Source organism: Streptomyces sp. NPDC107517 (assembly GCF_055582645.1).
The window spans coordinates 1-57,671 of sequence record NZ_JBVJPM010000001.1 but is presented as its reverse complement, the minus strand read 5'-3'; the positions used below and the strand labels follow the sequence as shown (position 1 = coordinate 57,671).

The 57,671-nt window shown below is 70.0% G+C and carries 46 protein-coding genes (1 of these 46 running past the window's edge); 10 read left to right on the top strand and 36 right to left on the bottom strand.

Annotated features, from left to right (window positions below):
• From ACZ67T_RS00230 to ACZ67T_RS00210, 5 genes are all read right to left on the bottom strand, one after another.
• Window positions 1-277, bottom strand: partial view of a DUF485 domain-containing protein gene (locus tag ACZ67T_RS00230; protein WP_469980578.1) — the 5' portion only. Its footprint begins 221 nt before the window's first position; only the first 277 of its 498 coding nucleotides appear in the window; it begins with the start codon at window positions 275-277; the stop codon falls past the left edge of the window.
• A 95-nt stretch (window positions 278-372) separates the two neighbouring features.
• The gene (locus ACZ67T_RS00225) at window positions 373-984 is read right to left on the bottom strand and encodes a response regulator (RefSeq protein WP_469981337.1); all 612 of its coding nucleotides are present in this window, start codon (window positions 982-984) and stop codon (window positions 373-375) included.
• A 194-nt stretch (window positions 985-1,178) separates the two neighbouring features.
• The gene (locus ACZ67T_RS00220) at window positions 1,179-2,333 is read right to left on the bottom strand and encodes a sensor histidine kinase (protein ID WP_469980576.1); all 1,155 of its coding nucleotides are present in this window, start codon (window positions 2,331-2,333) and stop codon (window positions 1,179-1,181) included.
• Window positions 2,330-2,854, bottom strand: coding sequence for a DUF1453 domain-containing protein (locus tag ACZ67T_RS00215; RefSeq protein WP_469980575.1), 525 nt, complete (start codon window positions 2,852-2,854; stop codon window positions 2,330-2,332). The genes ACZ67T_RS00220 and ACZ67T_RS00215 overlap by 4 nt, the downstream gene beginning before the upstream one ends.
• Before the next feature lie 182 nt (window positions 2,855-3,036).
• Window positions 3,037-5,172: a DNA gyrase/topoisomerase IV subunit B gene (locus tag ACZ67T_RS00210; RefSeq protein WP_469980574.1), complete on the bottom strand. Its 2,136-nt coding sequence runs from the start codon at window positions 5,170-5,172 to the stop codon at window positions 3,037-3,039.
• A gap of 440 nt (window positions 5,173-5,612) precedes the next feature.
• Here ACZ67T_RS00210 and ACZ67T_RS00205 point away from each other — a divergent pair, with 440 nt between their 5' ends.
• A complete protein-coding gene (locus ACZ67T_RS00205) occupies window positions 5,613-5,843 on the top strand; it encodes a DUF7455 domain-containing protein (protein WP_207826496.1) in 231 nt (76 codons plus the stop codon).
• Between the two features lie 125 nt (window positions 5,844-5,968).
• On the opposite strand, the gene ACZ67T_RS00200 is transcribed toward ACZ67T_RS00205, so the two are convergent.
• From ACZ67T_RS00200 to ACZ67T_RS00170, 7 genes are all read right to left on the bottom strand, one after another.
• Window positions 5,969-6,838 carry a S1 family peptidase gene (locus tag ACZ67T_RS00200; RefSeq protein WP_469980571.1) on the bottom strand — a complete coding sequence of 290 codons (870 nt, stop codon included), beginning with the start codon at window positions 6,836-6,838 and terminating at the stop codon, window positions 5,969-5,971.
• A 155-nt stretch (window positions 6,839-6,993) separates the two neighbouring features.
• Entirely contained in the window at window positions 6,994-8,529 is a 1,536-nt protein-coding gene (locus ACZ67T_RS00195; protein WP_469980569.1) for an RNA polymerase sigma factor, read from the bottom strand.
• Window positions 8,530-8,981: 452 nt separating this feature from the next.
• Window positions 8,982-9,869, bottom strand: a complete 888-nt coding sequence (locus ACZ67T_RS00190; protein ID WP_469980567.1) for a FadR/GntR family transcriptional regulator — start codon at window positions 9,867-9,869, stop codon at window positions 8,982-8,984.
• Between the two features lie 162 nt (window positions 9,870-10,031).
• Complete coding sequence (locus ACZ67T_RS00185) at window positions 10,032-11,951, bottom strand: ABC transporter ATP-binding protein (protein ID WP_469980565.1); 1,920 nt, start codon at window positions 11,949-11,951, stop codon at window positions 10,032-10,034.
• A 190-nt stretch (window positions 11,952-12,141) separates the two neighbouring features.
• Window positions 12,142-12,903, bottom strand: a complete 762-nt coding sequence (locus tag ACZ67T_RS00180; RefSeq protein WP_469980563.1) for an NUDIX hydrolase — start codon at window positions 12,901-12,903, stop codon at window positions 12,142-12,144.
• A 119-nt stretch (window positions 12,904-13,022) separates the two neighbouring features.
• A complete protein-coding gene (locus ACZ67T_RS00175; RefSeq protein ID WP_469980562.1) occupies window positions 13,023-14,933 on the bottom strand; it encodes a glycogen debranching N-terminal domain-containing protein in 1,911 nt (636 codons plus the stop codon).
• An 848-nt stretch (window positions 14,934-15,781) separates the two neighbouring features.
• Window positions 15,782-17,230 (bottom strand): DUF4192 domain-containing protein, encoded by a 1,449-nt coding sequence (locus tag ACZ67T_RS00170; protein WP_469980561.1) that lies wholly within the window; start codon window positions 17,228-17,230, stop codon window positions 15,782-15,784.
• Between the two features lie 457 nt (window positions 17,231-17,687).
• Here ACZ67T_RS00170 and ACZ67T_RS00165 point away from each other — a divergent pair, with 457 nt between their 5' ends.
• Window positions 17,688-17,843, top strand: a complete 156-nt coding sequence (locus ACZ67T_RS00165; protein WP_469980559.1) for a hypothetical protein — start codon at window positions 17,688-17,690, stop codon at window positions 17,841-17,843.
• A gap of 88 nt (window positions 17,844-17,931) precedes the next feature.
• Here the strand turns inward: ACZ67T_RS00165 and ACZ67T_RS00160 are convergent, their stop codons facing one another.
• Window positions 17,932-20,091: a RecQ family ATP-dependent DNA helicase gene (locus tag ACZ67T_RS00160; protein WP_469980558.1), complete on the bottom strand. Its 2,160-nt coding sequence runs from the start codon at window positions 20,089-20,091 to the stop codon at window positions 17,932-17,934.
• A gap of 490 nt (window positions 20,092-20,581) precedes the next feature.
• Here ACZ67T_RS00160 and ACZ67T_RS00155 point away from each other — a divergent pair, with 490 nt between their 5' ends.
• On the top strand, window positions 20,582-21,223 hold the full coding sequence (locus tag ACZ67T_RS00155; protein ID WP_469980557.1) for a hypothetical protein: 642 nt from the start codon (window positions 20,582-20,584) through the stop codon (window positions 21,221-21,223).
• A 105-nt stretch (window positions 21,224-21,328) separates the two neighbouring features.
• On the opposite strand, the gene ACZ67T_RS00150 is transcribed toward ACZ67T_RS00155, so the two are convergent.
• From ACZ67T_RS00150 to ACZ67T_RS00140, 3 genes are all read right to left on the bottom strand, one after another.
• Window positions 21,329-21,985, bottom strand: coding sequence for a hypothetical protein (locus ACZ67T_RS00150; RefSeq protein WP_469980555.1), 657 nt, complete (start codon window positions 21,983-21,985; stop codon window positions 21,329-21,331).
• Between the two features lie 67 nt (window positions 21,986-22,052).
• The gene (locus tag ACZ67T_RS00145) at window positions 22,053-22,754 is read right to left on the bottom strand and encodes a ribonuclease HII (protein WP_469980554.1); all 702 of its coding nucleotides are present in this window, start codon (window positions 22,752-22,754) and stop codon (window positions 22,053-22,055) included.
• 133 nt (window positions 22,755-22,887) lie between these two features.
• Entirely contained in the window at window positions 22,888-23,511 is a 624-nt protein-coding gene (locus ACZ67T_RS00140; protein ID WP_469980552.1) for a TetR/AcrR family transcriptional regulator, read from the bottom strand.
• A gap of 137 nt (window positions 23,512-23,648) precedes the next feature.
• Here ACZ67T_RS00140 and ACZ67T_RS00135 point away from each other — a divergent pair, with 137 nt between their 5' ends.
• On the top strand, window positions 23,649-25,214 hold the full coding sequence (locus ACZ67T_RS00135; protein ID WP_469980550.1) for an MFS transporter: 1,566 nt from the start codon (window positions 23,649-23,651) through the stop codon (window positions 25,212-25,214).
• 163 nt (window positions 25,215-25,377) lie between these two features.
• On the opposite strand, the gene ACZ67T_RS00130 is transcribed toward ACZ67T_RS00135, so the two are convergent.
• The 4 genes from ACZ67T_RS00130 to ACZ67T_RS00115 all read right to left on the bottom strand — a co-directional run bounded on the left by ACZ67T_RS00130 (window position 25,378) and on the right by ACZ67T_RS00115 (window position 28,517).
• On the bottom strand, window positions 25,378-26,286 hold the full coding sequence (locus tag ACZ67T_RS00130) for an ADP-ribosylglycohydrolase family protein (RefSeq protein ID WP_469980548.1): 909 nt from the start codon (window positions 26,284-26,286) through the stop codon (window positions 25,378-25,380).
• A gap of 12 nt (window positions 26,287-26,298) precedes the next feature.
• Entirely contained in the window at window positions 26,299-26,958 is a 660-nt protein-coding gene (locus ACZ67T_RS00125; RefSeq protein WP_469980547.1) for a histidine phosphatase family protein, read from the bottom strand.
• Between the two features lie 95 nt (window positions 26,959-27,053).
• On the bottom strand, window positions 27,054-27,659 hold the full coding sequence (locus tag ACZ67T_RS00120) for a YdbC family protein (RefSeq protein WP_100591116.1): 606 nt from the start codon (window positions 27,657-27,659) through the stop codon (window positions 27,054-27,056).
• Window positions 27,660-27,692: 33 nt separating this feature from the next.
• Window positions 27,693-28,517 carry an arylamine N-acetyltransferase family protein gene (locus ACZ67T_RS00115; protein ID WP_469980546.1) on the bottom strand — a complete coding sequence of 275 codons (825 nt, stop codon included), beginning with the start codon at window positions 28,515-28,517 and terminating at the stop codon, window positions 27,693-27,695.
• Window positions 28,518-28,617: 100 nt separating this feature from the next.
• Between ACZ67T_RS00115 and ACZ67T_RS00110 the strand changes: the two genes are divergently transcribed.
• On the top strand, window positions 28,618-29,145 hold the full coding sequence (locus ACZ67T_RS00110) for a TerD family protein (protein ID WP_469980544.1): 528 nt from the start codon (window positions 28,618-28,620) through the stop codon (window positions 29,143-29,145).
• Between the two features lie 77 nt (window positions 29,146-29,222).
• Here the strand turns inward: ACZ67T_RS00110 and ACZ67T_RS00105 are convergent, their stop codons facing one another.
• Window positions 29,223-32,123: a vitamin B12-dependent ribonucleotide reductase gene (locus ACZ67T_RS00105; protein ID WP_469980543.1), complete on the bottom strand. Its 2,901-nt coding sequence runs from the start codon at window positions 32,121-32,123 to the stop codon at window positions 29,223-29,225.
• 136 nt (window positions 32,124-32,259) lie between these two features.
• A complete protein-coding gene (gene nrdR / locus ACZ67T_RS00100) occupies window positions 32,260-32,805 on the bottom strand; it encodes a transcriptional regulator NrdR (protein ID WP_326773781.1) in 546 nt (181 codons plus the stop codon).
• A 516-nt stretch (window positions 32,806-33,321) separates the two neighbouring features.
• Between nrdR and lexA the strand changes: the two genes are divergently transcribed.
• Complete coding sequence (gene lexA, locus ACZ67T_RS00095) at window positions 33,322-34,107, top strand: transcriptional repressor LexA (protein ID WP_100591111.1); 786 nt, start codon at window positions 33,322-33,324, stop codon at window positions 34,105-34,107.
• A 181-nt stretch (window positions 34,108-34,288) separates the two neighbouring features.
• Here lexA and ACZ67T_RS00090 read toward each other — a convergent pair whose 3' ends face one another.
• The 5 genes from ACZ67T_RS00090 to ACZ67T_RS00070 form a co-directional block, all read right to left on the bottom strand.
• Window positions 34,289-36,271: an ATP-dependent DNA helicase gene (locus tag ACZ67T_RS00090; protein ID WP_469980541.1), complete on the bottom strand. Its 1,983-nt coding sequence runs from the start codon at window positions 36,269-36,271 to the stop codon at window positions 34,289-34,291.
• A 40-nt stretch (window positions 36,272-36,311) separates the two neighbouring features.
• Window positions 36,312-38,264 (bottom strand): IucA/IucC family protein, encoded by a 1,953-nt coding sequence (locus ACZ67T_RS00085; RefSeq protein ID WP_469981336.1) that lies wholly within the window; start codon window positions 38,262-38,264, stop codon window positions 36,312-36,314.
• An 81-nt stretch (window positions 38,265-38,345) separates the two neighbouring features.
• Window positions 38,346-39,245: a GNAT family N-acetyltransferase gene (locus ACZ67T_RS00080; protein ID WP_469980539.1), complete on the bottom strand. Its 900-nt coding sequence runs from the start codon at window positions 39,243-39,245 to the stop codon at window positions 38,346-38,348.
• A gap of 39 nt (window positions 39,246-39,284) precedes the next feature.
• The gene (locus ACZ67T_RS00075; RefSeq protein WP_469980537.1) at window positions 39,285-41,525 is read right to left on the bottom strand and encodes an IucA/IucC family protein; all 2,241 of its coding nucleotides are present in this window, start codon (window positions 41,523-41,525) and stop codon (window positions 39,285-39,287) included.
• Between the two features lie 172 nt (window positions 41,526-41,697).
• On the bottom strand, window positions 41,698-43,104 hold the full coding sequence (locus ACZ67T_RS00070) for a diaminobutyrate--2-oxoglutarate transaminase family protein (RefSeq protein ID WP_469980536.1): 1,407 nt from the start codon (window positions 43,102-43,104) through the stop codon (window positions 41,698-41,700).
• A gap of 382 nt (window positions 43,105-43,486) precedes the next feature.
• Here ACZ67T_RS00070 and ACZ67T_RS00065 point away from each other — a divergent pair, with 382 nt between their 5' ends.
• Together ACZ67T_RS00065 and ACZ67T_RS00060 are read left to right on the top strand one after the other, a co-directional pair.
• Window positions 43,487-44,713 carry a trypsin-like serine peptidase gene (locus ACZ67T_RS00065; RefSeq protein WP_469980535.1) on the top strand — a complete coding sequence of 409 codons (1,227 nt, stop codon included), beginning with the start codon at window positions 43,487-43,489 and terminating at the stop codon, window positions 44,711-44,713.
• Window positions 44,714-44,943: 230 nt separating this feature from the next.
• Window positions 44,944-46,146: a trypsin-like serine peptidase gene (locus ACZ67T_RS00060; RefSeq protein WP_469980533.1), complete on the top strand. Its 1,203-nt coding sequence runs from the start codon at window positions 44,944-44,946 to the stop codon at window positions 46,144-46,146.
• Between the two features lie 99 nt (window positions 46,147-46,245).
• Here ACZ67T_RS00060 and hflX read toward each other — a convergent pair whose 3' ends face one another.
• From hflX to miaA, 6 genes are all read right to left on the bottom strand, one after another.
• On the bottom strand, window positions 46,246-47,754 hold the full coding sequence (gene hflX / locus ACZ67T_RS00055) for a GTPase HflX (protein WP_469980532.1): 1,509 nt from the start codon (window positions 47,752-47,754) through the stop codon (window positions 46,246-46,248).
• A 225-nt stretch (window positions 47,755-47,979) separates the two neighbouring features.
• The gene (locus ACZ67T_RS00050; protein ID WP_469980531.1) at window positions 47,980-49,458 is read right to left on the bottom strand and encodes a M1 family metallopeptidase; all 1,479 of its coding nucleotides are present in this window, start codon (window positions 49,456-49,458) and stop codon (window positions 47,980-47,982) included.
• 67 nt (window positions 49,459-49,525) lie between these two features.
• The gene (locus ACZ67T_RS00045; protein WP_469980530.1) at window positions 49,526-51,655 is read right to left on the bottom strand and encodes a RelA/SpoT family protein; all 2,130 of its coding nucleotides are present in this window, start codon (window positions 51,653-51,655) and stop codon (window positions 49,526-49,528) included.
• A gap of 137 nt (window positions 51,656-51,792) precedes the next feature.
• Window positions 51,793-52,671 (bottom strand): diaminopimelate epimerase, encoded by an 879-nt coding sequence (gene dapF / locus ACZ67T_RS00040; protein WP_469980528.1) that lies wholly within the window; start codon window positions 52,669-52,671, stop codon window positions 51,793-51,795.
• Window positions 52,672-52,755: 84 nt separating this feature from the next.
• A complete protein-coding gene (locus ACZ67T_RS00035; protein ID WP_469981335.1) occupies window positions 52,756-53,223 on the bottom strand; it encodes a hypothetical protein in 468 nt (155 codons plus the stop codon).
• 107 nt (window positions 53,224-53,330) lie between these two features.
• Window positions 53,331-54,269, bottom strand: a complete 939-nt coding sequence (gene miaA, locus ACZ67T_RS00030; protein WP_469980526.1) for a tRNA (adenosine(37)-N6)-dimethylallyltransferase MiaA — start codon at window positions 54,267-54,269, stop codon at window positions 53,331-53,333.
• A gap of 260 nt (window positions 54,270-54,529) precedes the next feature.
• Between miaA and ACZ67T_RS00025 the strand changes: the two genes are divergently transcribed.
• Together ACZ67T_RS00025 and ACZ67T_RS00020 are read left to right on the top strand one after the other, a co-directional pair.
• Complete coding sequence (locus ACZ67T_RS00025; protein WP_469980525.1) at window positions 54,530-54,748, top strand: gliding motility protein; 219 nt, start codon at window positions 54,530-54,532, stop codon at window positions 54,746-54,748.
• A 22-nt stretch (window positions 54,749-54,770) separates the two neighbouring features.
• A complete protein-coding gene (locus tag ACZ67T_RS00020) occupies window positions 54,771-55,022 on the top strand; it encodes an antitoxin (protein WP_469980524.1) in 252 nt (83 codons plus the stop codon).
• A 120-nt stretch (window positions 55,023-55,142) separates the two neighbouring features.
• Here the strand turns inward: ACZ67T_RS00020 and ACZ67T_RS00015 are convergent, their stop codons facing one another.
• The 3 genes from ACZ67T_RS00015 to ACZ67T_RS00005 form a co-directional block, all read right to left on the bottom strand.
• Complete coding sequence (locus ACZ67T_RS00015; RefSeq protein ID WP_469980522.1) at window positions 55,143-55,850, bottom strand: class III extradiol dioxygenase subunit B-like domain-containing protein; 708 nt, start codon at window positions 55,848-55,850, stop codon at window positions 55,143-55,145.
• Between the two features lie 47 nt (window positions 55,851-55,897).
• Window positions 55,898-57,418 carry a tRNA (N6-isopentenyl adenosine(37)-C2)-methylthiotransferase MiaB gene (gene miaB / locus ACZ67T_RS00010; protein ID WP_469980520.1) on the bottom strand — a complete coding sequence of 507 codons (1,521 nt, stop codon included), beginning with the start codon at window positions 57,416-57,418 and terminating at the stop codon, window positions 55,898-55,900.
• Window positions 57,419-57,476: 58 nt separating this feature from the next.
• Window positions 57,477-57,671: hypothetical protein (locus tag ACZ67T_RS00005; protein ID WP_469980518.1), on the bottom strand; the 195-nt coding region annotated here is incomplete at its 5' end.

Below are 57,671 nucleotides of genomic sequence, written 5' to 3'. Positions count from 1 at the left end.
CGACGTACCAGGCGAAGAAGGCCGCGGTGGCCGGAATGACGAACCTCCGGTAGCGGCTGCGCACTTCCTGGAAGGCCGCGCTGCGCTGCACCTCCAGATAGATCGCCGCCGCGCTCCGCTCCGGGGGGCCGGCCTGGGGAGGTACGGCCGGGGCCGGTGCCCCCGTGCCGTCCAACTCGCCCCACCCGGAGGCCAGCGCGTCGTACCAGGGATCGCCGAGAACACCGCGATCACCGGGCCGGGTCTGCGCCGCCTCGCGCCCGTCGTGCTTCTCCACCGAACTCTCCTTGTCCGCAGACCACTTAGGCCGCGAGCCCAAGGATGGGCAGAACGGGAAGATCCCGGACTCTTCTCACATCTCCCTTCACCCCATTAGGTGATGGCCGACCCCGGTGGCTGAACCAGGCCGTGCCGATAGGCGTACCGCACTGCCTGAGCCCGGTCCTTGAGACCGGTCTTGGCAAAGAGATTGTTGATGTGTGTCTTCACCGTCGCGGTGGAGACATGCAGGGCACGGGCGATCTCCTGATTGGTGAGACCCTCGGCGATGAGCCCCAGAACTTCGGCCTCTCGCGCGGTGATTCCGTCGGGCGGCTCCACGGGCGCGGGGGCCGGCGCCGGCTCCGTGAGACGCTCCAGAAGCCGGCGCTGGATCTTCGGGGAAAGGCCCGCGTCGCCGGAGAGCACATCCTCGACGGCGCGCACGATCTCGTCGCCGCCCGCATCCTTGGTCAGATAGCCGCGTGCTCCGGCCTTGAGCGCGGGGAACAGCGACTCGTCGTCCGCGTAGGTGGTCAGGATGACGACCTGGGTTCCGGGGTACTTCGATCGGATGCGCCGCGTCGCCTCCACCCCGTCGCAGCGCGGCATACGCAGGTCCATGAGGACGACGTCCGGGGCGAGTTGGGCAACCAGCGCGACGGCCTCGTCGCCGTCGCCGGCCGCTCCGACGACCTCGATGCCGGGCAGGAGCCCGAGCAGCATCACGATGCCTTCGCGCACGACCGTCTGGTCATCGGCGACCACCACTCTGGCGTCCCTACGCGCCGCACCGCCCCCCTGCGAACCCGCCGTGTCCGCCGCGCCAGACTGGGAACTTTCCGCGTCCGCACCGCCCACTTGCGAACCCCCCGAGTCCGCCGGACGATCCGTCCCGTTCGCCCCCGGGTCCGTCCCGCTCATGCGGGTACCTTCAACTTCACTGCGAAACCCTCCTCGCACGGCCCTGCGACGAGCGTGCCGCCGAGCAGCTCCGCACGCTCCCTCATCCCCAACAGACCGTAGCCGGAGCCACTGACAGTGAGCTCCCCCGCCGGCGCGGCCGAGCCCGGATCCCTCACCTCAAGGGTCACCTCGGCGGTGCCGTACTCCAGTCTCACCTGGGCCTTCGCGCCGGGCGCATGCTTGCGTACGTTCGTCAGGGCCTCCTGGGCGACCCTGCGTACTGTCTGTGACGCCTCGACGGACAACGGCCGCCGCACCCCCTCCACCGAGACCGTCGCGCCGTCCGTGGCGACGAGTTCGCGCAGGAAGTCCTCCAGCGGGGTCATCTCTCCGCGCAGCGCCGAGAGTGCCTGGCGCGTCTCGGTGAGCCCGTCGCGTGCCATGCCCCGGGCGGCGACGACGCGCTCGTGGATCTGGTCGAGATCCGCGCCCCGCTCGATGAGCAGGCGTGCCGCTTCGAGGTGGACGAGCTGGGCGGAGAGGCTGTGCGCCAGCACGTCGTGGATCTCCCGCGCGATCCGGGCCCGCTCGGCCAGGGCGGCGGATTCCGCCTCCGCGGCGCGCGCGGCCCGTTCCTGGCGGAGCAGCCGCTGGGCACTCCCTCTGGCCTCCGCGTCGAGGCGCAGGACGTATCCCGCAAGGCAGAGCCCGATGGTGGTGACCGCTGTGGTGAACCATGCGTCGTTGTTCAGGACCGCGAACCCTGTGAGTGCGCCGGCCGTGAGAGGAATGGCCGCGACCAGGGGCAGCCGTTCAAGAGCGGTGACGGCGCAGCCGCACCACAGGACGAGCGCCGGCCCTCTGAACCCCGTCTGCTCCGCCGCGAATGCCGCGCCCAGCAGGACGGCGAGCAGACCCACGGAGGGCCACAGCAGGTGTTCCAGCGTGGTCCGGAAGAACCCCCAGGCCGCGGCGCCACAGGCGATGAGTGCGACCGGCGTCAGGGCAACGGCCCAGCCGTGCATGTCATGCTCCGCCGCCGCGGTCCACACGAGAGCCGTGAGCGCGACCGCTCTCACGACGCGAGCAAGGACCCGTCGCGCCCGCGTGAGCCCTTCGCGGGAGAGCGCCTCCCGCGAGGGCCAGCTGGTCCAGGCTCCGGACGTCACACACGGTCCTTCCACGACTGCACGGGCACGCCGTCACCGTACGCCCCGGCCCCCTGGGGTGCAGGCCGCAGGGACTGCGCACGCCAGATGAGGACTCCGGAGCGGACGAGCAGTGTGGCGGCCAGGGCGAGCATGAGCGCCGCGCTGCCCTGCTTGATACCGAAGGCCGCGCCGGCGGCGTAGAGCCCGGCTCGTACGGCGATTCCGACGACCCAGACGGCGCCGCTGGCCTTGGTGCTCTTGCTCCACACGGTGCCGTCCTGCGCGGTCCAGATCCGGGTGGTCCAGGCCCAGCCGGCTCCGAGGGCGAGTCCGACGAGCAGCTCGAGGCCTATGAGCGAGGCCGAGAGGGCCTGGTGGTGGGAGTCGAGGAGGTCCGGCTTGCGCAGCGCCATGAAGACGAGCACGGCGGGCACGACCCACCAGCGCTTGCCCATGGTGATCTGCTGCGCCTTGAACTGACGGACGACCACCAGCACGACGACTGCGATGATCACCAGCACATTGGTGAGCCCGGACATGGCGGCCTCCGACTTTCCGTGACTTCGAGCGTTTCGAGGACTTCGCCGGACGACGCCCAGCAGGGCGTCGAGCAACGTCTTCGAAGTTACGGAAAAGGCCAGTTCAAGGGATCGGAGCTGGGGTGGATCGTGGGTGGATCAGCCGGCTCCACCCACGGGTGGAGCCGGCGTCCGGGTCACCCCTAGGCGTCGATGCGCGAGCGGTCGAGCGTCGCGGCCGAGCTGCTGATGAACTCCTTGCGCGGCGCCACGTCCGTGCCCATGAGCAGATCGAAGACCTGCTCCGCGGCGTCCAGCTCGCCGATGTTGATCCGGCGCAGCGTGCGGTGACGCGGGTCCATCGTGGTCTCGGCCAGCTGGTCGGCGTCCATCTCCCCGAGGCCCTTGTAACGCTGGATCGAGTCCTTGTAGCGCACGCCCTTGCGCTGGTACTCGAGGAGCGTCTCGCGCAGCTCGCGGTCCGAGTACGTGTAGACGTACTTTTCCTGGCCCTTCTTCGGCTGGACGAGCTCGATGCGGTGCAGCGGCGGCACCGCGGCGAACACGCGGCCCGCCTCGATCATCGGCCGCATGTAGCGCTGGAAGAGGGTCAGGAGCAGGGTGCGGATGTGCGCGCCGTCGACATCGGCATCCACGAGCAGGATGATCTTCCCGTAGCGCGCGGCGTCGATGTCGAAGGTCCGCCCGGACCCGGCTCCTATGACCTGGATGATCGCGCCGCACTCGGCGTTCTTCAGCATGTCCGACACGGACGACTTCTGAACGTTGAGGATCTTGCCGCGGATCGGCAGCAGCGCCTGGAACTCGGAGTTCCGGGCCAGCTTGGCGGTGCCGAGCGCGGAGTCACCCTCGACGATGAAGAGCTCGCTGCGCTCCACGTCGTCGCTGCGGCAGTCCGCCAGCTTGGCCGGCAACGACGACGACTCAAGGGCCGTCTTCCGGCGCTGCGCGTCCTTGTGCTGGCGGGCCGCGATCCGGGTACGGGCCGCGGCGACGGCCTTCTCCATGACGGCGCGGGCCTGGGCCTTCGCGTCACGCTTGGTGGAGGTCAGGAATGCCTTGAGCTCCTTGGCCACGACGTTCGCGACGATCCTGTTGGCCGCCGAGGTGCCGAGCACCTCCTTGGTCTGGCCCTCGAACTGCGGCTCGGCGAGACGCACCGTGACGACGGCCGTCAGACCCTCGAGGGCGTCGTCCTTGACGACGTCGTCCTCGGCGACGCGCAGCAGCTTCTGGGCACGCAGCACCTCGTTCATCGTCTTCGTGAGCGAGCGCTCGAAGCCGGTTACGTGGGTGCCGCCCTTGGGGGTGGCGATGATGTTGACGAACGACCTCAGTGTCGTGTCGTAACCGGTGCCCCAGCGCAGCGCGATGTCCACGCCGAGCTCGCGGGTTACCTCGGTCGGCGTCATCTGACCGTGGTCGTCGAGGACGGGAACGGTCTCCTTGAAGGTGCCCTGCCCGGAGAAGCGGATGACGTCGCAGACCGGCTTGTCGGCGGCGAGGTACTCGCAGAACTCGCTGATGCCGCCGTCGAAGCGGAAGGACTCCTCGCCCTTGCTGCCGCCGTCACCGAGCCCGTACTCGTCGCGCACGACGATGGTCAGCCCCGGCACGAGGAAGGCGGTCTGGCGGGCGCGCTGGTGCAGGTTCTCCAGGGAGAGCTTGGCGTCCTTGAGGAAGATCTGGCGGTCGGCCCAGTAGCGCACGCGCGTGCCGGTGCGGTTCTTCGGGATCCGCTTGACCTTGCTGAGCCGCGCGGCGGAGTCGAAGGTCGCGTCGGGTCCCGGCTTGGCGAAGGCACCGGGGACGCCGCGGCGGAAGCTGATGGCGTGCGTGTTCCCGCCTCGGTCGACCTCGACGTCGAGCCGCGCGGAGAGCGCGTTCACCACGGAGGCGCCCACGCCGTGCAGGCCGCCGGAGGCCGCGTAGGAGCCTCCGCCGAACTTGCCGCCCGCGTGCAGCTTGGTCATGACGACCTCGACCCCGGAGAGCCCGGTCTTGGGCTCGACGTCCACGGGGATGCCGCGGCCGTTGTCCCGCACCTCTACGGAGGCGTCGTCGTGGAGGATGACCTCGATGTGGTCGCAATAGCCGCCGAGGGCCTCATCGACGGAGTTGTCGATGATTTCCCAGAGGCAGTGCATCAGGCCACGACTGTCCGTCGACCCGATGTACATGCCAGGGCGTTTGCGTACGGCCTCGAGCCCCTCAAGGACGAGCAGGTGCCGCGCGGTGTAGTTGGAACTGTCCTTGTCCACGATGCCGCCTGCTCCGGTCAGCAGCGCTGTGGACGGCACGGACGTTTCGGCGGTCACGCAGTTCGCTCCTCGCTGAATTTCAGTTGGAACCCTTTTGGGTAAGGGGTCGGCTTCGGTCGCCGCTCAGAGGGTACCGAGGCCTGGTAGAGCCGTTGTAACGCAACCCTCACCTCTGCCCAGACTAGTCCAGCACCGTATGTGTGTTCGATCCCTCGATGGGGTGAAGCGCACATCACGTTCCCTTCGAGGCATGAACCATTTAGGCTCCGGGCACGTCCTCATGAACAAACCGACAAGCCAGTCGGCGAGGACCGACCTGACGGAACGCGCGAACCCGTAAGACACGTAAGAGACGCAATACGGCACATTCGCCGCCAACCGGCAGCAGACAGCCCCTCGGAAAGATTTTTCGAGGAAAAGCCACGAGCGGGAACGTTTTCGGCCTGGTTGGATGTTGACCCTGGTACGACAGCTCGTCGAGCTAGAGAAGAGGCGACGTGACTACTGTTCTGACCCCCGCGAGCCCCCTGACGGCCGCTGACCGCTGCGACCGTTGCGGCGCCCAGGCGTACCTGCGTGTGGTCCTCATCAGCGGTGGTGAACTGCTCTTCTGCGCCCACCATGGCCGCAAGTTCGAGCCGGAACTCAAGAAGATCGCCGCTGAGATACAGGACGAGACGGAGCGTCTGACCGCCGTTCCGGCAAGCGCCGAAACCGAGGAACGCTGACGCCTCGCACAACGACGAGCCAGCTCCGGCCCAGGCCGGTGACCGGGCGGCCATCCCTGCACCACAGGGGTGGCCGCCCGTCCTCGCATCAGCCCCACAGATGCCCGTGAGGCACCCTGACCGCCTCAGACAGGCTTCGGCATGACGCGCATTGCCTCCGACACCCGGGTGTAGACGCCGGGGCTTCCAGGGCGCCCACAGCCGTTCCCCCACGACACGAGCCCGATCAGGCGCCCACGCGCCACGAGAGGGCCACCACTGTCCCCCTGGCAGGCATCCTGCCCACCCTGCGGCACCCCCGCACACAGCATCGTGCGAGCGAGGAACGCCCCCTCGGCCCCGCGCGGATAGGCCGCCTTGCACACGGAGCCACCGAACACCTGCACGTCCGCGGCCCGCAGCATGGTCGCGTAGTCACCGGCCCCGGTGGTGTCACCCCAGCCGTAGACAGCGGCGCCGGTCCCGGTCGCGTACGCAGAGTCCCCCGCCCCGGCCATCGGGATCACATACCCCTCGGGTAGCTGCGCGTCCAGTGTGACGATCGCCACATCCCCGGAGTTGGTCTTGGGGTCGTAGTCGGGGTTGATCCAGGTGCGGCGTACCGGGATCTCCGCGCCCGACCGCGTCCGCAGGTCATCACGCCCCGCGATGACCTTGAGATCACCCAGGGCCCGCCGCTTGGAGCCCGGGACCCCGTGATCATCCAGGGCGCGCCGCGTGGCGCCCAGGACCTCGGGGCCGAGGCAGTGGGCGGCCGTCATGACGGTCGACCGCCCGACCACAACGCCGCCGCAGAACTGCCCGGATCGCGTACCCCCGAACCGGTCACGGCTGGAGAGCGCCACCACCCACGGACTGTCGGCCACCCGGACCGGCCGGCCCCCGATGACGACACCGTCCGCCACCGACGGGGCGGGTAAGGCCAGCGGCAGCAAGGCCGCCGCCACCAGCAGGGCAGATGCCCGGAACGACGTTCGGGCGAAGGGACGACGCATGCGGTGTCCTCACTCTGGGTTGTATCGACCCACCCAGCGTGAGCGAACTTCGTGCGTCATGCACACGAGCACATCGAAGGGCCCGGCCCCCACAGGGGAGCCGGGCCCTTCGATCACGTACCCACCGACCGGATCCGATCCGGACGGTCGCGCTTCTAGTCCAGGTAGTCGCGCAGCACCTGCGAACGCGACGGGTGGCGCAGCTTCGACATCGTCTTGGACTCGATCTGACGGATCCGCTCACGCGTGACGCCGTAGACCTTGCCGATCTCGTCGAGGGTCTTCGGCTGACCGTCGGTGAGACCGAAACGCATCGAGACGACGCCCGCCTCGCGCTCCGACAGGGTGTCGAGGACGGAGTGCAGCTGCTCCTGGAGGAGCGTGAAGCTGACTGCGTCGGCCGGCACGACCGCCTCGGAGTCCTCGATGAGGTCACCGAACTCGCTGTCGCCGTCCTCACCCAGGGGGGTGTGGAGGGAGATCGGCTCGCGGCCGTACTTCTGGACCTCGATGACCTTCTCCGGGGTCATGTCGAGTTCCTTGGCCAGCTCCTCCGGGGTGGGCTCGCGGCCCAGGTCCTGGAGCATCTGGCGCTGCACGCGCGCGAGCTTGTTGATGACCTCGACCATGTGCACCGGGATACGGATGGTGCGGGCCTGGTCGGCCATGGCGCGGGTGATGGCCTGACGGATCCACCAGGTGGCGTACGTGGAGAACTTGTAGCCCTTGGTGTAGTCGAACTTCTCGACCGCGCGGATCAGACCGAGGTTGCCCTCCTGAATGAGGTCCAGGAAAAGCATGCCGCGGCCGGTGTAGCGCTTGGCCAGGGAGACCACCAGACGGAGGTTGGCCTCCAGGAGGTGGTTCTTGGCGCGACGGCCGTCCTCGGCGATGATCTCCAGCTCGCGCTTGAGCTTCGGCGCGAGCTTGTCGGCGTTGGCGAGCTTGTCCTCGGCGAACAGGCCGGCCTCGATGCGCTTGGCGAGCTCGACCTCCTGCTCGGCGTTGAGCAGCGGGACCTTACCGATCTGCTTCAGGTAGTCCTTGACGGGGTCGGCGGTGGCGCCGGCCGCGGCGACCTGCTGCGCGGGCGCGTCGTCCTCGTCCTCGTCGGACAGGACGAAGCCCTGCGCGCCCTCCTCGCCGGGCTCGCCTTCGGCCTTGGCCGTGCCGGGGGTCTCCTCGGCCTCGTCGTCGACCTCGTCGTCCTTCTTGCCGGACGTCTTCTTCGCCGCCGCCTTCTTGGCGACGGTCTTCTTGGCGGCGGCCTTCTTGGCCGTCGTCTTCTTGGCTGCGACCTTCTTGGGTTCGGCGTCCTCAGCCTCGGCCTCTCCGGCCGGGGACTCGGGGGTGGCCGTGGCAGCGACCTTCTTCGCCGTGACCGTCTTGGCGGCGACGGTCTTGGTGGCGGTGCGCTTGACCGGGCTCTTAGCTGCGACGCTCTTGCGGGGGCGCTTCGGCTCCGCGGCACTGACCATCAGCGTCACACCCTCTTCCTCGAGGATCTGGTTGAGGCTGCGCAGAACGTTCTTCCACTGAGTGGCCGGAATCTGGTCGGCCTCGAAGGCACGGCGCACGTCGTCGCCGGCGATCTGGCCATCAGCCTTTCCCCGCTCAATGAGCGCCATGACAGAGACGGACTCGGCGATCTCCGGCGGGAGCGTACGGGATGTGCTGGCCGACACGAACAACCTCTCGGAACGTTGGAAAACGGCTTCCGGCCCCGTCCTGTGAGGACCGGAGCCGACGACCGCCGGCTTGGGGATGGGCCGACGGCGCGGGCGGGGGCCGGGGAGATGGACAGCGCCATACGCGGCTGCTGTATTCCCTCCTCGACTGTCGCCTCTTAGGTCATCGCGCTGTTCCGAGGAGCGTTACGCCCAATCTGCGTGGCCCGAGTCACACCCCGTAAGCGGTCAAAAACTAATGGATACGGTCAAACATGGCCACTCTTCGGGTACCCAGCTCGAACCGGCGGAACCACGGTCCACGCATATGTCGCCGGATCGCGCCGGGTCCGGAGGGATCAGGCGCGATCCGGCGACACATGGGGAACAGATGGTGAGCGCACCCGGACCGTGCGGTGCATCGGACACCGGGGGCCTGCACCGAGGGGCGGATCACCGAATCGCCGTGGAAGGCGTCAGTGCTCGCGGGGCGCGGGGACCACACGTTCGCCATCGGGGTGGACGGTGAGCAGCTGCCGCATGGCGGCCTCCGCACCCGTACCGTCACCCGCGGCGAGGGCGTCGGCGATCCGGCTGTGGTGGGCGACCGCCGCCTCGTTCGGACGGTCGCAGCCCGTGACGGGCCCCCCGGAAACCTGGAGGGCCGCGGAGACGATGCCGGACAGGTGCTCGAGCATGCGGTTGCCCGCGAGCTGGATGAGCAGGGAGTGGAACTCGGCGTCGGCACGGGCGAAGGTGATCGGGTCGCCCTGGCCCAGGGCGTGCCCCATGATCTCGACCATGTCGGTGAGCCGCTGCTGGACGTCCTCACGGCCGTGGCCGGCCGCGAGCCGGGCGGCGAGGGGCTCGATCGTCCAGCGCAACTCGTTCAGCTCCCGGCGCTGGTCGTCGCGCTGGGGGCCGAAGGCGCGCCATTCGATGATGTCCGGGTCGAGCAGGTTCCAGTCACTGACGGGGCGGACGCGGGTGCCGACATTGGGGCGGGCGCTGACCAGGCCCTTGGCCTCGAGGACGCGGAGCGACTCGCGGACGACGGTGCGGGACACCTCGAATCGCTGGCCGATCTCCTCGGGGACGAGCGGGCGGTCCGCGCCGAGATCCCCGGAAACGATCATCTGGCCCAGCTGCTGGACGAGCTGGCCGTGCAGGCCGCGGCCACGGCTCCCGGCGGCGCGGCGCCCCATCCGGCCGAGATCCTGATCCGCGACATCCCAAACAGGGGCGCCGACACGGTCGGCACCATTGGCCTCCCCATAGGGGTAACGGTCGAGTTCGCCCGGGCCGGACAGACCGGAGTCGGCGGAGCGGGCGGCGGTCATCATGGTGTGCGCAAGGGTACTCACGGATCTGTTGTCGGCGCCGCTCCCAAGTCCCTTGAGGTCTTTGGTGAAAAGCACACGAAAGGGTGATCGCTTACCCCATCGCAATTGACGCCTTATCGGACGGAAATGGGCGATCATCGGGGAGTTGTGCGCGCGGCCGGACCGGAAGGCATCGGACGGTCGTCATCGAGCCCTGGGACGCAGCACTGTGAGCAGATAAGCGCAGAGCAGAGCGGTCAGTGACAACGTCAGGGCGCCGCCCACAGGTTGAGCGATCATCCGCAGTCCCGCGGCCAGAAAACGCTCCGCCCCGAACGGCCAGTGCACAAGTGCCAGATCACGAAGCCTCGACGGAAGTCCCGCCGCCGTTCGCACAGACGGACCTGCCAAGGCCTCCTGTACGAGGGGCACGACGAGGATCGGAACGGCGAGTACGGCGGCCAGTCCGGCCGTCGTGGACCGGAAGACACCGGCGGCCAGCACCCCGGCCCAGGCGCAGCCCACGACGAGCGCGAGCCAACTCGCGCTCGATGAAAGCCAGTCGGCGGGAACCTTGGTGAGCTCTTCTCCGTACACAAGGTGAAGCAGCATCGCGTCGGACGCGACGACGATGAAGGCCAGCGAGACAGCGATGGCCGCTGCGACGACGAGTTTCGCGCAGAGAAGTCCCAGACGACGGGGGACGGTGCCACGGTCGGCGGCCAGCGCGGGGTGACGGAATTCGTCGCCGAACGCGAAGGCCCCGAGCAGCCCCGCACCGAGGGCGGCCGGCGGAAGCGGCAGCTCCCGCGGCCAGGCTGTCAGGAGACGGGCCTGCGGCGTGTGACCGGTCCGGGCGAGCAGTACGGCGACGATCGCGGAGGCCACGAGGACGGCGGCCACCGTGAGGTAACCGGTGGCGATGCCGGTCGCCCGGCGAACCTCGTAACGCAGCGGACGGAGCGGGCTGGGTGCGGGGTGGATCGTGATGGGGGGTGGGAGGGGGAACAGGGGGGAGGGGGGAGGGGCGGGGGGCGAGGAAGTTCCGACCGCCTGACGCCCCGGGTCGTCGCGCTGCGGTGACTCAACCGGGGAGGAGGCGCCGGCAAGGTCCGCGTCGGGTTCCGACGACTCCGTGACCGAAGGTGGCGACTCGGCGAGCGATGCCTGGGCGACGGCCGTCCGAGGCGCGGTCGGCTCCGTGTCGCGGACTGCTTCGGTGTGCGCCCGCGCCGGTACGCTCGCCGCCGGCCCCGCATCCCCGACCTCGTCCGCGAGTTGGTGGACCAGGATGCTGTGGCGGAACGCGGTTTCACCGACGTCCGCGCAGTTACTGCCGTATACGGAGAGGCGGTTGCCGTCCTCGTTCACGACCTCGACGGATCGCTGCGTCGCGCGCGCCTCCTTGGCCAGCAGGACACCGAGCCGGGCGGCATGCGGGCTGCGCACGGCGACGCGGGGGCGCAGCCGCGTACGGGAGAAGTCCGCGACTCCCTGGTCCGCGATGACACGTCCTGCCTCCATGGTGACCACGCGGTCAGCGGTCCGCGCCGCTTCCATGGCGTCGTCGGTGGAGAAGAGCACGGTGCCGCCGAGCGACGCGTGGGCCCGCAGGATGCCGTGCAGCCACTTGCCCTCACGCACCGAGAGCCCGTCGGCGGGCCCGTCCAGGACGAGGGTGTGGGGGTCCGCGAGAAGCGCGCAGGCGAGGCCGAGGCGCCTGTCCATGCCTCGCGAGAGCGTGCAGAGTCGCTGCTCACGCAGGCTGACGATGCCGACGACTTCGAGGACCTCGTCGGCACGCTGCACCGGCACGCCTGCGGCCGCGCACAACATACGCAGTTGCCCGCGCACGGTTCGCGACGGATGCCCCTGGACCTCGCCGAGCAACACGCCCACTTCGCGGGACGGATGGGGGATGCGGTGCAGGGGGCGGCCTCTGAAATGCGTGATTCCACGGCCTTGCTGGAGTTCGAGCATCAGCCGGATCGCCGTCGTCTTGCCGGACGCTCGGGCACCGAGCAGCGCCGTGACGCGACCCGTCGGCGCCTCGAAGGACACGTCGTCGACAGCGGGCGGGAGCTCCTGGCGGGGATTGCTGGTCAGTCCGAAGGCCTGGATCATCGCTTCTCTCGCAGGATGTGCGACCGCTCGGCGGCCGGGACCCGTCCGCCGAGCGGGGACGGACGAACCCCGTGGGTACCGCAGCAAGATAACGCGATATTTCCGTCTTTTCGGGCAGGGTGCGCGCTTCGGGTGTCCCTGCGCGGCGTGGGCGGGCAGAGCCCGGAGGTCAGGCCCCGTCAGCTCCGGGTCACACCTCGGGACGCAGCATCGGCGGGTTGAGCAGTGTCGCGCCCCCGGCTCGGAAGAGCTGGGCCGGCCTGCCGCCCTGGCGGGTGGTGGTCCCGCCGGTGGGCACGAGGAAGCCCGGGGTGCCCGTCACCTTGCGGTGGAAGTTGCGCGGATCGAGCGCGACGGCCCACACCGCCTCGTACACGCGCCGCAGCTCTCCGACCGTGAACTCGGGCGGGCAGAAGGCCGTGGCGAGCGACGAGTACTCGATCTTCGAGCGTGCGCGCTCCACGCCGTCCGCGAGGATCTGCGCATGATCGAAGGCCAAGGGCGCCGCCTGCTCACCCTCGCGCCCGTACCCGCTCTCGTTCAGCAGTGCCTCTACGGGTGCCCAGCGCGCGCTGTGCGCGTCGCCACCCGGACGCGGTGCGGGCAGATCCGGCGCCAGGGCCAGATGAGCGACGCTGACCACGCGCATACGAGGGTCGCGCTTGGGGTCGCCGTAGGTGGCCAGCTGCTCCAGGTGCGCGCCATTCACCTGGTCCGGGTCCGCGGGATCATGGGCGCAGAGCCCGGTCTCCTCGATCAGTTCGCGCGCCGCGGCGGACGACAGGTCCTCGTCGTCGCGCACGAAGCCGCCGGGGAGTGCCCAACGCCCCTGGAACGGCGGTTCGCCTCGCCGTACCGCGAGCGCACAGAGCGCGTGACGACGCACGGTCAGCACGACCAGGTCGACGGTGACTGCGAAGGGCGGGAAGGCCGACGGGTCGTAGGGCGACATGCCGTGATCATAGTCGTCTTCCTGACGATAAACACTCCCTTCGCGATCGTCGATCAAGGTCTTCTTCGAAGTCCCCGAGGTGGGACCCCGCCGATCCCCCGAACTCATGTCCGCCCCGGTCACACCCCCAACTGCAGCCCGTCGGCCGCCTCCTCGACCATTGCGAGACCGAGTCTGCTGACCCGCACCGAGAAGGGTGCGCCCGCGACCCGCAACCCGGCCAGCCCGATCTCCCCCAGGGGTGCGCTGCGCATCGGTCTCAGCGTCACCGTCCCGGCGGGCGCGTCCGGCCGGATGCCGACGAGGGCCGCGAGGATCTGCACCCCTGCCGCCGCGGCGGTGGCCGCGGGTCTGCAGGCGGCCGGATGCGGAAGCGGCGCGCCACCTTCGCAACGCTGCTCCCCCGCGTACATCTCGGGCAGCCGGAACCCGAATGCCTCGGCCGCCGACAGGACGCCCCGCAGCAGCGAACTCGACTCCTTCTCGTAGCCCGCAGCCGCCAGGCCGCCCACGGCCAGCGCCGTCTCCTGCACCCGCACAGCTCCGCCACGGTGCCCGAACGGGTTGTACGACGCCTCCCGTACGCCCAGACTGCGCAGCCCCCACCCCGAGTCGAGTGCCGGACCGCCCAGAAGCCGTGCGAGCTGTTCGGTCTGCACCTTGTCGAGGAGTCCCGGGGCCATCACACCGCCGCCAAGCAGCCCTGTGTCGAGGAGGTGGGCCGCGGCGCTGCCCAGGTGAGGCAGGAGGCGTCCGTCCGGCGTGCGGGCGGCGGCGGGCCTGCCGCCTCCGCGGTCCTCGGCCCAGAAGTCCTCACTGAACCGTGTCCGCAGCGCTTCGGCCCACTGGCGCAGTTCTACGGCGCCGGGTCGCCCATGGGCGTCGAGGAGATCCGCGCCGAGCAGGGCGGCCCGGTGGGCGTGGGCCTGGGTCTCGCAGCGCAACGGTCCTGCGGGGCCGGGGTCCGCCAGGTACGTCCCTTCGCCAATGGCTGCTCTCAGCCAGTGCAGGCAGCGCTCCGCGGTGGGCAGCAGCTCGGCGACCTCCTGCTCGGGAAGGCCCCAGCGTCTCGCCTCCGCGAGGAGCGCCGGAAACAGGAGCGTCGCTTCGGTTCCGGTACAGCCGGGCGGCAGATGCGGTCCTGCGTCTCTCAGCGGGCCGGGAATCATCCCCGACTCCCTACCCTTTCCCGGGAGTTGGGTCCGGGCGAGGGCCCTGAGCGTGCCCGCGGCCAACCGGGTTCCCCAAGGCAGCGCCATCCGCGCGGCCGCCAGCGCCTCGGCCGGAGCCAGACCACAGCGCCAGGGCGCGCCTGCAGCGAGGTAGAGGTCCGAGGGGTGCGCAGGGTCGCGCAGCAGCAATGCGTGCAGGTCCTCGGCGCAGGTTCTCAGCAGCAGCCCCACGCGTGCGTCGTCCCCTGCGGCCTCCGCCCCGGCGAGCGGACGTACGGTGCCATGCCCGACCGGCCGGCCCGCCCCTCCGCCGTCGGCCCGTACCCGTAGTTCGACACTCCACGTGCCACCCGGAGGCAGGTCGAACTCCCAGCGCAGCAGGCCGGCGGAGGCGAGCGCGTCCCGGGGCGGCGGGTCGGCGGTGACGACGGCGTGGCCCGATGGCGACGACCACCGCATGCCGGAGTCGTGGACGGTGGCGGACAGTGCACGCCCGGGCCGTCCGGCCGCCACCGCGCCCAGCTCGGCCAGATCCGTACCGAGCGCGACCTCGACCGGCAGTCGCAGCGGGCGTGTGGCCGAGCTGCGCAGCGTAATCCGCTCAGTGCCGTCGGCATGCCGCATCCGCTCGACCATGATGTCCGGATCGGGGCCGCCGTCCACGACAGGCCTCAGCGTCGCCACGAACCGGGCCCGGTCGGCGGCGACCATACGGGCCTGAACCGCGACCGGCTCGCGCCCCGCCACGCGGAGCAGGCAGCGCGACAACAAACGACGCCCGGCGCGGTAGAAGCCCTCCAGGCCATCGCCCGTCAGCTGCCCTTGCTGTGACGAAATCGCGAGCGAGGGCAGGGCCACGCAGATCAGCGCCCTGTGCGCAGGCGGCAACTCCGCGGAGCGCCGGGGAGCGGGTGCGTTCGCGCGACCGTCGTGCGCATGCAGGGGTGGAGCATTACGGGTGGCAGGTGGAGCCGGGTCCTTGCGGTGAGCGGACGAGGTCGCTGGGGGGATTGCAGATGTCACCGCCCGAGCGGATGGCGCCCCCGCGATGGCGGTAGACGGCCCCGCGGTGCCAGATGGCGCTCCCTGCCCCGAGGGCGCGGACGACACCCCAGCGGGTGCGATCGTCACCCCAGCGGGCTCGGGCGATACCCCAGCCGGTGGAAGGGGCGACATCCCTGCGGGGACTCCAGAGGCCCGGCCCACACCTCCGCCGAGGCGGTCGACGAACGAGTCCTCCAAGGGACTCTCGAAGGACGCCTTGAGCGAGTCTTCGGGCTCCGGGGCGCGTGTAGCTGAAGGCATCACCGCCGCCTCGTCCCCGGACAACCAGCGGTACCGGTCTCGCGGGGCGGTCCGGCGGCACCTGGTGGGGCGTCTTTCTCCAGGGCGAGCAGCACCGGCACGGCGCAAGTCGATACGGCGGACACGGTCGACGACGTGGGGGGCGGCATGGGGCGGCTCCTTCCGCGCTGGGCGCGCGCGAGGCGCCGATGGCGCTCCGAAGGGTCGGCGGGGAGACAGCGGCGCATCCCGGTCACGGGCTGCGCCACAGAGGTGAACGGGCCTGCCCCATCCCAAGTCACGCCCGCGGCAAAGGAAGCCGAGCAGCCGACGCCCCATGCCGCTCCCCAACTCCCCCACACCGGCCGGTGCCCGCGCTGCTGCAAGGTCGGGCATGCGTAACCTGCGCCACGAACCGGCGCTCATCCGTTCCGCCTCGTCCCCTGCCGCCCCGCTCGGCGACGTCCCTGCGGTCGCCGCGGCGCATGCGCCCCAGCCTGGGCGGGCCCCTTACCCGCGCCTGCACGTCGCGATCCGCGCCGGCGCAGGGCCGCTTCCAGGGCCCGCGTCACCCGATCCTCGGCCGGTTCCCGTGAGTCCTCGGCACTTGGCCGCCCAGAGGATCCTGTGCCCCTACGGCCGGCGGCACCTTCGGCTTTGACGCCGGCAACGGGCCCCGCGCCTACCGCTACTCCAGCACCGGCTCCGTCAGAGCCGTCCTCGGAACCCGCGCCGGACGGCGTCACGTTCCGCTCGTCCCGGGTCTTGCGCAGGCTTCGCCGCACCGGCTCCGGATCCAGGTCCGCGCTGCACGCCTCCATGAGGAGCCGGGCGAAGACGTATCGGGGATCCGCCGCCAGAGCCATGTCCAATGCCTCGCCTGCCTCCACTCGGTCGCCCAGAGACCACGCGACCCAGCCGGCGAGCGTCAGTGGCGCCGCCGCGTGTTCGCCGTACGGGCCCACGCAACGGCGGGCCAGGGCCCGCCACAGACGCAGCACGAGCGGTGCCTCGTCGCCCTCCATCCACTCGGCGGCGTGATCCCGGGTCAGCCGGTCCTGGAGGCCGAGGATCAGCCTCGCCGCTTCGTCATGCGCGAGCTGCTCGTCGTCTTTGAGATCGGCCTCGAGCGTGTCGCTGCCGGTCGGCAGGTGCCCGAAACGGCTCCAGACCCGCCGTGCGAGATCGAGCGTCTCGTCCGCGACCTCAACGCGCGGGACTCCGGCGAGAATCCTGGGGACCAGAGCCATGGCCGCGGCGTCCAGCGCACGCTCCTGCTCCGGCACCGCCGCCGTCTGCCACGGTGTGAGCCTCGCCCTCATCTCCCTCAGCGGGCGCCGCACTTGGATGCCCGCGTAGGTCATCGCGGCTGCCGTGACGGACGTACCGGACACGGCCAGCGGTGTGCCGTCGGGCGGGCAGCACTCCGCGACAGGGCAGCTGTACGACCAGAAGTGATCGTCGGCGATGCAGAGGGTCTCGACCACGGGCACGTCGAGGCGGCCGCACGCCAGGCGCAGCATCTGCGCCAGTGGGTGCAGCCGTTCCATGATCTGCCGACCGGTCTCAGCGATCTCCGGATCCCGGCACAGGAACGCGACGATGCCGTCCGGCGTACCGTCCTTCCTCTCGCATCCGCTGATCAGGCACTTGGCCATCTCGTCCGCGACGGACGGCCAGTCGCCGGGGCGCTCGGGAATCCCGAGTCGCACGCGCCCGCCGAAGCGTCCGCGATGCAGGGCGACAAGCACGATGCTGTCCTCAGGCTTGAACCCGAGCAAGTACGGGAGCGCTTCGGCCAGTTCGGAGGGGTTGCGCAGGGTGACCTGTTCCGTGCCGGGTGCGCCGGCTGCTTCGCTGTGATTCGTCATGTGACGACCATGCCGCGAATCTCAAGATTCCGCTTTGACCTGTGGATAACCCGGATCAGGGACACGACAGGAGTTGTCCACAGCCCGGAAGGGCCACTCGCGCGAAGCGGACCCACCAGGCCATGCTTGTCCCAGCCATGTCGTTCACTTGCTGACGTCGACTCAGCGGCCTTATGTGAAAAGGAACTTCGGGCACGAGGCGCACGAGCCGCGATCAGGCGTGGCTCTCACTCTCTCGCTTGAGGTTGTTGACCCAGGCGTGGAGCAAGGCGTCGAGGGGGCCTGCAGGTTGGCGGTGTCGGCGTCGACCGGTGTGCCGGTCCAGGGCCGCTCGGTGTGGACGAGCACGCCGTTCTTGGTGGGCGTGAACGTCCACACGTGGACGGCGGTGCTGCCCTGCACAGGACCTCCCCGGGCCAGCCGCTTGCCGGGCACGACCTGCTTGACGGTGGAGGTGATGCCCAGCCCCTGGGTCTCCCTGCGGAACACCGAGCCCGACCGCAACCGGCCCGGCGTGTCCTTCATGACCGAGGTGACGTCCTTGACCGTGGTGACGTCCTTGACCGTGGTGACGTCCTTGACCGTGCGGACGTCGGGCTGCCACGACGGCTAGTTCTCGATGCCCGTCCGCGCCTGCCAGGGCGTGCGCAGCGGCGCATCACGGACTCAATTCAGTCCCTCAGCCCTGAGCGCCCAATGACTCAGCCCGCCGCAGCCAGCACCAACGGCAGAACCTGCTCGCTCCCCGCCTGCCGGAGCAGCCGAGCGGCGACCGCGAGGGTCCAGCCGGAGTCCGTGTAGTCGTCCACGAGCAGAACCGGTCCCGGAGCGTCGGCCAGGGCCGCAGCCAGATCGTCAGGAACGGTGAAAGCGCCCGACAGAGTCCTGAGCCGCTGGGCGGAGTTGCTGCGGCGTGCCGCGTGTGCGTCCCCCGGCCCCGTGTACGCAAGCGTGCCCAGGAAGGGGAGGCGGCCGATCGTCGCGATTCCCTGGGCGAGGGAACCGACCAGTTGCGGCCGCGCCAGGGACGGCACGGCGACGACTCCCACCGGCCGGGCAGAGGCGTCCGGAACACTCGGCGCCCACCCCCCGGGCGAGCGCGCCCAGTCGGCAATGACGGCCACCACGGCCTTCAGGGCGTCGTCGGGGACGGGCCGGTCGGGCGCGTTCTCGGCCAGCAGCGGGCGCAGTCGGTTGCCCCAGCCGATGTCCGAGAGACGCCCCAGGGCGCGGCCGGTTGAGCACTGTTCCTTGGCCGGGATGCGCCCCTTGAGGTCAATACCCAGCGCGGGCATCCCCGTCGGCCACATGCGGCGCGGCTCGACCTCCACCCCCGGGCGGTCCAGTTCCCTGGCCGCCCCCGTCAGCATCTCCGCCGAAACCGAGGAATCGGCCCAGGCCCCCGCACAGTTGTCGCAGCGGCCACACGGAGCCGCACCCTCGTCGTCCAGTTGCCGGCGCAGGAACTCCATCCGGCACTGGGACGCGCCCGCGTAATCACGCATGGCCTGTTGCTCGGTCGCCCGCTGCTTGGCCACCCACGCGTAGCGCTCGGAGTCGTACACCCAGTCGGCTCCCGTGGCCGTCCAGCCGCCCTTCACTCGCTTGACCGCGCCGTCGACGTCCAGCACCTTCAGCATCGACTCGAGGCGACTGCGCCGAAGATCCACCGCCGCCTCCAGGGCGGGCACGGACAGCGGCCGTCCCGCACCCGCGAGAGCCGAGAGGGTCTGGCGGACCTGCGCCTCGGGCGGGAAGGCCGTATCGGCGAAGTAGCGCCAGATCGCCTCGTCCTCCTTGCCCGGCAGCAGCAGCACATCGGCATGGGCCACACCGCGGCCCGCGCGCCCCACCTGCTGGTAGTAGGCGATCGGTGAGGACGGCGAGCCGAGATGGATCACGAATCCCAGGTCCGGCTTGTCGAAGCCCATCCCCAGCGCGGAGGTGGCGACCAGCGCCTTCACGCGGTTCTCCTGAAGATCGAGCTCGGCCTGGAGCCGGTCGGCGTTCTCCGTCTTGCCCGTGTACGACGCCACGTTGAAGCCGCGCTGGCGCAGGAAGGCGGTCGCCTCCTCGGCCGCGGCCACCGTCAGCGTGTAGATGATGCCGGAGCCCTGGAGCTCATCCAGGTGTTCGGCAAGCCAGCCCAGGCGGTGAGCGGCATCCGGCAACTGGACCACACCCAGGCGCAGACTCTCCCGATCCAACGGGCCGCGGAGCACCAGTGCCTCGCCAGCTCCCGTACCCAGCTGATCGGCGACATCCGCCGTGACCCGCGCGTTCGCCGTAGCGGTGGTGGCCAGCACCGGAACACCGGCGGGAAGCTCGGCCAGCATCGCCCGCAGCCGGCGGTAGTCCGGCCGGAAGTCATGGCCCCAGTCGGAGATGCAGTGCGCCTCGTCGACCACGAGCAGACCCGTCGTGGCCGCGAGCTTGGGCAGGACCTGATCACGGAAATCCACCGAATTGAGGCGTTCCGGACTCACGAGGAGAACGTCGGTCTCGCCGCGCTCGACCTCCTCATAGATCGTGTCCCACTCCTCCGGGTTGGCCGAGTTGATCGTGCGCGCCTGGATACCGGCCCGCGCCGCCGACTCGACCTGGTTGCGCATCAGCGCCAGCAACGGCGAGATGATCACCGTGGGACCGGAGCCACGCCGCCGCAGCAGGGCCGTGGCCACGAAGTACACCGCCGACTTGCCCCAGCCGGTGCGCTGCACCACAAGGGCACGCCGACGCTCCTCGACCAGGGCTGCCACCGCCTGCCACTGATCCTCCCGAAGGCGCGCCGAACCCCCTGGATCGCCGACCAGCTCAGCGAGGATGGCGTCGGCTTCGGCACGCAGCTCCTGGTTACTCATGCCCCCATGCAACCCCACACCACTGACAACGGCCCAATCGCCCGCCGCGATGATCACCGCCGCCCCCTCCATCCGGCCACCTGGAGGGCGTCCCGCCAGGTGCCGAGTCCTCCCAGGTGCCGAGTCCTCATCTTGATCCGAGCCGCTCTTGATCCGAGCCGCCCTTGATCCAATTCTCGGGGCACCCGGGTCGTCGAGGTCAGAGAGTGCTAGCGCTGGTCGTGGCGGTAGCGACGCGATCCTGGCGTCTGGTCGAAGCCGTAAAGGCGTGATCCTGGCGTCACGGGCGGCGGCGGTGGGCAGGGATATAGCCGACGCTTCCCCAGATACCGGCCCCCGGCCCCGATTGCTCGTTGCCGCAAGCCAGTGCGAAGGGAAGAATTGGAATCGCTCCCGCGCGGCTCGATCGTGGTCCAGTAGGGCTGTGCCGCGGTGCGCTCCCGCAGTCCGACCCCGCCCGCAGTGTGGGCGCGTAGCCGAAGGGAGGACCGTGACCTTCGGATTCGCTCCGTCCTCGGCGACATCATTGTCGACGTCATCGACGCGTGCCGACATGTTCGCCGACTCCGCCAACCAACTCGCCAGGGTGCTCGAACCCGCGGAATGGGCCGCGGCGGGGATCCCTTTGCTGCGCAATCCGCGCGAGGTCGTCAGCGGCCTGCACGCCCGGCACCGTCCCAAGCCCGAGACGGCCGTCGTGGCCGTTCTTGACACGGAGGAACGGCTCAGCGCCAGCGCGTCGTTCACACGGCGCCCGAGCGCGGCGGACGGCTGGGTGTTCCGCAACGCGCTGCTCACACACCTGCGCCGGGTCATCCCGCACGACCTCCGTCGCCGTACACCGGTGCGTACAGCCGTACTGCTCTACTGCCGTGAGGGCGACGCGCGTTGGACGGAGGAGGACGGTGCGTGGATGTGGGGGCTGCGGGACGCCTGCACGCTTCATGGGCTGCGCTGCGGGGCGTACATCACCATGACGCGGGACGGCTGGCAGGTGCTCGGCGAGGGACGTGGCGGCCGACGGCCGAGCCTCGGGTCGACGCCCGAAGCGTTCGAGGGCAGCCTCGAGCCGCCACTGCCGCGCGCAGGAGGAGCCGCGTCGGAGGTACTGCGCCGCGCGGCCGCCCGCTGAGAGCTGCCGCTGGATCGACCCCGTCGCCACGCGGGCCGCAGTCACACGACGCCGCCGGCCGCCCGCGGAACCGTCAAGCGGTCCGGGCGGCCGGCGCGCGGCGTGTCAGACTCCGGCACCCAGCAGGGAGTTGATCCGCTGCGGGTCGCCGCACACGATCAGCAGGGCGCCCGCCCGGCGGAGGGCGAGAGGCATTGCCGCGGCGGCCGCCTGATCGGTGCCGCCGTTCAGCGCGACGACGACCACAGGCCGCTTGGTGGCACGCTCGGCGGCACCGGCGTCGGCGTAGAAGACGTCGTCACCCGCGTCGAGCTGCGCCCAGTAGGCGGTGTCGCCGAAGGACAGCTCGTGCGTGGCCCACGGGTGCGGGTCACCGGTGGTGATCACCAGCACCTCGCCGGGCGCACGGCCCGAATCGAGGAGCAGGTCGACGGCTTCCTCCGCGGCGTCCAGGGCACCCTCGACCGAAGCCGGGATCAGCTGGATCTGCGGCTGCGCGGTCGCGGCGGGCGCGGTCGGCACGGCGGCGGGGGCGGCCGGAGCCGAAGGCCCCGGCTTGGCGGCCGGCGCCGACTCGCGCGACGTGCGCTGCGCGGGCGGCATCGGCCGTGCGGGACCCGGGCGTCCGGGTCGCGGCGGCGCCGCGGGACGCGGGCCGGGTACGGGGCGGGGGGTCGGCGCGTTGCGGCCGCTGGGGGCCGAAGTAGCGCGGGGACCCTGGGCACTCTCGTGAATCTGAGACTCCTCGGGAAGGAGAGGCATGAGCTGATATCTATCAAACGCCGGTGCGAGTGGCCTCGGCGGGTGGCACATGAGTGCGAACGGAAGATCAGAAGTCGAAGCCGAGCTGGCCTTCGATCTCCGGAACGTTTCCCTCCGCCCAGCTGCGGGCCTTCTTGAGGTGCCGCCACTGGGGCAGCGCATCAAGATACGCCCACGTGAGCCGGTGGTACGGGGTGGGCCCCCACACCGCCAGCGCAGCTTTGTGGACCGGCGACGGATAACCGGCGTTGTCCGCAAAACCGAAGTCTGCATGTTCGATGCCCAGTTCGGCCATCATTTTGTCGCGCCGAACCTTGGCGATCACCGATGCCGCGGCGACGGCCACACAGGACCGGTCGCCCTTGATCACCGTGCGGACCTGCCAGGGAGCACCGAGGTAGTTGTGCTTGCCGTCGAGGATGACCGCGTCCGGACGGGCCGGAAGGGCCTCGAGGGCGCGCACCGCGGCGAGCCGCAGAGCGGCCGTCATTCCCAGCTCGTCGATCTCCTCGTGAGAGGCGTGCCCGAGAGCATGCGCCGTCACCCAGCTCTCCAGCGTCTCGGCGAGCGCTTCGCGCCGCTTCGGGCTGATCAGCTTGGAGTCGGTGAGACCTTCGGGCGGTCGGCGCAGCCCGGTGACCGCCGCACACACAGTGACCGGTCCCGCCCACGCACCGCGACCGACCTCGTCCACACCGGCGACGATCTTGGCTCCGGTGGTGGCGCGCAGTGAGCGCTCGACGCTGTGAGTGGGTGGTTCGTACGGCATGGCGCCAGATAGCGTACGCCGCCTTGACCCCTCAGCGACACCCCGGTAGGGCCGGCCCGTTCTCCGGCCACGCGGCGCGATGCCGCCACACGCCCCGGCGCCGGCCCAGATCCACGGCCGGCGCCGCCCCGCGTCACGCCCCCCGCGGGCGCAGCAGCGGAACCATCACCTGATCGACCATCTCCGTGAGATCACGCTCTTCCCATTCGCTCGCGCACACCTTGGAGCGGTACATCATCATCGCGGGGATGACATCACAGACGTACGCGTCAGCGGCGCCGGGGCGAACCTCTCCCCGCTCGATACCACGGTTCACCACCTCTTTGATCAGCTCGACACTCGGCTGGACGACGCCCTCGAAGATCACCTCATGGAAGCGCTGCGCCGTCGCCGAGTCGCATTCGTGAAGAACCGAACGCAGAGCGAATCCGGGGCGTGAGTACATCGCCTCACGCATCAGGCCGCACAGCTCGATCAGGTCCTCCCGGACGCTGCCGCGGTCCGGTGCTCCGTCGAGCGTGGGCAGCGCCGCCTGAAGGGCGTCCGCGACGAGGTCCTCCTTGGACGGCCAGCGGCGGTAGACGGCGGCCTTGCCCGTCTGCGCTCCGGCGGCGACGCCCTCCATCGTGAGGGCGTTCCAGCCGACCGTACTGAGCTGCTCCAGCGCGGCTTCCAGGATGGCCCGCTCCAGCACGGGGCCACGCCGGCGCAGGGTGGCCGTCCGAGCGGGGGCGGCCGTCCAGCGCGAAGTATCCATCGTCTTCTCTCCGTTGGGGAACCGAATGTTCCAGGCAGCTTCTTCAGTGAACGGTTGCGTTCACTGATGGGGAGTCACTACCGTTCGAGGCGACAGTGAACGGTTACGTTCACTAACGCACTTGTGGGGGATCCATAGTGACAACCTCTCAGTTAACTCAAGATCAGAAGCCGAACAAGCCGGGGCAGGCACGACGGGCGGGGCGCCCCGGCATAGCCCTCGCCGTCATCGCGGCCTGCCAACTCATGGTGGTACTGGACGCGACGATTGTGAACATCGCGCTCCCGCACATTCAGGACGCGCTCAAGTTCTCCACGACCGACCTCACTTGGGTCGTCAGCGCTTACACGCTCACCTTCGGCGGTCTGCTGCTTCTCGGCGGCCGCGCGGGTGACATCCTCGGTCGCCGCCGGGTCTTCATGTCCGGCATCCTGCTCTTCACGCTCGCCTCCCTGCTCGGCGGACTCGCCCAGGAACCCTGGCAGTTGCTGGCGGCCCGGGCCCTGCAGGGCGTCGGTGGCGCGATCGCGTCGCCCACCTCGCTCGCCCTCATCACCACGACGTTCCCCGAAGGGCCGGAGCGGAACCGCGCGTTCGGCGTCTTCGCGGCCGTCTCCGCGGGCGGCGGCGCCGTCGGCCTCCTCGCCGGCGGCATGCTCACGGAGTGGCTCGACTGGCGCTGGGTGCTGTTCGTGAACGTACCCATCGGCATCCTCATCGCCGTGCTGGCGCCGATGTACATCAACGAGTCCCAACGCCACCCGGGACGCTTCGACATCGCGGGCGCGCTCACCTCCACGGCGGGCATGGCCTCGCTCGTGTACGGCTTCATCCGGGCGTCGGAGGAGGGCTGGCGGGACAGCATCGGCGTGGGCTCGTTCGTCGCCGCCGTGGTGCTGCTGCTCGCCTTCGTGTTCATCGAGAGCCGGGCGAAGGAACCGATCACTCCGCTGAGGATGTTCGCCGACCGCAACCGCTCCGGCACATACGTGATCATGCTGAGCCTGGCCGCGGCGATGTTCGGCATGTTCTTCTTCATCGTCCTGTTCGCACAGAACGTCCTCGACTACACGCCGATCGAGGCAGGCCTCGCCTTCCTGCCCGTGACGGCCGCGATCATCGTCGGCGCGGGCCTGTCGCAGCGGCTGCTTCCGGTCCTCGGTCCCAAGCCGTTCATGATGACCGGCGCGACGTTCGTCCTGCTCGGCCTCGGCTGGCAGACGTTCATCTCCCCCGACAGCTCGTACGTGGGTGGGGTGCTCGGCCCGATGCTGCTGTTCGGCGTCGGGATGGGGCTCAATTTCGTGACGCTCACCCTGACCGCCGTCTCCGGAGTCGCCCAGCACGAGGCGGGCGCGGCGTCCGGGCTGCTCAACGCGATGCAGCAGGTGGGAGGTTCGCTCGGCCTCTCCATCCTGACGACCGTCTTCGGTACGGCCAGCAGGAACGAGGCCAAGGACCAGATCCCCTCCTTCATGGCGCAGGCCACGCCCGAGCAGAAGGCGGAGTTCGCCAAGACCCATCAGCTCCCGGCTCCCTGGGGCCACCAGGTCCTGGCCGAGGGCATCTCGACCGCGTTCGTCCCGGCCGCGGCGATGGCGCTGCTCGCCCTGATCGTCGCCACTGTGGTGATCCGGGTACGCAAGAGCGACCTGGAGGCGCTCGCGGGCACCGCGGGTGCGGCCGGGCCAGCGGGCGGCTGACCGGGGGAGCCGCCCACCGGGGGAGCCGCCCACCGGGGGAGGTGGATGCCGGGCCATCCGACGCGACGAAGGCGGCCCGGCATCCATCACACCCCAGCCGATGCGTTCACCAGAGGCCTGCGGGTGTATCCGTCACATCGCAGGAGGCGTGAGGATCCACAGGTCAGACCGGCAGTCCGGGCGCCCACTCCGGCAGCGGTTCGGTCCGCTGCAGCCACAGGTCCGCCGGAGCGCCACCCAGGCCTGAAGCGACCACTCCGCCCACGATCGCGCACGTCGTGTCCATGTCGCCGCCCACCTGGGCCGTCTCCCAGAACGCGCCCTCGAAGTCGCCGAGCCCGCGCGCCGCCGACCACAGGGCGAACGGCACGGTGTCGTGCGCCGAGGTGCGTCGGCCGCAGCCGAGGACCGCGGCCACCGTCCCCGGATCTCCGTAGTCGAGCATGTCCCTGGCCCGCCGCAGGCCCGCGCCCACCGCACTGCGCGGCACGAGCGCGATCACTCCGTCGAGGAGCGCCTGCGGTGTCGGCGGTCCTGCCGGATCGGCCACGATCGCGGCAGCTGCGGCCACGGCCATGGCCCCGACCACGGCCTCCCGGTGCTGATGCGTCGGATAGGCGGAGATCTCGGCCTGGTGCGTGGCCTGCTCCGGATCGTCCGCGTACCAGGCCCCGAGCGGCGCGATCCGCATCGCCGCGCCGTTGCCCCAGGAGCCCTGGCCCTTGAAGAGCGCGGAGGACAGGGAACGCCAGTCGCCGCCCTCGCGGATCTGCCGGAGCAACCGGTTCACCGCGGGGCCGTAGCCGCGGTCGAAGTCGTGGTGCTCCGCGAAGGACCGGGCGAGCGCGTCCTGCTCGATCCGGTTCTCGGCGGCCAGGACCGCCACCACGGAGCACGCCATTTCGGTGTCGTCGGTCCACTGCCAGATGCCGTCGGGCAGCTCGCGGCGCTTGAGCAGCGGATGGTTGGCGGGCACGAAGAACTGGGAGCCCAGCGCATCCCCCACCGCCAGGCCGCGCAGGCTGGACAGGGCGCGGTCAAGCCGCACATGAGGAGAGGAATCAGCGGTCATCGCCCTGCCACTCTAACCGGTGACCCCGTACGGCTCCGGGTCACGCCATCGTTCGAACGGCCGGTCCAAGGTGTATTTGCCGTCCTTCCCGAGAACGAGCGTCCGCGTCTCACCGTTCCTGGGATTCGACAGACATTCGAAGTCGGCGACGGTCCAGTGGAACCAGCGCATGCAGAACAGCCGCATGGTGAGCCCATGCGTGACGAGGAGGACATTCGAGGGGTGGTCGTGCGCCTCGAAGCTCCGGTACAGACTCTCCAGAAAAGCACCCACACGGTCGTACACGTCGGCCCCGGACTCGCCCTGGGCGAAGCGGTAGAAGAAGTGGCCGTACGCGTCGCGGTACGCCTTCTGGAGGCGTACGTCGTCCCGGTCCTGCCAGTTTCCCCAGTCCTGCTCCCGCAGCCGCGGCTCCTCGCGCACCCGTACGAGTTCGGGGTCGAGCCGGAAGGCGCGGAGCGTCTGGTGCGTGCGGCGGTAGGGCGACACGTACACGCTCACCTGCTCACGGCCGAACAGCTCCCGCAGGTACTTCCCTGTCTCGTCCGCCTGCCGGTGCCCGGTCTCGGTGAGGGCCAGGGCGTGGTCGGGCTCGCGTTCGTAGACGGTGTCGTCGGCGTTGCCCTCCGACTCGCCGTGCCTGACAAGGACAATGCGCCGCGGTCGTGCCATGCGGAAACCCTAGATCGGAAGCGCCCGGTTCGAGCACCCGTACGGGCTCCATCCGGCGTATGCCACCCCGCGGTCGCTGCGGTGGCCGATCCGGATCAGACCGTCCAGGAGGGTTCGAGCTGGACGATGTCGCCCGTGATCCCGGCGATGTCGGTCTCCGTCCGGGCGCGGGTCGAGAGCCGCTCCACGCGTTCGGCCTGGTACTTGCCGTGCTCGGCGACGGAGTGCCACATCGACAGGATCAGGAACTCGTTGCCCGGCGCCTCGCCGAACAGTCCGCGCACCATCCCCGGGGAGCCGGCCATCGCGGGGTTCCAGACCTTCTCCTGCATGAGCGCGAAGTGTTCCTCGCGGTCCGCGTGCACCCGGCAGTGCGCGAGGCGCACCGTGTCCGCATCCGTGAAGCGCGGCTCGAAGCCCGTCTTCACGTCGAACCGGTGGTCGAAGAGCTTCACTTGGATGTCTTTGTACGTGCCCGACTGGGCGGCCGCGAGCCGGTCGTGCGAGCGCGCCATGAAGGAGTCGTAGAAGGCACGGCTCTCCCAGAAGCCGAGGACATGAGCCACCCCCGGCCGATTCCTGCTCCAGCCCCCGCCCTGTCCCCGGAATCCCGGCTCCCCCAGAAGCCCCGCCCACTTCCGCTGCCCCCGTTCGAAACCGCGTCGATCGGTCACGGTGCAGCGAATCCACTTGACCAGCACCGCGCCATCGTACGACCCACGACGTGGGTTCGGTCACGCTCCGGCGTCACGCATCCTGGCCAGTCTTGCCGCGTCCTCGTCGCTCAGTTCGATCTCGAACTCACGGGCGAGAAGTTCCATCAACTCGCCTTCCTGTACGTCCCGTTCGTCCCGGGTGCCGTCCGGCAGCTCGACCGACATCCGCATGCCGATGAGAGAGCGCCGGCTGTCGACGGCGGCACGCTGGACGACGGGGCGATGCGTGAAGGCGGACCGCGGATGCGTCGACGTGTAGTGGTTCATCACCACGTAGTCGACGGGATGACGCTCCTCCAGGGTGAAGGCGTATATCTCCTCCCAGCCGCCGGGACGCAAGCTGCGCAGGACCAGAACGCCGGCGTCCTGCGACACGAGGCCGAAGGTCCACGGTCCCTGACGCACCTCGACCCCGCCCCTCAGGGGGATCGGTTCGCGCAGGCCCTGGGCGCCGAAGCCCACGTCGCACAGCCACTCCTGGCGGCCCTCCACGGTGACGCGGGTCAGCATGTGAGTGACCGCGCGAAGCTCCGTGGCGCCCGCCCGGACGCGGGCCCCAAGTCCCTTCACGGGGTAGCCGATTCGCTCCAGAACCGCCGCGAAGAGCAGGTTCTGCTCGTAGCAGTAGCCGCCGCGGCGCTGCCGCACAAGCTTTGCCTGCAGGGCGGCGAGGCCCAGGTCCACCGGCCGCCCGAGCATGATCTCCAGGTTCTCGAACGGGATCGCCGCGCTATGCGCCCGGTGCAGCGCGCGCAGTGTGTCCAAGTCCGGTTTGACGTCCCCCATGAAGCCGATTCGCGCCAAGTAGGCGTCGAGATCAAGGTCTTCCCCGTTCCAGCTCATGGTCACAATCGTAGGACGTAGCGTGTCCGTAGCAGTCATGAGCAGTCATGAGCGGTCAGTGATGAACAGCCGTAACCAGCAGCCGAGAAGGGGGAGTTCGGTGAGCAGCTTCAAGAAAGGGCTCAAGAAGGTCGAGGTCGCGCTGAAATGGGACCCGAGCCCGATCGGCCAGCCGCCCCATGATCTCGACATCATCGCGGCGACCTACACATCCGACGATCCGGGCGGAGCGCCGGCCTACGTCGTGCACTTCGACAGCCGCTCCCCCGACGGGACGATCACCCTCAACCGGGACAGCACGACGGGCCAGGGCCTCGGATTCGACGAGGTCATGACACTGGAGCTGGAGCGCCTGTCGCCCTCCTACGCGCGCGTGGTCGTCGGTATCGCCATACAGCAGGGAGAGCGGGCAACGGTGTTCGGAGCGGTGGCGAACACGGCGGTCCGTATCCGCGAGGGGTACACCGGCCTCGCACAGAACGACTTCTCCACGGTGGCCGACTCCACGGCGGCGGTGATCGCCGAATTTGCGAGGGACGACTCCGGAGAGTGGACCTTCCGCGAGGTGCTCCAGGGCTACGACAGCGACCTGACGTCGTTCGCCGCCGCGATGGGCGGCGCGCACTGAGCGCCCCGGGGGCGGGGAACGGGTGAGGGGCGGCGGGCCTGGTGGCCCGCCGCCCCTCACCTCACTGCGTCAGCGGATCAGCTGCAACCGCTGGTCGAGCCGCAGCCCTCGCAGATGTAGCAGGAGCCGGCGCGCTGCATCTTCGTGCCGCAGGAGAAGCACAGCGGGGCGTCCGCCTGGATGCCCAGCTGCATCTCCACGAGCTCGGCGCTGGTGTGCGCCTGCTGCGGAGCGGGCGCCGCGGCGACGGCCTCGGCCTTGGGGGCCTCGACGACGGCCTTCAGGGACTCGGTCTGCCGCGGGGCGGACTGAGCCAGACCCTCGACGTCGACGTCGTCGATGGACTGCTCGTACGAGCCCGTCTCCAGGTGACGCTGACGCTCCTCGGCCGAGTGGATGCCGAGCGCGGAGCGCGTCTCGAAGGGCAGGAAGTCGAGCGCCAGGCGGCGGAAGATGTAGTCGACGATCGACTGCGCCATCCGCACGTCCGGGTCGTCCGTCATGCCGGCCGGCTCGAAGCGCATGTTCGTGAACTTCGAGACGTACGTCTCCAGCGGGACGCCGTACTGCAGACCCACGGAGACGGCGATCGAGAAAGCGTCCATCATGCCGGCGAGGGTGGAGCCCTGCTTCGACATCTTCAGGAAGACCTCGCCGAGACCGTCGTCCGGGTAGGAGTTGGCGGTCATGTAACCCTCGGCGCCACCGACGGTGAAGGAGGTGGTGATCCCCGGGCGGCCCTTGGGCAGACGCTTGCGGACCGGACGGTACTCGACGACCTTCTCGACCGCGGTACGGATGGTCTCCTCGGCCTTGGCGGTGACCGCCTCCTTCTCCTTCTCCTTGGTCTTGGCGGAGAGGGGCTGGCCGACCTTGCAGTTGTCGCGGTAGATGGCGAGCGCCTTGACGCCCATCTTCCACGCCTCGAAGTAGACCTCTTCGACGTCCTCGACCGAGGCGGTCTCGGGCAGGTTGACCGTCTTGGACAGCGCGCCGGAGATCCAGGGCTGGATGGCGGCCATCATGCGGACGTGGCCCATCGCGGAGATGGAGCGCTCGCCCATCGCGCAGTCGAAGACCTCGTAGTGCTCGGTCTTCAGGCCGGGGGCGTCGATCACATTGCCGTTGTCGGCGATGTGGGCGACGATCGCCTCGATCTGCTCCTCCTGGTAACCCAGGCGGCGCAGGGCCTGCGGGACGGTGCCGTTGACGATCTGCATCGAGCCGCCGCCGACGAGCTTCTTGAACTTGACCAGGGCGAGGTCGGGCTCAAGGCCGGTGGTGTCGCAGGACATCGCGAGACCGATGGTGCCGGTCGGGGCGATGACAGAGGCCTGCGAGTTGCGGAAACCGTTCTTCGCGCCGAGGCGGACGACGTCCTGCCAGGCCTCCGTGGCGGCGGCCCAGATCGGCGTGTCCAGGTCGTCCATGCGGACGGCCTCGGTGTTCGCGTCGGCGTGCTGCTTCATGACGCGCTGGTGCGGAGCGGCGTTGCGGGCGTAGCCGTCGTACGGGCCGACGACCGCGGCGAGCTCGGCGGAACGCTTGTACGAGGTACCGGTCATCAGCGACGTGATGGAGCCGGCCAGGGCGCGGCCGCCCTCGGAGTCGTACGCGTGACCCGTGGCCATCAGCAGGGCGCCGAGGTTGGCGTAGCCGATGCCCAGCTGGCGGAAGGCGCGGGTGTTCTCGCCGATCTTCTGCGTCGGGAAGTCCGCGAAGCAGATCGAGATGTCCATCGCGGTGATGACCAGCTCGACGACCTTGGAGAAGCGCTCGACGTCGAAGGACTGCCGGCCCTTGCCGTCGTCCTTCAGGAACTTCATCAGGTTCAGCGACGCGAGGTTGCAGGACGTGTTGTCCAGGTGCATGTACTCGCTGCACGGGTTCGAGCCGTTGATCCGGCCGGACTCCGGGCAGGTGTGCCACTGGTTGATGGTGTCGTCGTACTGAATACCGGGGTCGGCACACGCCCACGCGGCCTCGGCCATCTTGCGGAAGAGCGACTTGGCGTCGACCTCCTCGATGACGTCACCGGTCATCCGGGCGCGCAGACCGAACTTGCCGCCGGTCTCTACGGCCTTCATGAACTCGTCGTTCACGCGGACCGAGTTGTTGGCGTTCTGGTACTGGACGGACGTGATGTCGTCGCCGCCCAGGTCCATGTCGAAGCCCGCGTCACGCAGCGCGCGGATCTTCTCCTCTTCCTTCACCTTGGTCTCGATGAAGTTCTCGATGTCGGGGTGGTCGACGTCGAGGATGACCATCTTGGCCGCGCGGCGCGTGGCGCCACCCGACTTGATCGTTCCCGCGGAGGCGTCGGCACCGCGCATGAAGGAGACGGGACCGGAGGCATTGCCGCCCGAGGACAGCAGTTCCTTGGAGGAACGGATCCGCGAGAGGTTCAGGCCGGCGCCGGAGCCGCCCTTGAAGATCATGCCCTCTTCCTTGTACCAGTCGAGGATCGACTCCATGGAGTCGTCGACGGCAAGGATGAAGCAGGCGGAGACCTGCTGGGGCTGCGGCGTACCGACGTTGAACCACACCGGAGAGTTGAAGCTGAAGATCTGGTGCAGGAGTGCGTACGCCAGCTCGTGCTCGAAGATCTCGGCGTCGGCGGGCGACGAGAAGTAGTTGTAGTCCTCTCCGGCCTTCCGGTACGTCTTCACGATCCGGTCGATGAGCTGCCTGAGGCTCACCTCGCGCTGCGGGGTGCCGACCGCGCCGCGGAAGTACTTGCTGGTGACGATGTTGACCGCGTTCACCGACCAGAAGCCGGGGAACTCGACGCCACGCTGCTCGAAGTTGATCGAGCCGTCGCGCCAATTGGTCATGACGACGTCACGGCGCTCCCACTCCACCTCGTCGTACGGATGCACGCCGGGAGTCGTGTGGATGCGCTCGATACGCAGCCCCTTGTTGGCCTTGGTTCCCTTGGCGCGGGAACCTCGTGCCGGGCCACTCGTCGTCTCTGTCATGCCGCCTCCCTATACCGGGCTAAAACGCCCCGAAGTGCCTCGATCTTCCCGTGGCACGGTGTGTGTCTTGTATTGCGGACGCCGCTCTTGCCGCCCGCAACAGGTCTGAATGGCTGCCGACCGACCCCTGGGCCGGTCAGTCGGCAGCGGTGGCGGGCACGGGGACTTCGACAGTCCCTCCGGGCCCGCAGCCACATGGTTCGCGCTCTCCGCCCGCGTCCCCCCGGCTCGCACCGGGCAGCTGTTCCCTCAGCTCTGCGATGGCCGAGTCGAAGTCCTCCAGCGAATTGAACGCCCGGTACACGGACGCGAAGCGCAGGTAGGCGACGAGGTCGAGTTCCTGAAGCGGGCCGAGTATGGCCAGGCCCACGTCATGGGTGGTCAGCTCCGCGCTGCCGGTGGCACGCACCGCTTCTTCGACCCGCTGGCCGAGCTGGGCGAGGGCGTCCTCGGTGACGGGGCGACCCTGGCACGCCTTGCGGACGCCGTTGATCACCTTCGTACGGCTGAAGGGTTCGGTCACCCCGCTCCGCTTGACCACCATGAGCGAGCACGTCTCCACGGTCGTGAAACGACGAGAGCAGTCGGGGCACTGGCGGCGCCGGCGGATCGACGTGCCGTCGTCGGTGGTGCGACTGTCGACGACACGGCTGTCGGGGTGCCTGCAGAAGGGGCAGTGCATGGAACTCCAACCCTCCTTCACAGCACGACTCAATGGCCTCGCGAGGCCCTTCAGGCCCCTCGAAGCAGCCCCAAGCATAGGCGATGAGCGAGGCCTCGATGGACCAGGGACCACAACTTCTGGGCTACTGATGCAATCGAACCACTAGATCTGGGGTTTGGTCGCTAATTCACCCCCACGCGTGTCGCTTTCACCCAGCGAACACCGGGGCGGGAGCGCGCCCATGACGGATGCGCGCAGATCACGGGCGGCGGCGCACGGAGAGGGGGCCGGTTCCGGGTTGACGGACCACCGGATGGCACACTGGGAGCCCCACGGAGCGGGTCTCGGCCTCGGCCGTGAAGCGTACCGTAATGAACCGAATTGCCACTCCGGCGAAGCGCAAGGCATACACCCAGGCACATGATCACGACAAGCAATCTGCGATTTTTCACTCGAACGTGTGTTTGGCGCAACCTTTCGAAAGCAACTACCGTTGGCTAGCTAGGGAGAACAACTCGAGAGGGGCCGACCGACGTGACCACCACCGCAGACAGCGCCACCATCACTGCCCAGGACCGTTCCCAGGGCCGACTCGAGCCGGTGCATGCCATGAATGACGCATCCATGAGCGCGGAGGGGCCGAAGCCCGCGCGCTCCTTGCCGGGCCGACCTCCCGGAATCCGCGCGGACAGCTCGGGGCTCACGGACAGGCAGCGCCGCGTCATCGAGGTGATCAGGGACTCCGTGCAGCGGCGTGGTTACCCGCCGTCGATGCGGGAGATCGGCCAGGCGGTGGGCCTGTCGAGCACGTCGTCGGTCGCGCACCAGCTGATGGCCCTCGAGCGCAAGGGCTTCCTGCGCCGGGACCCGCACCGCCCCCGTGCCTACGAGGTCCGCGGGTCCGACCAGCCGAGCGCGCAGCCCACGGACACCGCGGGCAAGCCGGCCGCGTCGTACGTCCCGCTCGTCGGCCGCATCGCCGCTGGTGGCCCGATCCTCGCCGAAGAGTCCGTCGAGGACGTGTTCCCCCTCCCCCGGCAGCTGGTCGGAGACGGTGAGCTGTTCGTCCTGAAGGTCGTCGGCGACTCGATGATCGAGGCCGCGATCTGCGACGGCGACTGGGTCACGGTCCGCCGCCAGCCGGTCGCGGAGAACGGCGACATCGTCGCCGCGATGCTCGAGGGCGAGGCCACCGTCAAGCGCTTCAAGCGCGAGGACGGCCATGTGTGGCTGCTGCCGCACAACTCCGCGTACCAGCCCATCCCCGGTGACGAGGCGACCATCCTCGGCAAGGTGGTGGCCGTTCTGCGGCGGGTGTGACCCCGCGCCCCTGACCGGGCCCCGGAACCAACTGCGCCGGTTCCGGGGCCCTGCTGTGTCCTGAGTCTGATGTGTCCCGGGCCTGCCGAGTGTCATTGGCCTGCCGGATACGGGGGCCTGCTGCGTGGGCGGAGCCCCGGGTGTCCAGGGCTCCGGTCACGCGGGGGCGCGGTCCGCGCGGCTACGCGCTCTCCTCGGCTTCGGCGGTCGCCTTCGCGTCGATCGCGGCCAGCGAGCGCCGCGCCTGGTTCCGGTCCGTCGTGTACCAGAAGTCCGGCATCGAGGCCCGCAGATAGCTGCCGTACCGTGCCGTCGCCAGCCGCGGGTCCAGGACCGCCACGACGCCGCGATCCCCCGTCGCCCGTACGAGACGGCCCGCGCCCTGGGCCATCAGCAGGGCCGCATGCGTCGCCGCGACGGCCATGAAGCCATTGCCGCCGGCATCCTCGACGGCCTTCTGCCGGGCGCTCATCAGCGGGTCGTCCGGCCGCGGGAACGGGATCTTGTCCATGACGACGAGCTGGCAGCTGGCGCCGGGCACGTCCACGCCCTGCCAGAGGGAGAGTGTGCCGAAAAGACACGTCTTCGGGTCGGCCGAGAAGCCCTTGATCAGCTCGCCGAGCGTCTCCTCGCCCTGGAGGAGGATCGGGTACTCGGGGAGCCTGGTCCGCAGCTCCTCCGCCGCGGCCTGTGCGGCGCGCATCGACGAGAAGAGCCCCAGCGTCCGGCCACCGGCGGCCTGCATCAGCTCGGCCAGCTCGTCCATCATGTCGCTGCGGGTGCCCTCACGCGCGGGGCGTGCCAGATGCTTGGCGACATAGAGAATGCCCTGCTTGCGGTACTCGAACGGGGAACCGACGTCGACGCCCCGCCACTGCGGGAGGCCCTCGCCCTCCTGGCCCTCGGGGGCCAGGCCCAGAGAGGCACCCACCCCGTTGAAATCGCCGCCGAGCTTGAGTGTCGCCGAGGTCAGGACGACGGAGCGGTCCGAGAAGAGCTTCTCCCGCAGCAGGCCGGACACCGACATGGGAGCCACTCTGAGGGACGCGCCGAAGCGGTCGTGGCGTTCGTACCAGACGACGTCGTATTCGGAGCCGTTCGTGATGCGCTCCGCCACGTCGTGGATGCTCTCCACGGAGGCCAGGGCCTGCTTGCGTACCGCGTCCTCGTCCTGGACGGACTTGTCACGCGTGGTGCCCATGGCCGAGATGACCGTCCTCGAGGCGTCCCGCAGCGCCATCAGCGCGTAGCCGAGGTCCTCCGGGATCTCCTCAAGACGGCCGGGCAGCGCCAGCTCCATGAGCCGCTCGAAGCCCTCGGCGGCGGTCTGGAGCTGATCGGCCGCCTTCTCGTTGACGAGCTTGGCCGAACGGCGCACCGCGCGGTTCACCTGCCCCGGGGTGAGCTCGCCGGTCGCCACTCCCGTGACCCGGGAGACGAGCTCGTGCGCCTCGTCCACGATCAGTACCTCGTGGGACGGCAGGACCGGCGCCCCTTCGATGGCGTCGATCGCCAGGAGCGCGTGATTCGTGACGATCACATCGGCGAGCTTGGCCCGCTCGCGGGCCGCCTCGGCGAAGCACTCCTGCCCGTACGCGCACTTGGTGGCGCCCAGGCACTCCCTGGAGGAGACCGACACCTGGGACCAGGCCCGGTCGGAGACTCCAGGGGTCAGATCGTCCCGGTCGCCGGTCTCCGTCTCGTCGGCCCAGTCCCGCATCCGCAGCAGGTCCTGGCCGAGCTTGCTGGTCGGAGCGGCCGCCTCGAACTGGTCGAAGAGCCCCTCCTCCTCGTCCTGCGGCGCTCCTTCATGGAGGCGGTGCAGGCACAGATAGTTCGACCGGCCCTTGAGCATGGCGAACTGGGGGCGCCGGCGCAGCAGGGGGTGCAGCGCGTCGACCGTGCGCGGCAGGTCCCGCTCTACGAGCTGGCGCTGGAGGGCCAGCGTGGCCGTCGCGACCACGACTCGCTCCCCGTGCGCCAGGGCAGGGACCAGGTAGCCGAGGGACTTACCGGTACCCGTGCCTGCCTGGGCGAGCAGGTGGGAACCGCCGTCGATCGCCTCGGCGACGGTCTCGGCCATGGTCACCTGGCCAGGTCGTTCCGTACCGCCGACGGCGGCGACGGCGGCGTGCAGGAGCTCGGGGAGGGAGGGCTTCGTCATAGCTCGACCACCCTACGGGGCACCACTGACAATCCCGCGATCAAGGCTGGTGCAGAGGATTGGGGACCGTGCCGTGCACGGCCGCGTGGGGGCGCTGGGACCGGTCGCGGTAACCGTCCAAATGCAGTCGGTTGCGATTGAGGCAGAGCCGCTCGATACGGGGAGTGAGGAGGTCGAACATCTCGTACCGCTCCTTGAGCTCGGGGAAGCGCGCCTGATGCCGCAGGATCTCCGCCCGCAGCAGGAACCAGAACTTCTCCTCCGTGACCCCCAGTTGTTCCTCGCACAGGGGGGCCAGATATCGGAAGACGCCGACGAAGAGCCCCGAGTGGATGAACTGGGTCAGGAAAGCGGGCGGCTCGGTGAGCAGGATCTCGCGTACGTCCGGTGGCATGCGGTCGTGTTCGGGCAGCTGCTCGGCGCTCACGTTCACGTCGTCGACGAAGTCCTTCACCGCGAGCCGTACGGGCACGTCGTGGTCGTCGAAGACGACGATGGCGTTCTCCCCGTGCGGGGAGAACACGGTGCCGTAGCGGTAGAGGAAGTGCAGAAGCGGGGGCAGCAGGGCTGCGAAGAGCCGGCGCAGCCACACCTCGGGGGTCAGCCCGGATCGCGTGACGAGCTCCGTGGTGAATGCCCTGCCGTGCGGGTCTACGTGGAGCAGCGAGGCCAGTGTGCGGGCCCGCTCGCCGGGGGCCAGATACCGGCTCACCGGTTCCCGCCAGATGGCGCCCAGCAACTCCTTGTATTGATAGGGGACCTCCTCGAGTCCGTCGTATGCGGGGTGCTCGACGGCGACCGAAGCCACCTCTCCAAGGAGAATGACCTTGCAATCGTCCTTCAAGAAGGGGTCTGTTTCGCGGAGGGAGTGCATCCACGCCGTGACCGACGGTGCCGCGAGCGTGCGCTCTGTGGGCAGGCCGCGCCACACCAGGGTGTTGAGCACGGACAGCGGGAGCTTCACCGTGTGGCGGTCGGGCCGCGAGATGTTGAGGAACGTACGAATGGACTGCTGGGGCAGGCGGACGTCGCCGTCGGTGGGGAGCGGCACGATGGCGTCCGTCGCAACGGCGCCGGCGAAGAGCGGCAGCACGATGTTGTTCCACTGCCATGGGTGTACCGGTAGGTACAGGTAGGCCTGCGGGTCCAGGCCGCGCTCCCGGAGGGCCTCGGCGAAGGAGTTCCGCGCCACCGGGGAGAACTCGCGGTCGTAGAGGCGTTCGGCTGTCGCCAGGTCCGCGACGCCCCTGTAGGCGGCGATCCTCGTGTGGACGGCGATCCACGGGAGCGTCCCGGGGATGCGGGCCTCGGGGGCCCAGCGGGCCGTGTCGGTCGCCGAGAATCCCATCCGGCCCTTGTTGAGGACGAGCCAGGGGTGGCCCGTCTGGTGGCCTTCCAGTTCGGCGTATCCGAGATCGGCGAGCTGGGCCGCGTCGAGCGCGCTGTCGGCGAGACGGGCGTCGGCGGCAAGGGTGACGGTGAGCTCGCGGATGAGATGCCCGAGCGTGGCGCCGTCGAGACCGAGGACTTGCTTGGCGCGGAGGAGGAAGGCGAGGGGGTCGGTGAAGCGTTCCGGCGGGTTCTCTGCGATGAGTGACGGCTCGGGCTCGGTGGCGTCCCCGTCCGTGTCCGTCTGCACGGGGCGGCCGGAGGTCTTCTCCGGGCGGCCGGCGATCCACTGGATGCTGCCCGGATCCACCAGCCAGCTGCCGTACGCGCCCCGGCGGGCCCTGAACCGGAACGCGCTGCCCGGCGGCACATGGGATCCGTCGACGGGAAGGGTGTACAGGTCTGTCCGCAAGGGCCCTGACCCGTGTCCCGGCACTTGTCCCGGCCCTTGTCCCCGCTCCGGCTCCGGCTCCCGTTTCGGTTCGATGATCTCCTCGTACGCGAATTCCCCGATCATCTTCGCCAGCAGCCGGGCTGCGGCGCGCTCCCAGTTCTCGGAGGTCAGCTCCGCTGGGTCGTACAGAGCGGAGGACGCTGCGGACATCTGGGGCTCGGACGGATTCGGCACGAGGACTCCTCGGAAGGGAACCGGATCGAGGTGAGCGGTGTACTAAGAGTGACGGGCTCACAGCAGAGAGCGCAGGGCCCGGTCTCGGATCAGGAGCGCGGCTCGCTTGTCGGGGAGATCCACCTCGGCGGAGAAGCGGAAGCCAGCACTCAAGAACGCTGATACGGAAGGGGTGTTGCGAAGGTCCGGCTCTGCGACGACACGTGCGCAGCGCGGGCGATGGTCGAGCACGAGGTCGGCGACGGCCTTGAGGAGGCCTGTGCCGAGTCCTCGGCCGCGGTCGGCGACACCACCGATAAGGAGGTGAACACCTGTGTCGTGCGGGCGGGCGGGGTAGTGGCGCGCCAGCGGGTCGAGGTCGGCGCGGTAGATCTCCCAGTAGCTCATCGGGGTGCCGTCCAGCACGCCGAGGCAGGGGACGCTGCGCCCGTCGCCGTCCAGCTGGGGGCGGAGATGGTTCTCCGTGACGCTCTCCGGGCCTTCAAGTTCCCAGAAGGCGGCCACGGCTGGATCGTTCATCCAGCGACTGATGAGCGGCAGGTCGCGTTCGACACGGACGGGAACCAGCTGGAAGACGCCGGAACGTGTGGTGACCGGTCGCCACGCTCCGACGTTGTCGAGCAGGTCGTCGTCCGCCAGGGCCGTCGAAATGCTGCCCGGTACGTGCGCTCGCGTTCCGTCGCCTGCGTGCCCGTATTCGCCGGAATCCGCATCGGTCCCCTGGCCCGCGCTGTCGTCGCCCTGTCCGCCGGGTCCACCCTGCCCGGCGATCAGGTCGATGAGTTCGTCGGGCAGACGCAGGTCCAGAGTGTCGGCGACATCCGTGCCGTCGCCTGGGTCGGAGCCTGTGAGTTCATCGGCGCCGGGGCCCGTGTCGGTGTTCTTGTCGGTGACGGCGTCGGTAAGGGCGGTGGCGGGCGTGACTCCGGCGTCGGTGCGCGCGTCGGTGGATGACACGGCGACGTTCCTCTCAGGGGATGGGGTGGGGCACGTTCCTCAGGAATGAAGGGGGTTGGCGATGGTGACGTAGACGGACTGGGTGTCGACGGGGCCGACGAGTTCGTCGAGCCCGTGCAGGCGGGTGAGGAGGTTGGCCTTGCAGCGCAGGGCCGGGGAGTCGAGGAGGTATCCGGGCAGGGGGGTGCGGAGCTTGTCGGGGCCTGACGCGACATCGGAGAGGAAGCCGCGGAAGGCGGCGAGCAACAGCCTTTCGTCCGCCAGCTGTTGGGAGCCGAAGGCGCCGATGAGACCGAAGATGTTGTTGATTCCGAGGTAGTAGGCGAACCTCTCGTCGGTGACGTCGTCGGAGACGAAGGTCTCGCTGTGGCTGCCGATACCGGGCAGACGGCCGTCCAGCTCGGAGCGCCGGGACTCGCGGAAGTAGTAGCCCTGGTTGTCGCGGTAGCGGCCGCCGACGGGCCAGCCTTGGGGATCGAGCAGCAGCAGCGTGTTCTGCTGATGGGCCTCCAGGGCCACGCCGGCGGTGCTGTCGAGCCAGAGCACGGGGCGCACTACGTGTTCGAGGTAGCGCAGGAACCACTCGGCGGCGACGGCACCGCGGGGGCGTCCGGTGCGGCCGGCGAGGCGGGTGATGGTCTCGGCGAGACGGGAGCGCATGAGCTGGCGGTCCCGTTGCCCATGGGGCAGAGCCGGGGGCCTGGGTGACACGAAGCCGGCAATGCAGGCTGCGTCGTCTCCGGGTGCGAACGGGTTGTTCCGGATCATCACGTCCAGGCCGGGCACCGGTTCGCCGTCCGGGCCGTTGACGGCGAGCCAGGCCGGATCGCGAACGATGTCGAATCCCGGGTGCGCGGCCTGCCACTGCTCGAAGAGGCCGGTGCGCAGAAGTCGGTGAACCTCGACGCCGCGGTGGAGCTCCTTACGGAGGTTCTCCCGACGGGAGTTGGTGATGCGCAGGCCGAGCGAGAGCTTCAGCATGGCCGACGCGTCGGGCTGGTAGAGCGTGCGGACGGAGGAGGTGGGGTACCAGGGGGCGCCATGCGGACCGAGGTCACGCAGAAGGCCGGCGTCAAGAAGGGCCGCGGTCTGGGGGCGGTGCTTGAGCTCGCGTACCTGCCAGGGATGCAGGGGCAGCACGGCGTGGCCGTCGGGCAGGGGCAGTTCCGTCCCGGCCAGTTGGAGGGCGAGCTGGTCCGCGGGGAGGGGGCGGCCTCGCTGGGTCCAGGCCGAGTCCATCGCGAGCACCGAGCGGTTCACCGCCATCCAGTGCACGGGGAAGGACCCCTGCAACTCGGGTGAATAGAGCCGGGATTCGGCTTCGGACAGGCCCTCTCGACTCTTCGGCGTCGGGTGCAGGGGGTGGCCGAGCAGGAGGGACTGTTCGGCGGCCAGAAAGAGGTCGGTCGTGTCGCGGGGGTTGCTGCGTCGGTGAGCGATGAAGTCGGCGGTGCGGCGGACCGAGTCGGCCACGCGCCCCACCAGGTCGGCTCCGTCGCCGGAGGGGGTGGGGTGGGAGTGGTGGGGGGTGGTCGGGCGAGCGGGCTCGTGGTGTGAGGGCTCGGGATGGGGTGACTGCGCCTCCGGGTGCGAGGTCACAGGGGCGGAGGACGCAGCATCGACGGCCTCGGGGGCGGTCTGCGTGCGCGCGGGATCGCTCAAGGTCGGCGACGAGGCGGTCGGCGCCGGGCCGGTTACCGAACCAGGCGCGGCGAGCATGCCCGACGTGGTGTCCGGCGTACCCGCCGGCCCCGGGACGACGCCCTCCCGTAGGGCGACATCGGCGCCGCTTCCGCCGGCGTCCCTCGCCGGGACACCGCCCCGCACCGCGGCCGCGCTTCCCTGCCCCGACGCCTCGCGGCTCAGGAGGGCGGCGACTGTGACGGCGTCGACGCGCGGGGCGTCGAGCGGGCCGTCCTGGAGACGGGGCATGCCGAACCGGTGCCAGCCGGTCACGGACCAGTAGTGGACAGGGATGAGGAGGGCGGTGCCACTTGCGGGCAGAGGGATACGCAGAGTGCCGTGCGGGGGTTCGGCCAGATCGTTCTCCCGCACCCAACAGCGGAGCAGGTTCTCGACGGCCGCGGCCTGGGCCGCGGTGCCGGGGTCGGGATGCTCCAGCAGGTCGGCCGTGGAGCCGTGCAGATGCTCGGCCTCCAGGCCGCCGTCCTTCTGCCGCGGGACCGTCGTCCCGCGCGCCGGGGCTAGTTGGGGCTGCGTGTCGCAGGCTCCGCTCGCCTGGGGGCGGTGTCGGTCGTCGGGTGCGGGAGTGGCGTTCAACGGGGCTTCCTTGTGGGGTAGTTGACTCCGTGATGCGGTTGTCCGGACTGTCCGGTGTTCCGCGGCTGTCCGTGGTGGTCCGTGTCCTGGTCGTCGGTGTCCTGGTCGTCGGTGTCGTGGCGGTCCCGGCCCGGTGGGTGTCGGGCCCCAGAAGGCGCCCGTCCTGGCGGACCTATCCCCGATGGGTGCGGGCGGCTTCGGCCAGGGCGTCGGCGAGACGCTCGACGACCGCGGCAGCCTGTTCGTCGGTGATCGTGAGGGGCGGCAGGAGGCGTACGACGCTGGAGTGGCGGCCGCCGAGCTCGACGATGAGCCCACGACGGAGGCACTCGCGCTGCACGGACGCGGCGAGTTCGGGCGCGGGAAGATGCGGGCTCGCGTCAGGTCCGGCGGGCCGGTTCTGGTCCTGGGCGGCACCTACGTCGACCAGTTCGACGCCGATCATCAGGCCACGGCCCCGTACGTCCCCGATGCAGGGGTGTTCGGCGGCGAGACCCTGGAGCTGGCCCACCATGCGCGCGCCCAGGAGGGCGGCGCGTTCGGCGAGGCGGTTCTCCCGGACATGGGCGAGGGTCGCGGCGCCGGCGGCCATGGCGAGTTGGTTCCCGCGGAACGTGCCGGCGTGAGCTCCCGGCTGCCAGACGTCGAGGTCGTCCCGGTAGACGACGACGGCCAGGGGCAGGCTGCCGCCGATCGCCTTGGACAGGACCATGACGTCGGGCACGACTCCGCTGTGCTCGACGGCCCAGAAGGTGCCGGTCCTGCCCACTCCGGTCTGGACCTCGTCGGCGATCAGCGGGATGGAGCGTGCCGCGGTGAGCTCGCGCATCCGGCGCATCCAGGAGTCGGGCGCGGGAATCACTCCGCCTTCCCCCTGGACGGGTTCGAGGATCATGCCGGCGGGGTGCGGCACCCCCGACTTGGGGTCGTCGATGAGGGATTCGGTCCAGCGGGCGGAGAGTTCGGCGCCGCGCTCGCCGCCGACACCGAAGGGACAGCGGTAGTCCTGCGGATAGGGCAGCCGCGCGACCCTGACGTCCTGAGCCCCGCCGGACGCTTCGAGCGCCCCCGCGGTCATCCCGTGGTAGGCGCCGGTGAAGGCGAGCACCCCGCTGCGGCCGGTGGCCGTGCGGACGAGTTTCAGGGCGGCCTCCACCGCGTCGGTGCCGGCCGGTCCGCAGAACTGGATCCGTGCCCGCTCGGCGAGCCCGGCGGGCAGCGTGCGGAAGAGTTCCGTCGTGAAGGCGTCCTTCACGGGGGTGGCCAGATCGAGCACGTGCAGGGGGGCGCCGGAGTCGAGTACACGTCTGATCGCTTCGAGGACGACGGGGTGATTGTGGCCGAGGGCCAGCGTGCCCGCGCCGGAGAGGCAGTCGAGGTACCGGCGTCCGTCGGCGCCCTCGATGGTCAGGCCGCGCGCCCGCACGGGCACGATCGGCAGTGCGCGCGCATAGGTGCGGGCCGCCGACTCCCGCGCGGACTGCCGCCGCAGGATCCCCTCTTGGGCAGCGCCCTCACGGGCGGCGCCCCCCTCATACCCCGCGGGCATCGCCGCGGGCGCAGGCTCGGTGACGGCCACGACTGCTGGTCCTCCCCTGGATCCCGCTGGATCCGGTCGAATTCTCGGTGTGGGGGGATCAGTTGACGTGCGTGCGTCCAGGGCCGAACCCCAAGGACCGAGCGACGACGGCGAATCCCCCTACGTACCAACGACGGTGACTGCGCGGGATCACGGGTCGGCGGAAAATCCTTGGCTCGCGGAAGATCCCTGCCGTGACGGAACCGTTGCCGTTCCGTGGGGAGTCACCCACAGGGCGCGCATAGGGTGGGTTGCCGTTCGACGGAGGGCGGAGGGTTCGGTCGCGAGGTGAGGCACATCAAGTGCCGAGCGTGGCGCGACCGGTTCACGACCGCCGGCAGCCGGCACTGCACAGTTCTCGAAGCCCAGGGGGATTCACGACATGCGACCGATACGTCCGCTCTTGACCGTTCAGCGCGGGAGGAGCGTGCGCCGCAGAACCTCCCCCGTGGCGGCCGCTCTCGCCATCGGTGCGGCGCTCGCCCTCACCGCCACCGCGTGCGGGCCCGGCGACGACAAGGCGGACTCGAAGCCGACCGCGTCCGCGACGCAGGGCGGCAGCGACAAGATCCGGATCCCGGACGACATCAAGGACCGGCTCAAGGAGCACGGTATTGATCTGGACAAGTGGAAGCACGGCGAGTGGAAGAACTGGGACAAGGACAAGTGGCTGCGTGAGGCGCAGGACTATGTCAACCCCATCATCGACGGTCTGTGGGACCCGGACCGGATGCGTGACGCCGACAAGAACCCGGACAACGAGGTCGACGACAACGACATCTCGGGTGACCAGGGCGTGACGGACCCGACGCCGCAGCCGGTGAAGGCCGCGGCCGTCGGCACTCCGTACCACGACAGCGCGCCGTACGCCGGAAAGCTCTTCTTCGACGGCCCCGAGGGCTCGATGGTCTGCTCGGCGACTGTGGTCACGGACCCCGCCCACCCGGGCAAGTCGAACATGGTGTGGACCGCGGGCCACTGCGTGCACGCCGGAAAGAACGGCGGCTGGTACCGCAACATCGCCTTCGTGCCCTCGTACAACAACGCGGGCCTGTCGGACGAGCAGCTCAAGACCGCCACCAAGGAAGAGGTCGCTCCGTACGGCGTCTGGTGGGGCGCGTGGGCGCAGACGTCCGACCAGTGGATCGAACAGGGTGGTCCGACGGGCGGGCAGGGCGCGCCGTACGACTTCGCGGTCATCCAGGTCACGCCGGAGAAGGGCAGCGAGGGCAAGTCCCTCGAGGAGGCGGTCGGTACGGCCGTGCCGGTCGACTTCAACGCGCCTGCAGTGCCGAAGATCGCGACGATGACGGCGAAGGGCTACCCGGCCGCGCCGCCGTACGACGGCCAGACGCTCTACCAGTGCGCCGACAAGCCCGGCCGGCTCTCGCTCGCGAAGGCCGAGCCGACGATGTACCGCATCGGATGCACCATGACCGGCGGTTCCTCCGGTGGCGGCTGGATCGCGCAGGGCTCCGGCGGCAAGCCGTCGCTGGTGTCGAACACGTCGATCGGCCCGGTGACGGCGGGCTGGCTCGCGGGCCCGCGCCTCGGCAAGGAGGCCAAGGGAATTTACGACGCGGTGAGCAAGAAGTACGCCGGCCAGTAGGCAGACACCGCCTGTAGCCAGCGCCTTGGCAGTCGGTAGGAGTCCGAAGGCGGGCGCCGCCGACAGGCAGGCAATGGACGGCGGCGGGGTGACGAAACCTTCACCACCCCGCCGCCGTTCGTCCCCAACTCCACAGGCATAGTGGGGTGCTGCGTCCGAGATCTCCGCACGGAGCCCACTCCGGACATGACAAGCTCATGACACATTCGCTCAACGGGGGTAACTGCACCATGCGTTCCACACGTCCGTCATCCACGCGGAGCCGGGGCCGGCGTACCGCCCTCGCCGCCACGGGGCTCGCCGCGGCCCTGGCGCTCACCGCCACGGCCTGCGGCCCGAGCGACGACAAGACGAGTGACAAGTCGGCCGCCTCCGCTTCACAGGGCGCCGACGACGGATCCAACGGCCAGCTGCCCGGGGGCATCGCCGACCAGCTCAAGAAGCACGGCATCGACCCGGACAAGTGGCAGAACGGCGCCTGGAAGAACTGGGACAAGGACGACTGGCTGCGCGAGGCCAAGGACTTCGTCAACCCGGTCATCAAGGACCACTGGAAGCCCGAGCGGATGAAGTCCGCCAAGGACCCGGACAAGACGATCGCCGCGAAGGACGCCTCGGCCGACCAGGGCGCCACGGACCCTGAGCCGCAGCCCGTCAAGGCCGTGCCCGAGAAGACGCCTTACCACGACAACGCCGCCCCGGTCGGCAAGGTCTTCTTCGACTCGCCCGAGGGTTCGATGGTCTGCTCCGGCACCGTCGTGAAGGACCCGCGCAACCCGGGCAAGTCCAACCTCGTCTGGACCGCGGGCCACTGTGTGCACGCGGGCTCGGCGGGCGGCTGGTACCGCAACATCGCCTTCGTCCCGGCCTACAACGACCTGGGCAAGTCCGAGGCGCAGCTGCAGAACGCGGCCCCGCAGGAGATCGCCCCGTACGGCACCTTCTGGGCCGACTGGGCCTCCACCTCCAACGAGTGGATCGACACGGGCGCCGAGTCGGGCGGTGCGGGCGCTCCGTACGACTATGCGGTGCTGCACGTGAAGCCGGAGCAGGGTTCCAAGTCCCTTGAGGAGACCGTCGGCAACGCGCTGCCCGTCGACTTCTCCGAGCCGGCGGTCCAGTCGGTCAGCAGCATGGGCGCCTGGGGTTACCCGGCCGCGCCGCCGTTCAACGGCCAGCTGATGCACAAGTGCATCGACCGCCCGGGCCGTCTCTCTCTCAGCCCCGACATGCCGACGATGTACCGCATCGGCTGCACCATGACCGGCGGTTCCTCCGGTGGCGGCTGGTTCCGGATGGTCGACGGCAAGACGCAGCTGGTGTCGAACACGTCGATCGGCCCGGCCGAGAACACCTGGCTGGCCGGACCGCAGCTGGGCAAGGGCGCCCAGCAGGTCTTCGACACGATGAGCGAGAAGTACGGCAGCCGGTAACCGCCTGCCTCACCGAACGAACCGAACGAGGGCCCGCCCCCAGAAAGTTGGGGGCGGGCCCTCGCCGTCGGCACAGGAGGCCCGGCTGCTGCCGGAGCGTCAGCTCGCGGCCGCCGTCAGCCGGTACGGCGCGAACTCGGCGGCGAGTTCCTCGTGCACCCGCGCGTTGAGCAGGGTGCCGTCCGGGGTGTGCTCCTCGGAGATCACCTCGCCGTCGGCGTGCGCACGCGCGACCAGCTGGCCGTGCGTGTACGGCACGAGCGCCTCGATCTCGACCTCGGGACGCGGCAGTTCGTCGTCGATGATCGCGAGCAGCTTGTCCATGCCGAGCCCGGTGCGGGCCGACACCGTGATCGCGCGCTTCTCGACGCGCAGCAGCCGCTGGAGGACGAGCGGGTCGGCCGCGTCCGCCTTGTTGATCACCACGATCTCGGGCACCTGCGTGGCGCCCACGTCGCGGATGACCTCGCGCACGGCGGCCAGCTGCTCCTCCGGCGCCGGATGCGATCCGTCCACCACGTGCAGGATCAGGTCGGCTTCACCGACCTCCTCCATCGTGGAGCGGAACGCCTCGACGAGGTGGTGCGGCAGGTGCCGTACAAAACCGACCGTGTCGGCCAGCGTGTACAGCCGGCCGCTGGGCGTCTCCGCCCTGCGGACGGTCGGGTCGAGGGTGGCGAACAGTGCGTTCTCCACCAGGACGCCGGCGCCCGTCAGGCGGTTGAGCAAGGACGACTTGCCCGCGTTGGTGTATCCGGCGATGGCCACCGAAGGCACCTTGTTGCGCTTGCGCTCCTGACGCTTGATCTCGCGGCCGGTCTTCATCTCCGCGATCTCCCGGCGCATTTTCGCCATCTTCTCGCGGATCCGTCGCCGGTCCGTCTCGATCTTGGTCTCACCCGGACCACGGGTGGCCATGCCGCCGCCGGAGCCGGAGGAGCCACCGCCACCCATCTGCCGGGAGAGCGACTGACCCCAGCCGCGCAGTCGCGGCAGCATGTACTGCATCTGCGCGAGGGCGACCTGGGCCTTGCCCTCTCGGGACTTGGCGTGCTGGGCAAAGATGTCGAGGATCAGGGCGGTCCTGTCGACCACCTTGACCTTGACGACGTCTTCGAGGTGGATGAGCTGGCCGGGGCTGAGCTCACCGTCACACACGACGGTGTCGGCTCCGGTCTCGAGGACGATGTCGCGCAGTTCCAGCGCCTTGCCCGAGCCGATGTACGTCGCGGCGTCGGGCTTGTCCCGGCGCTGGATGACGCCGTCGAGCACCAGGGCGCCGGCGGTCTCGGCGAGGGCGGCCAGCTCCGCGAGAGAGTTCTCCGCGTCGTCCACCGTCCCCGAGGTCCACACACCGACGAGCACGACCCGCTCCAGACGGAGCTGCCGGTACTCGACTTCGGTGACGTCCTCGAGCTCGGTGGAGAGGCCCGCGACACGGCGCAGGGCCGCACGCTCGGAGCGGTCGAACTGGTCGCCGTCCCGCTCTCCGTCGATCTCGTGGCTCCAGGCGACGTCCTCTTCCATCAGGGCATCGGCCCGAAGACCTTCGGGGTTGTTCTGCGCGAAGCTCTGCGCGTCCTGGGAAGGGGAAGAAGAGGAGGTCATTGGATCCTTACGTCGAGATGGTTCGAACGGGTGACGGTCCGCGCATGACAGCGCGGTCCTTCGACGTACACAACGTCCCGGGGCGTCCGTAGATTCCCGGGGCGGCCGTGCCGCCGACCTGGAAGATGGTCGCACGGTACGGCCCGTCTCGTCACCCGACTTATTGCCCGCCGGCGCCGGCGCCGAAGCCTGTCCTGCCTGGACTGTGCGCCGCCGGTCGATGGCCTACCCCTTGGCCGGCTTCGCCTTCGTCACCGGCGTCGACTTCCAGTCCGGGTGCCCGGGCATCGGCGGGGTCTTCTTCCCGTAGAGCCAGGCCCGGAGGAAGCCCTGGAGGTCGCGGCCCGAGGTCTGCGAAGCGAGGCTGATGAAGTCCGCCGTGCTCGCCGTTCCGTCACGGTGCGTACGCACCCAGTCGCGCTCCAGACGCTCGAAGGCCGGGGTGCCGATCTCCTGACGGAGCGCGTAGAGGACGAGGGCGCTGCCGTCGTAGACCACCGGCCGGAAGATGCTGATCTTCTGGCCCGGCCTCGGGGCCTTGGGGGAGGCCGGCGGGCCGCCCGCGGCGCGCCAGCCGTCCGAGGCGCGGTAGGCCTCACGCATGCGCTTGGCCATGGACCGGTGCCCCTTCTCCTGGGCGTAGAGGGCCTCGTACCAGCTGGCATGTCCCTCGTTCAGCCACAGGTCGGACCAGGTCCGAGGGCTGACGCTGTCGCCGAACCACTGGTGCGCCATCTCGTGGACCATGATCGATTCGATGTACCAGGCGGGGTACGCGGGCTCCGTGAAGATCTCCTTCTCGAAGAGGGAGAGCGTCTGGGTCTCGAGCTCGAAGCCGGTCTTGGCCCGGGCGATCAGGAGGCCGTAATTCTCGAAGGGGTAGCGGCCGACCTTCCCTTCCATCCAGGCGAGCTGGGCCGGCGTCTTCTCGAGCCACGGTTCGAGGACCTTCCGGTACATGGCGGGCACCACGTCGCGGACGGGAAGCCCGTGCGGCCCCTCCCGATGCAGCACCGCGGAGTTGCCGATCGAGACCTGTGCCAGCTCGGTGGCCATGGGGTGGAGGGTGCGGTACGTCCAGCTGGTGTCCGCGCCATGGCGCATCTTCAGGAAGGGCACTCCGTTGGCCACGACCGTGAGCGCCTTGGGGGCGGTGACCCGGAACGTGAACAGGGCCTTGTCCGAAGGGTGGTCGTTGCTCGGGAACACGCGGTGCCCGGCGTCGGCCTGATTGGCCATGGCGAGACCGTCCTTGGTCTGCACCCAGCCCCCCTCCTCCTTGCCGGGCATCGGGTTGCTGGTGTGCCGCACCGTGATCTCCAGCGGGGCACCCTCCGGGACGGCCCGCTCGGGCGTGACGACCAGGTCCTGGTCGCTGGCCTCGAACCGCGCGGGACTGCCGTTGACCTCTACGGAGCGGACCGTTCCGTGCGAGAAGTCGAGATTCACCTGCTCAAGGCGGGCGGTCGCCGTGGCATCGATCTTGGTGACGGCATCGAGCGGCTTCTTGTTGTCACCGTGGTACGTGAACGCGATGTCGTACGACTCCACGTCGTAACCGGGGTTGCCCAGGTGCGGGAAGAGCCGGTCGCCGATGCCCAGCGGGACCGCCTGCGGCGGGGCGCTCGCGGCGAGAAGTGCGGTGGAGGCGGCCGCGGCGACGAGCGCGGTGCCCATGCGGATGGTGCGGGGGGTGAGCAGCATGAACTACGGCTACCAGCGCGCGCGTCCGGACCCCGGCGGGACGCGCCACACCCACCCGAACGAGACCCTACGAGCTGGTCTGGGCGGAGTGCTGCGCGCGGCTGACGTCGTACACCCCTGCGATGTTGCGCATGGCGCGCATCAGTCCGGGGAGCGTTGTCGCGTCGGGGAGTTGGAGCATGTACGTGTGGCGCACGCGGCCCTGGGCCGGCGGTTCCACGGTCGCGGAGATGACGGCGACGCTCTCCAAGGCGATGGCTTCGGTGAGATCGGCCAGCAGATGCGGCCGGCTGAAGGACTCGGCGATCAGGGAGACCCGGCACTGCGTGGTGTCGCCCCAGCGCACGCCGACCTCGGCGCGCCCCGCGCTCTTCATGCGCTCCACGCCGTGACACTCCGCGCGGTGCACGGTCACGACACCGCCGCGTACGGCGAAGGCGGTCACCGCGTCGGGCGGCACAGGAGTGCAGCAGCCCGCGAGGCGGACCGTGGCGCCCGGCTGGTCCACGACGGCGTTCGCCTCGGCGGGGCGGCCCGCACGCGCGCCCTGAGGCGTCCTGGGGGCCGACTCCGGGGTGCGCCGGTTCTCGGGCTCGGGCTGGGGTGTGGCCGGGTGGGTCGTGAGCCAGCGCCGGATGGCGATGCGCGCGGCGGGCGTACGGGCGTGGTCGAGCCAGTCCCTGGAGGGCTCGGAAGCGGGGTCCTGGCCCATGAGGAGCTGAACGGTGTCCCCGTCGCTCAGGACCGTGCTGAGCGTCGCCAGCCGGCCGTTGACGCGGGCTCCGATGCAGGCGTGGGCGTCCTCGCCGTACTGGGCGTACGCGGCGTCGACGCAACTGGCGCCCGCGGGCAGACCCAGCGTGCCGCCGTCGGGCCGGAAGACGGTGATCTCACGGTCCTGGGCGAGGTCTTCGCGCAGCGTCGACCAGAAGGTGTCCGCGTCCGGGGCGGCCTCCTGCCAGTCGAGAAGGCGGGAGAGCCAGCCGGGCCTGGTCGGGTCGGCGCGCTCCCCGTCGCTGTCGGCCAGCTCCTCCGAAGGAGGAGCGTAGGGATTGCCGAGAGCGACGACGCCGGCCTCGGCGACCTTGTGCATCTGGTGGGTACGGATGAGGACTTCGGCGACCTCCCCGTCACCTCGCGACACCGCTGTGTGCAGCGACTGGTACAGGTTGAACTTCGGTACGGCGATGAAGTCCTTGAACTCCGAGACCACCGGCGTGAAGCACGTGTGCAGCTCGCCGAGGACCCCGTAGCAGTCGGCGTCCTCGGCGACGAGTACCAGCAGGCGCCCGAAGTCGGCACCGCGCAGTGTTCCGCGCTTGCGTCTCACCCGGTGCACGGAGACGAAGTGCCGTGGCCTGATCAGCACTTCGGCCGTGATCCCGGCGTCCTTCAGGACGGCGCGGGCGTCCTCGGCGATCTCCGCGAGGGGGTCGGAGCCCCGCGCGCCGTTGGTCGCGATGAGCTCGCGGGTCACCGCGCACTCGTCGGGATGCAGGATCGCGAAGACGAGGTCCTCGAGCTCGGTCTTGAGTGCCTGGACACCGAGGCGTTCCGCGAGCGGGATGAGCACGTCCCGGGTGACCTTGGCGATGCGCTCCTGTTTCTCGGGGCGCATCACGCCGAGGGTGCGCATGTTGTGCAGCCGGTCGGCGAGTTTGATCGACATGACCCGCACGTCGTTGCCGGTGGCGACGAGCATCTTGCGGAAGGTCTCGGGTTCGGCGGCCGCTCCGTAGTCGACCTTTTCGAGCTTGGTCACGCCGTCGACGAGATAGGCGACCTCTTCGCCGAATTCCGCACGCACTTGATCGAGCGTCACCTCGGTGTCCTCGACGGTGTCGTGGAGGAGGGACGCGGTCAGTGTCGTGGTCTCGGCGCCCAGCTCGGCGAGGATCAGCGTCACGGCGAGGGGGTGTGTGATGTAGGGCTCGCCGCTCTTGCGCATCTGTCCCCGGTGGGAGGACTCGGCGAGGACGTACGCCCGGCGCAGCGGCTCAAGAGGGGCTTCCGGGTGGTGGGCGCGGTGGGCCTCGACCACGTGTCCGATCGCGTCGGGCAGCCGGTTGCCCGCGGCTGTGCCGAGGAGCGCGGCCCATCCGATGCGGCGCAGGTCGATCCGGGGACGGCCGCGCCGGCGGTGCGCGCCCGGTGTGACCGGGCCCGGCGTCGCGGGATTGGTCGCCTCCGCACTCATGAGCACCTCCGGCTGCGTCGACCGGCGGCGGTCTGCGGGGTTCCCGCCCGGGCCGGTGCTTGATGCTACCGAGCCCATCACGTGGAGCAGTCCCCCTCTCGCCCAGCGTGAAACGGATCACCCATTCGAGCGAACGTTCAGGGGTTTACGGTTTCGAGACCCGCCAGCCAGTCCGTGTCGATCTCTCCCTCGGCGACGATCGTGGCAGGTCCGGTCATCTCGATCTCCCCGTCGGCCCGCTCCGTGATCACGAGCCGTCCGCCGGGCAGGTCCACTGCGTACGTCACCGGCGATCCGGTGACCGCCGGGTCCAGGCCGTCCCTGCGGGCCGCCGCGACGGCCACGGCGCACGCGCCCGTGCCGCACGAGCGGGTCTCGCCCACGCCGCGCTCGTGGACCCTCATGGCTACGTGACGGGGGCCGCGGTCGACGACGAACTCGACGTTCACCCCGTCCGGGTAGGCCGTGGCCGGGGTGAAGGGCGGGGCGGAGAAGAGGTTGCCGGCCTGGGCGAGGTCGTCCACGAAGGCGACGGCGTGGGGGTTGCCCATGTTCACGTTGCGCGCGGGCCAGCTGTGGTCGGCGACGCTGACGGTGACATCCCCTTCGGGGAGGAGGGCCTTGCCCATGCCGACCGTGATGTCGCCCGCCTTGTCGATGTGCACGCTCTTCACGCCTCCGCGCGTGGCCACCGTGAGGTCGCCCTCGCCGACATGGCCGGCGCGCTGAAGGTAGTGGGCGAACACACGCACACCGTTGCCGCACATCTCGGCGACCGAGCCGTCGCCGTTGCGGTAGTCCATGAACCACTCGGCCTCGGAAGCCAGGTGCCGCGCGTCGGGGTGGGCTGCGGAGCGCACCACGTGCAGCAGGCCGTCACCGCCGATTCCGGCTCGTCGGTCACACAGGGCTGCGACGGCCGCCGGGGGCAGCTCCAGGGCGTTCTCCGGGTCGGGGACGATCACGAAGTCGTTCTCGGTCCCGTGCCCCTTGAGGAAGGCGATCCGCGTACTCATTCCTCGATCGTACGGGGTGGCGACGACAACCCATCGGGACACCCCATGACGCGGGCCGGCCCGGCCTGATCCGGACGAAAGGCACTAGCGCAGGCGGGCGACGCGCCACACGGCGAGGACGGCGACTGCGGCAACCACGACGGCGTACGCGCCGACGACCCGCCAGTCCGGGCGCCGGCCCGATCCCCGGGCCGGGAAGCCGGGCCAGGTGTGGCCGACGCGGCGCGCGGCCATCATTCCCCAGCCGGCGGCGCAGGAGCTGATCAGCAGCCCCAGCATCGCCACGACGGCCCCGCCGTCCCCGAACTCGAAGAAGAGCGGGAAGGCGAACATCAGGGAGCCGATGGCGGAGAGGATCACGATGGGCGCGAGCTGCCACAGGCGCAGGCGTCGCTGCGGGCGCAGCTCCACCTCGACCTCGGCGCCTGCGGTCTGCGATGCGAGCTCCTCGGCCGTGGGGCCGTCGGCGATCACCCCGTCCGGGGTCGCGTCCGGTCCGTCAGGGCTCAGCTGTTCCCCGCCGGGTGCGGTGTCACGAGGGCCGGCCTCCATCGCCACGCGCCCTCCCACTTCGGACTCCACTGGTCGATCGATGGTCGATGATGGCACGCTCCCAGGGGCCGCGATGACGGCCGGAGCGTCCCGATGCCATCACGTGATCAGGCTGTAACCGGTCGTTCGATCAACGTCATTGCCCGGGCCGGGAGTTCCCCGCGTTCGGCCGCCTCGCCGCTGAGCCAGTGGACGCGCGGATCACGCCGGAACCACGAGTCCTGACGGCGCGCGAAGCGCTTGGTGGCGCGGACGGTCTCGGCGCGCGCCTCGTCCTCGGTGCACTCCCCGGCCAGCGCGGCGAGCACCTGCTGGTAGCCGAGCGCGCGCGACGCCGTACGCCCTTCCCGCAGGCCGCGCGCCTCCAGGGTGCGCACCTCGTCCACGAGCCCGGCGTCCCACATGCGGTCGACGCGGGTCGCGATGCGCTCGTCGAGCTCGGGGCGCGCCACGTCCACGCCGATCTGGACGGTGTCGTAGACGGACTCGTGTCCGGGCAGGTTGGCCGTGAAGGGCTTGCCTGTGATCTCGATGACTTCCAGGGCCCGGACGATGCGCCGGCCGTTGCTCGGCAGGATCGCCTTGGCGGCCCCGGGGTCGGAGACGGCGAGGCGGGCGTGCAGGGCGCCGGAGCCGCGCAGGGCGAGCTCCTCCTCCAGGCGTGCGCGCACCTCGGGGTCGGTGCCCGGGAACTCCAGGTGATCCACCGCTCCGCGGACGTAGAGGCCGGAGCCGCCGACCAGGACGGGCCAGCGTCCCGCGGCGAGCAGCCGGTCGATCTCGGCGCGGGCGAGCTTCTGGTACTCCGCGACACTGGCCGCCTCGGTGACGTCCCAGATGTCCAGGAGGTGGTGCGGAACCCCGTCACGTTCCTCGGGCGTCAGTTTGGCGGTGCCGATGTCCATCCCTCGGTAGAGCTGCATGGAGTCGGCGTTGACGACCTCGCCGCCCAGCTCTTTGGCGAGAAAAACGCCCAGATCGGACTTTCCGGCCGCAGTGGGTCCAACGACGGCGATGACCCGCGGAGCGGGAGCTGCACTACTCACCGCCCCAGTCTCGCAAACCTCGGGACCTGTTCCCGAACGAGCTACGTGACGCCGCAGGTCCGGGGTCGTTCCCTGTTGCGAGGTTCCGGCCGCCGGTTTCGAGTACCTCAGACCCGGGCGACGCAATCGGACGCACCGGGCGGCGCGGGATTTCGCCCGCACGAGTAACGTATGGAGTTGAAATGGGCGTTTTTGCCAGGTTTCGCCGGAAGTCGAAGGGCACGGAGTCGGCGTCAACCGCCGAGGCGCAGGCTGCCACTGTGACGGCCGAGCCCGAGGCCGAGGGCTCCTCCCCGGAGACCTCCGGGACTTCCGAGACTGCCGACACCTCCGCTGCCGCCGGCGCTGCGGAGCCGGAGGAGTCCACGGACGCTGCCGACACCCGCGAGCCCGCCGCGGCGGAGCCCGTGGAGATCCCCAAGCAGCAGTCCGCTGAGCAGGCCGCCGACAACGAGGTCGGTGACGGCGCCCGCAAGTAGTCCCGCGAGTGAAGGTGGACCCATGGGCATCATGGACACGCTGAAAGCCAAGCTCCACAAGGACAAGGCCGCGGACCTCGCGCAGCAGCACGGGGACAAGATCGACCAGGGTCTGGACAAGGCTTCGAAGACGGCCGACGAGAAAACCAAGGGCAAGTACAGCGACCAGATCCAGACAGGCACGGGCAAGGCCAAGGACGCTGTGGACCGCCTCGGGGGTCCGGGCCAGGAAAAGGGCGGGGGCACCACTCCGCCGCCACCTCCCGCCTCCTGAGGCGCGCGGCACCGGCACACTGCGGACGGCCGCGGAGCCGTGAATGGCTCCGCGGCCGTCGCCGTTCGCCGTGTTCTCGCTGTCGGTCGGTGGTCTCGCCGTTCGTCGCCGGGCGCTCGTCTACGACCAGCCGGCGACGAAGTAGCCCACTCCATAGGGAGCGTCCTCGTACAGGACGCTCGCGATCCGGTCCTCGTCGGCAGCCGCCGTGAGGATCTGCCACGGGGAGCGGCCGGAGATCTTGAGTTCGCGAGCGAGATCCGCGTCGAGGGTCGCGAAGAATCCGTCGCGGTCGCCGTTGCCCAGAGCCCGCGCGATCGACGCGTCGACCCCTTCTGCACGTTCGTCCAGGTAGCCGGGCGCCTTGACGCCGCGGCAGGCCGTGCCGTCACCCATCACGAGGAGTCCTACGCGCTCGGCCCGCGCCGCGAGGCGCACGCCGTCCTCGCGATTGGCCGGCCAGGACCGGTCACCCTCTGCCTCGAAGCCCTCCACGGGGCCGGTCCACCCGGCCCGGTCGAGCAGCCAGGCACCCACCGTGACAGACAGGGGCAGCCGGTGCGCCGGTGCCTCGGAGCCGGGAGCCGCGCCCAGACGGACCTCGCGGTCGACACCGAACGGCTGGAAACCGCCCATGGCGCCCTGCTCGTGCGTACGGGTCACGGGCCCTTCGCCGACGACCACGACCAGGTCGGGCCGGGCGGCCAGGACCGCGCGGACGGCCTCGTCGCAGGCCGCGCGCGCAGCCTCCAGCTCGGGGGCCGCACCCACGGCGACCTCGGGTACGAGCAGGGGCGGGCAGGGGCAGGCTGCGGCGGCGACAAGCATGATCGGCAGCCTACTGCGCGGCACGTGGCCCGCAGGGAGCGGTGCCGTCAGTTGACGGCGCAGCCGCCCGTGGCCGCCGGCAGCGGGGCCGGGACGCCCACCGAGGGCAGGCCGAGCATGACGCCCTGCTTCTGCTCGGGCTCAGCGTTCCGCTTCTCCCAGGCGTCGCCCGCGCGCGTGCGGCGCACCTCGAGGACGTCGCCCTCGGCGAGCAGGTGGTGCGGGGCCGCGTACGTGATCTCGACAGTGACGACGTCACCGGGGCGCACCTCGGCGTCCGGCTTGGTGAAGTGCACCAGGCGGTTGTCGGGGGCGCGGCCGGACAGGCGGTGCGTGGCGCCGTCCTTGCGGCCCTCGCCCTCGGCGACCATCAGCTCCAGGGTGCGGCCGACCTGCTTCTTGTTCTCGTCCCAGGAGATCTCCTCCTGGAGCTCGACCAGGCGCATGTAGCGCTCCTGGACGACCTCCTTGGGGATCTGGCCCTCCATGGTCGCCGCCGGGGTCCCGGGGCGCTTGGAGTACTGGAAGGTGAAGGCATTCGCGAAGCGGGCCTCGCGGACCGCGTGCATGGTCTGCTCGAAGTCCTCCTCGGTCTCGCCGGGGAAGCCCACGATGATGTCCGTGGAGATGGCGGCGTGCGGGATCGCGGCGCGCACCTTCTCGATGATCCCGAGATAGCGCTCCTGCCGGTAGGACCGGCGCATCGACTTCAGGACGGTGTCCGAGCCGGACTGCATCGGCATGTGCAGCTGCGGCATCACGTTCGGCGTCTCGGCCATGGCCGCGATCACGTCGTCCGTGAAGTCACGCGGGTGCGGGGAGGTGAAGCGCACCCGCTCCAGGCCCTCGATCTTCCCGCAGGCGCGCAGGAGCTTGCTGAAGGCCTCGCGGTCGCCGATGTCCGAGCCGTACGCGTTCACGTTCTGGCCGAGCAGCGTGATCTCGCTGACGCCCTCGCCGACGAGCGCCTCGATCTCGGCGAGGATGTCGCCCGTCCTGCGGTCCTTCTCCTTGCCGCGCAGGGCGGGCACGATGCAGAAGGTGCAGGTGTTGTTGCAGCCCACGGAGATGGAGACCCAGGCCGCGTACGCGCTCTCGCGGCGCGTGGGCAGCGTCGAGGGGAACGCCTCCAGGGACTCGGCGATCTCGACCTGTGCCTCCTCCTGGACGCGGGCGCGCTCCAGGAGGACCGGCAGTTTGCCGATGTTGTGCGTGCCGAAGACGACATCCACCCACGGGGCCCGCTGCACGATGGTGTCGCGGTCCTTCTGCGCGAGGCAGCCGCCGACGGCGATCTGCATGCCGGGCCGCTTCGTCTTCATCGGCGCCAGGCGGCCGAGATTTCCGTACAGCCTGTTGTCCGCGTTCTCGCGGACGGCGCACGTGTTGAAGACGACGACATCGGCATCACCGTCGGCGCCCTCGGGCGCACGGACATATCCGGCGTCCTCAAGGAGGCCGGAGAGCCGCTCGGAGTCGTGGACGTTCATCTGGCACCCGTAGGTGCGCACCTCGTACGTCTTGAATTCTTGAACGTCCACTGCCTGGCTCCGGTCGCTGCTGGTCATGCACTCCAGGGTAGGCGGTGCCGGGAGCCCCTCTGCTCCCGCCACCGGACCCCGGGATTCATCCCACGACGGTCCAGGTGTCACCCCCGGCCAGCAGCTCGCTCAGCTCGCCCTTTCCGTTCTGTTCGATCGCCTCGTCGAGCTGGTCGGACATCTGCAGGTCGGTGCCGAAGCGGATCGGCTGCCCGTGCTCCAGGCGGATCACCGCCTCCTCGGCCTGCTGCTTGTCCTTGAGGACTTCGAAGGCGCCGTC

Coding starts and splice junctions, on each gene's coding strand:
- ACZ67T_RS00225 (WP_469981337.1), bottom strand. CDS start 984: ATGCTGCTCGGGCTCCTGCCCGGCATCGAGGTCGTCGGAGCGGCCGGC.
- ACZ67T_RS00215 (WP_469980575.1), bottom strand. CDS start 2,854: ATGTCCGGGCTCACCAATGTGCTGGTGATCATCGCAGTCGTCGTGCTG.
- ACZ67T_RS00200 (WP_469980571.1), bottom strand. CDS start 6,838: ATGCGTCGTCCCTTCGCCCGAACGTCGTTCCGGGCATCTGCCCTGCTG.
- ACZ67T_RS00185 (WP_469980565.1), bottom strand. CDS start 11,951: ATGATCCAGGCCTTCGGACTGACCAGCAATCCCCGCCAGGAGCTCCCG.
- ACZ67T_RS00180 (WP_469980563.1), bottom strand. CDS start 12,903: ATGTCGCCCTACGACCCGTCGGCCTTCCCGCCCTTCGCAGTCACCGTC.
- ACZ67T_RS00170 (WP_469980561.1), bottom strand. CDS start 17,230: ATGACGAATCACAGCGAAGCAGCCGGCGCACCCGGCACGGAACAGGTC.
- ACZ67T_RS00165 (WP_469980559.1), top strand. CDS start 17,688: ATGCCCAGCCCCTGGGTCTCCCTGCGGAACACCGAGCCCGACCGCAAC.
- ACZ67T_RS00160 (WP_469980558.1), bottom strand. CDS start 20,091: ATGAGTAACCAGGAGCTGCGTGCCGAAGCCGACGCCATCCTCGCTGAG.
- ACZ67T_RS00150 (WP_469980555.1), bottom strand. CDS start 21,985: ATGCCTCTCCTTCCCGAGGAGTCTCAGATTCACGAGAGTGCCCAGGGT.
- ACZ67T_RS00145 (WP_469980554.1), bottom strand. CDS start 22,754: ATGCCGTACGAACCACCCACTCACAGCGTCGAGCGCTCACTGCGCGCC.
- ACZ67T_RS00140 (WP_469980552.1), bottom strand. CDS start 23,511: ATGGATACTTCGCGCTGGACGGCCGCCCCCGCTCGGACGGCCACCCTG.
- ACZ67T_RS00130 (WP_469980548.1), bottom strand. CDS start 26,286: ATGACCGCTGATTCCTCTCCTCATGTGCGGCTTGACCGCGCCCTGTCC.
- ACZ67T_RS00125 (WP_469980547.1), bottom strand. CDS start 26,958: ATGGCACGACCGCGGCGCATTGTCCTTGTCAGGCACGGCGAGTCGGAG.
- ACZ67T_RS00115 (WP_469980546.1), bottom strand. CDS start 28,517: ATGAGCTGGAACGGGGAAGACCTTGATCTCGACGCCTACTTGGCGCGA.
- ACZ67T_RS00105 (WP_469980543.1), bottom strand. CDS start 32,123: ATGACAGAGACGACGAGTGGCCCGGCACGAGGTTCCCGCGCCAAGGGA.
- nrdR (WP_326773781.1), bottom strand. CDS start 32,805: ATGCACTGCCCCTTCTGCAGGCACCCCGACAGCCGTGTCGTCGACAGT.
- ACZ67T_RS00090 (WP_469980541.1), bottom strand. CDS start 36,271: ATGACGAAGCCCTCCCTCCCCGAGCTCCTGCACGCCGCCGTCGCCGCC.
- ACZ67T_RS00085 (WP_469981336.1), bottom strand. CDS start 38,264: ATGTCCGCAGCGTCCTCCGCTCTGTACGACCCAGCGGAGCTGACCTCC.
- ACZ67T_RS00065 (WP_469980535.1), top strand. CDS start 43,487: ATGCGACCGATACGTCCGCTCTTGACCGTTCAGCGCGGGAGGAGCGTG.
- ACZ67T_RS00060 (WP_469980533.1), top strand. CDS start 44,944: ATGCGTTCCACACGTCCGTCATCCACGCGGAGCCGGGGCCGGCGTACC.
- hflX (WP_469980532.1), bottom strand. CDS start 47,754: ATGACCTCCTCTTCTTCCCCTTCCCAGGACGCGCAGAGCTTCGCGCAG.
- ACZ67T_RS00050 (WP_469980531.1), bottom strand. CDS start 49,458: ATGCTGCTCACCCCCCGCACCATCCGCATGGGCACCGCGCTCGTCGCC.
- ACZ67T_RS00045 (WP_469980530.1), bottom strand. CDS start 51,655: ATGAGTGCGGAGGCGACCAATCCCGCGACGCCGGGCCCGGTCACACCG.
- dapF (WP_469980528.1), bottom strand. CDS start 52,671: ATGAGTACGCGGATCGCCTTCCTCAAGGGGCACGGGACCGAGAACGAC.
- ACZ67T_RS00035 (WP_469981335.1), bottom strand. CDS start 53,223: ATGGAGGCCGGCCCTCGTGACACCGCACCCGGCGGGGAACAGCTGAGC.
- ACZ67T_RS00020 (WP_469980524.1), top strand. CDS start 54,771: ATGGGCATCATGGACACGCTGAAAGCCAAGCTCCACAAGGACAAGGCC.
- ACZ67T_RS00015 (WP_469980522.1), bottom strand. CDS start 55,850: ATGCTTGTCGCCGCCGCAGCCTGCCCCTGCCCGCCCCTGCTCGTACCC.
- miaB (WP_469980520.1), bottom strand. CDS start 57,418: ATGACCAGCAGCGACCGGAGCCAGGCAGTGGACGTTCAAGAATTCAAG.